The following is a 40,404-nucleotide window of genomic DNA, read 5'->3' as shown; positions in this document are numbered from 1 at the left end:
TGGATTTTTTGGATGGGGGCTGTGGGCTCTTTTTTGCACAAAAAATCCTGTTAATAGCTTACCACTTTGTAAACGATCAACAGGAAAAAGTATAGAGCCCTTTTTTTGCGTAACTTATGATTAGTAGGACAAATGGAGGTGAATAGTATGTTTGATTGGCAAACATGGGTAAAACGTTATTGGTATTTAGGCGTGATCGGTTTACTACTGGTGGGAATCGCCAGCGGGTTATTTTTCATGTTACGGCCAGCAATACCTAAAACCAATAACGCGGCCGTCTTCACTAGCAGCTCCGCCACGACAGCGGCCACAAGTACCAGCACAACACCACCAGCTTCCAACACAGCAGGCTTTGTTGACGTTAAGGGTGCGGTTAAAAAGCCGGGGATTTATCAAGTCAGTGCCAATACACGTTTGTTTGACGTTGTGCGTTTAGCCGGTGGGTTAGCCACCGATGCCGATCAACAGCAGATTAATTTAGCCCAGCAGGTCAGTGATCAGCAAGTTGTGTTTATTCCTAAAGTGGGCGAAGAAGTTCCACCAGAATATGCTGCACCGGCCACAGCTACGCCGGCAGTGGCGTCAGAAACTGCTAGTACTGAAGGTACTGGTGCTTCTGGTGCTTTGGTCAATTTAAATACAGCAACGGCGGAGGAATTACAGCAGTTGACTGGTATTGGTCAAAAGAAGGCAGAACTCATCATTCAATTTCGTACCGAACAAGGTGGTTTTCAACAACCAGAAGATTTAAAAAAAGTTTCAGGGATCGGTGATAAAACTTTTGATAGCTTAAAGGATAGCATTACGGTCTAGTAATAAATTTGGTATACTGTAACCAAACAAAAAGTGAGGTCTTAGTATGAATCATGTTGCAACCAAACGAATGCCATGGGATCAGTATTTTATGCTGCAGGCAGTATTAACCTCGTCGCGCAGTACTTGTCCGCGAGCAACAGTCGGGGCAGCAATTGTTCGTGATCGCCGCGTGATTGCTAGCGGCTATAATGGTTCAGTTTCTGGTGATGAACACTGTCTTGATGTTGGTTGTTATCTAGTGGATGGTCATTGTTTACGGACGATTCATGCCGAAATGAACGCAATTTTACAATGTGCTAAATTTGGTGCCGCCACAGAAGGGGCAGAAATTTATGTTACGCATTTTCCTTGTTTGCAATGCACTAAGATGCTGATTCAAGCCGGGATCAAAGCAATCAATTATTTAAAGGATTATCATGATGATGAGTACGCACAAGCATTAATTAAAAAATCTGGAGTTACTTTAAAGCAAATCCAGTTAGGTGCAACTGCTTTTGATCAATATAAGCTTAACCAATTATTGGAATAGTATTTTTATTTAGTGCGTAATAATTGGATCTTTTTAGCCAGTTTAGCTACTGCACTTTCGTTTGCAATATTAAGTACCTACTGGTGGGTATGGTTAATCGTTTTAGGGTTTTTAGTGCGGTTATTAGCCACTAAGCAACCTCGTTTGATCTGGATGACGTTACTTTTAGCAGTAGCCTTTACCTGCTATTATGATCATTATCGCCGGCAAGTCCCGGTATTACCGCAACAACATACATTATTGGTTTATCCTGATGAATGCACGGTGGCCGGCGATCAATTACGACTGACGGCAAAGGTTGTTGGAACACAACACCGGGTGCAAGCTTTTTATTATTTACCGGATCGCAAGGCACAACATTATTGGCAACACCAGCGGCAGACGCTTAAGTTAGGTGTAACAGGTGATTATCAGCCAGTGCGGCCGGCAACTAATGAAGCTGAATTTGACTATAGCGCATACCTGAAGCAGCAAAAGCGAATTTTTTATAGTTTAACGATCACTGAAATCAACAGCATCAAGCGGCCGCCACCGACTTTTTTGACCAAGTTACATGAATTTCGTCAAAGCTTAATTTTACGTTCCTATCAATTACCTGATCAATTAGGCCAATACTATCGTAGTTTGATCCTTGGTTATCAGGATGCTGGCTTTAAATCGGTTGGCGAGTTATTTAAACAGCTTGGACTGATTCATTTGTTTAGTCTATCCGGACTGCATGTGTATTATTTTGCCAATCTATTGCAGGTCTGTTTATTACGCTTGCATTGGACTCGGGAAAGGACAGAATGGTGCTTACTGCTGCTTCTGCCACTTTATGCTTTGTTTGCTGGAGCAACGACGAGTTTGTTGCGGGCAGCGCTTTTATGCTGGCTACATGTGTTTAATCGCCATTTTCGCTTGCAAGTGGCCGCATTAGATTGCTTTTCATTTGTGGTATTGGTTAATCTATTATACCGACCATATTTATTTTTCAGTTTAGGTGGACAGTTGTCCTATTTGCTGTCTTTTGCCTTACTGTTTTTGCAGCAGACCAATGAATGGCAACGAACTTTACGCCTTAATCTGCTTAGTTTGCCATTGCTACTTTATCATGTTTATGAATGGCATTGGTTGACCATTATTTTAAATTTATTAGTGATGCCGGTATTTTCGTATGTGATCTTACCCTTTACCCTACTAGGTAGCTTGACCTATCGCTTTTTACCATTATTAGGGTGGGTGATCAACGCTGGATTCGTTGGGTTACAGAAATTTCTGGGGTGGTTTGCACGCCCTGAGTTAATGCTGACGTATGGACGTTTACCTGCAATACTGGCCGTTAGTTGTCTGTTGTGTTTATTTTTTGCGTGGTGTAGTTCGCGGCCTTTTAAATATTATTTGGTGCTAGGTTGCCTTTATCTAGGCGGTTTTTGTTGGTTGCATTTTCCGATGCAAGGCCGGGTTGTTTTTTTTGATATTGGTCAAGGAGATAGTATTTTGATCGAAACGCCGTGGCATCGGGAAGTGACTTTGATTGATACAGGCGGGAAGCTGCACTTCAATCAGGCGGCTTGGCAGCGTAAGGCCAGCCGGACCCGCGCAGAGCAGATCATTATTCCGTATTTAAAAAGTCAGGGTATTAGTCATCTTGATCACGTTTTTTTAAGCCATCAGGATACTGACCATATTGGCGATTTACCGGCTATCTTACAAGCAGTTAATGTCGGAGAAGTTGCCTTTCCTGCGGGGATGGAACAGAATCAACATTTTCAGCAACGTATTTGGCCTTATCGGCACCAAACTAAATGGCAACCGTTATTACAGGGTCAAGCTACTAGTATAACTGACTTCCCTTGTCAGGTGTTAGCACCTGCTAGTCCTGGCAGCGGCACTAATGAAGATTCTTTGGTGCTGCGGCTTGAATTAAATGGCAAGATTTGGTTATTTACTGGCGATCTACCAGCGGCCGGTGAGACTGAATTGATTGCCAAGGGACCACTTCCAGCCCATTATTTAAAGGCAGGGCATCACGGTAGTAAAACTTCATCTAACGCCGCGTTTTTAGCGGCAGTTCATCCGCAAAAGGTAATCATTTCCGCTGGTCGGCAGAACCGCTATGGCCACCCCCATGCGGAAACGTTGGCCCGTTTTAAAGCGGCAGGAATTCCGTATGTTAATACGGCTGAAGCGGGTATGATCACTTGGTATTTCAATGATACTTGGCATTATTTCTTACCCTAAGCGAGAAAGGAAACAAAATTATTATGGATGTTCCCACACTACTTAAACAGTTAAAGCAACAAAAACCGGCTTCGATTTATTTAGTTCAAGGTACAGAAAGCCATTTGATCGATCAGGTGAAAACAGCATTACAAAAATTGTTGTCATCCGATGAAATGACAATGAATTTTGGTAATTATGATCTAGCAGTGACACCATTGGCAACGGCGTTAGATGATGCCATGTCGGCCCCTTTTTTTGGTGAACGGCGGTTGGTTTTTGTTGAAAATCCAATTTTCTTAACGGCAGAAAGCAAACAAGCCAAAGTTGTTCATGATGTCGCTAGCTTTTTGACCTACCTGAATGATCCGCCCCAAACGACGACACTAGTTATTTTTGCGGCTTACGCTAAATTAGATGAACGTAAAAAGGTGACCAAAACGCTAAAAAAACAGGCGACCTTAGTTGATGTGCAACCCTTATCTGAGCAACAAGCGCAACAATATGTGCGTACTTATTTAAAAGCACAACAATTAACTATTGAGCCTGCAGCATTAAAATTATTAATTGCGCGAACAGAGGCTAATTTATCATTAATGATGGCTGAATTAACCAAGCTAGCACTTTATGCGTTGCAAGATCATCAGATCACTTTAACTGCAGTACAGCAATTAGTGACCCAAAGCCTAGAGCAAAATGTTTTTACCTTGGTGGATGCAGTGATGGGGCATAATGTGGCCCAAGCATTGACCTTGTATCATCAATTAGTGTTGCAAAAAGAAGAACCACTTAAGCTAAACGCTATTTTAGTCAGTCAATTTCGCCTTTTATTGCAAGTGAAAATTTTGCAACGCAGTGGTTATAGTCAGGGCGAGCTGGCCAAAGTCCTACACGCCCACCCATACCGGATAAAATTGGCAATCAATCAAGCACGCAAATTTCAACAAAGCGCTTTACGGCAAGCCTATTTAGGCCTGATCGATTTGGAATACAAGTTAAAAACCAGCCAACAAGCACCAGAGCTATTGTTTCAATTGTTTATGCTACAATTTAGCCAAAGCGTAGCCTAAGGCCAAGGGTATAAAAGTATAAAAAAAGACTGAGAAAATTGATTCTCAGTCTTTTTTTGGTTATTTATTTAGCTAATAATTTAGCTAAACGTGATTTGTCACGGCCAGCCTTATTAGCATGAATTAAACCTTTAGAAGCAGCCATATCGATTGAACGAACGGCGTCGCGGTATAAAGCTTCAGTGTTTTCGGCACCGGCAGCTTGTGCGGTTTCAAATTGTTTGATGGTTGTACGCATCGCGCTAATTTGTGAAGTGTTTTGTGCGTTCGCTTTTTCGTTTGTGCGAACACGTTTGATTGCTGATTTAATGTTAGGCATTGATGTCACCTCCGTGTTAGCAAATTACATTAATTGCATTTTTTCAACGTTGCTAATTATACAGAAGACTTGGCTAATTTGCAATAAAAAGTTGTAAAGTAAATTAACTTGACTAGCTATATTTGAGCGTTGTTAACTGTATAGTCAGAATAACTATTCTTACCATAGTCGAGAATCAAGCAATGTGCAACTAGCTACTACTTAAATTAAATAATTAAGTTAAGTCGTGGTGTTTGTTTTTAGACGTTGTTGGATCTCAACGTAATTTGACTTGCAATTTAAACTTTTTTCTAGTAAAGTATAGAGCGTGCTTAGCACAAACCCCGAACTTGGTTTAACGAATCACCAACGTTTTACTCAGTTATGGGCATTTTATATTAGTGAAAGGTGTGGAAAACATGGCAATTTCTCAAGAACGTAAAAACGAAGTTATCGCTAAATTTGCTCGGCATGAAGGCGATACTGGTTCAACTGAAGTACAAATCGCTGTACTAACTGAAGAAATCAACACATTGAACGAACATATTCGTGTGCATAAGAAGGATTATCATTCTTATCGTGGTTTGATGAAAAAAATTGGTCATCGGCGTAACTTGTTGGCTTACTTACGTAAGACTGACTTACAACGTTACCGTGAATTGATCCAAAGCTTAGGCTTACGTCGTTAAGCATTAAGCATTTAGATGTGGTAATATAAACTTACTACATCTTTTTTTATTACAATTAACGTGGCTGACGATCAGCACCATAATGTCGGCGCCGTTTTTTTGTGGTATCATAGAATAAAATTATTCTTAAGGACTAGAACGATTTAATAAGCATTTGCTAACAACTAATTTTCTTAATAGGCGATAAGAAATTAGTGATTCGGGGGAGGACTTTATGGATTCTTTAAAAAGCGTTTCGCTGATTACAGCGATGGTAACACCATTTGACGATGAGGGTGCGGTGAGTTTTGAACGGTTAGCTGTTTTGGTTGACCATTTGCTGGCTACAGGGACTGAAGCAATTTTAGTTGGCGGTACAACCGGTGAAGGTCCCACGTTAACACCGACAGAAAAGTTAGCATTATTTAAAGAAACGGTACGTTTAGTGGCGGGACGAGTACCGATCATTGCCAATACTGGTAGTAATGATACGGCAGCGACCATTGCTTTTACTAAACAAACGGCTGCAATTGCGGGCATTACGGCCGCACTAGTTGTAGTGCCTTATTACAATAAACCTAATCAGGCCGGCCTTTATGCCCACTATCAGGCGGTCAGCGAACAAGGCGGACTACCAATTCTGATCTACAATATTCCGTCACGAACTGGGGTGGCCATGTCAGTGGCTACTGCCTTACATTTGTCACTGTTGCCGAATGTGATCGGCATCAAAGATTGTACAGGCATCACCAATTTGGCCGCTTTAGTTGAAGGCAGCCAAGATCATGAATTTTATGTATTTACTGGCGAGGATGAATATGCATTTGCGGCTAAAACAATCGGCGCACAAGGGGTCGTTTCGGTCAGCAGCCATTTATTTGGTCAACAGATCACCCAGATGTATACTGAGCTAGCACAAGGTGATCTTAAAACGGCCGCTGCAACGATGCGGCAGTTACTGCCTAAGGGACAGCAGCTATTTGCACAACCATCACCAGGACCAGTTAAGGCGGCTTTAGCGCATATTGGTGTTCCTGTTGGTGGTGTTCGCCTACCGCTAGTCATGCCTGATCAAACTGAACAAGAACGCTTATTAAATATTTTAGATCTTTGAGAAAACGAGGTGAAGTAATTGAGTAGTCATGTAAAAATCATGCCTTTAGGCGGCGTACGTGAAAATGGTAAAAATATGTACGTTGTGGAAGTGGATGATGAGATTTATATTTTGGATTGCGGCTTGATGTACCCGGAAAATGAGTTACTGGGGATCGATGTTGTTATTCCAGACTTTTCATATTTAGAAGAAAATATTGACCGGGTAGTCGGTATCTTTTTGACCCACGGCCATGCGGATGCTATCGGCGCTTTACCATATTTTGTTAAACAGCATCCAGTGCCAGTTTTTGGTTCTGAATTAACCATTGCCTTGGCCAAATTGAACGTTAATGCTGATAAGCAGACTAAAAATTTTAAAGACTTCCACGTGATCAATAAAGATACAAAAATTGATTTTGGACGAGCAACAGTGTCATTCTTTAAAACGACCCATTCAATTCCAGATTCACTAGGAATCGTTATTGAAACCAATGTCGGTAATGTGGTTTATACCGGTGATTTCAAGTTTGATCAATCAGCGACTCCGGAATATCAAAGTGATTTTGCGCGTTTGGCTGAAATTGGTCAAAGCAATGTTTTGGCTTTGCTAAGTGATTCTGCAAATGCAGAATCTCCATATGAAATGGCCAGTGAACGTGATATTGCCGCTAATATTTTGGATACTTTCCAATATCATAGTGGGCGAATCATTGCAGCAGCAGTTGCTTCTAATATTGCCCGGATCCAGCAGGTGATCGATGCAGCCGCAAAGTCAGACCGTAAAGTTGTTTTAACGGGGCGCGATTTAGAAAAAATCGTGCGCACAGCGATGCATTTGAAGCGATTAACTTTGCCTAGTCCAGATATTTTAGTGCCAACTAAAGATCTACCTAAATTGGCGCCAGAAAAAACGGTGATCCTGGAAACCGGTAAAATGGGCGAACCGATCAAGGCATTGCAACGAATGGCAACTAATCGCCACCGCCTGATCAGAATTAAGGCTGGGGATCTGGTCTATATTACAACGACACCTTCCCACGCGATGGAAACAACGGTTGCCAAAACCAAGGATATGATTTATCGGGCCGGCGGTGAAGTTAAGGCGATCAGTGATGAGATTCACGTTTCCGGTCACGGCAATAAAAACAATTTACAATTGATGATCAACTTGATCAAGCCGACTTATTTGGTTCCAGTACAAGGTGAGTATCGACTGCTAGCGGCGCATGCAAATATTGCCCATGAAACTGGCATTCCGTTTGAAAATATTTTCATTACCAGCAAAGGTGATGTGTTAGATTACCAGAAACATCAGATGCATTTAGCTAATCAGATCGAAGTCGGTAATACGATGATCGATGGCATCGGGGTCGGTGATATTGGTAATATCGTTTTGCGGGATCGGAAAGTTTTATCTGAAGATGGTATTTTTGTTGCGGTGATCACGATCAACCGCAAGAAACGAACCATTGTTTCGCATCCTAAAATTACAACGCGCGGGTTTGTTTATATTAAAACCAGTCGTGATTTGATCAATGAAAGTGCTAACCTGGTGACTAAAACTGTTCAGGATAATTTGGACAATAAGGAATTTGATTGGGGTCATCTAAAACAGGATATTCGGGAAGCATTAAGTGGTTATTTATTTGAACAAACGAAACGGCGGCCAGTGATTTTACCGGTGATCATGGAAGTGAACCAAAATCGGCGGCATACCGCAAATAAGCAATAAATTAATGTGGGTCAAAAAGTTGACAGTCATGCCACTTTTGACCCATATTATTTTGGCAAATAGGAGGGTGACTAATGGGTGAACAGATCCCTTTTCCCAATAATTTTCGGCACTTAGTCCAGCTTGGTCAGGCCGCGATTGCGCAGAAAAAGTGGTCGGTGGCAATTGCGCATTTGCAGGCGGCCTATGCGTTACAACAGACCTTCGCCGTTAATATTGTTTTAGTAACAGCCTTATTAGCGGATGAGCAGTACCAGCAGGCGGCTAGCCTTGCTCAAGAAAAGGCTGAAGACTACTTAGCCAGTGGCACTAATTGTCCGTTGTATTTACAGGCATTGTTGCGCACACATAATTTTATTGGTGCCCGTAAAGTTTGCCAGTTGCAACCAACTGAATTACCAGCAGCTTTTTGGCAGCAACAATTACAGGCCGTTGAGCAAGCCGAAGATTTATACCGGCAACAAGCCCAGCAGCAAATTCAAGAATTACAAAAGGGCTTGTATCAATTGAGTGCACTACCGCTTTATGCCCAAACTGACCTAGCTAAGCGTGCGCAGCATTTACCGCAGACCGAATTTATTCAGGCCAGCCGCCGCGTACTAACTGATCTTTATGTTCATCCGTTAGTACGAGCCAATTTTTTAGATGAGTTACGGCAATTAGGCTGTCCGACGACAGTGGATTATTTATGGCTGGATGAACGACTTCATGCGGTGGTACCGGCTGATTTAGCGGCGATAACTGAAACGGCCAGCGTGCGAACCCTGCGTTCACAACTGCTGACGCATTTAGCGGCCGATCCAGTACGCAGTCAAAATTTAGTTGGTGAGTTAACGTTACATGCCGCATACTTGTACCCATTTGCGGAAAAGGTGCTCACACCGGTAGCCGTTTGGGTGGCCGTTTATTTGGCGAATTATGCGGATGAGTCGGCCTTACTAGCTCAATTTTCTTCGTCGGCAGTGGCCCAGGTGCGTGATTGGTTGCAACGCTTTACAGAGCTGACCCAACGCTTAAGTGAATGATTTTAGCGAAATAAATGAAAAAATACTGAAAAAATTGAAATTATTAAGCAAAGGTGTTTACAAAGTTGACGTAAGCCTATATAATATCTAAATGGATTCTTCCTTGTGAAAAGGCAAGCCAGACTTGGCTTTTGACAGTGGAAGTTGTATAATAAATAGTAAAGGATTATCGGCATTAACAATTTTGATGGCGAACTATTCTTGCGAAAATACAGGAGGTTTCATTAATGGCAAAAGAACATTATGAAAGAACAAAACCCCATGTTAATATCGGTACTATCGGCCATATTGATCACGGGAAGACTACTACAACAGCAGCAATTTCAAAGATTTTAGCTGAAAAAGGTTTGGCTAAATTAACTGACTTTGCAGCTATTGATTCAGCTCCAGAAGAACGTGAACGTGGTATTACAATCAACACTGCCCACGTTGAATATGAAACTGAAAAGCGCCATTATGCGCATATTGATGCGCCAGGCCATGCTGATTACATCAAGAACATGATCACTGGTGCTGCACAAATGGACGGTGCGATCTTAGTCGTTGCCGCAACTGATGGTCCAATGCCACAAACCCGCGAACATATCTTATTAGCTCGCCAGGTTGGTGTTGAATACATTGTTGTATTCTTAAACAAAACTGACTTAGTTGATGATCCAGAATTGATCGACTTAGTTGAAATGGAAACACGTGAATTATTATCAGAATACGATTATCCTGGTGATGATATTCCATTTATCCGTGGTTCTGCTTTGAAGGCGCTTGAAGGCGACAAAGAAGAAGAAGCTCATATTATGGAATTAATGGATGCTGTTGATGAATATATTCCAACTCCAGAACGTAACAACGACTTACCATTCTTAATGCCTGTCGAAGATGTCTTCACGATCACTGGTCGTGGTACTGTTGCTTCAGGTCGTATCGATCGTGGTATGGTTAAGATCGGTGACGAAGTTGAAATTCTTGGTTTGAAGCCAGAAGTTGTTAAATCAACTGTTACTGGTTTGGAAATGTTCCGTAAGACTTTGGACTTTGGTGAAGCCGGCGATAACGTTGGTGTCTTGCTTCGTGGTGTTAACCGTGATCAAGTTGAACGTGGCCAAGTTTTGGCTAAACCAGGTTCAATCAAAGTTCATGACAAGTTCAAGGGTCAAGTTTATATCTTGAGCAAGGATGAAGGTGGCCGTCATACACCATTCTTCTCCAACTATCGTCCTCAGTTCTACTTCCATACAACTGACGTTACTGGTGTTATCCAATTACCAGAAAACGTTGAAATGGTTATGCCAGGCGATAACGTTGAATTTTCAGTTGATTTGATCGAACCAGTTGCGATCGAAAAAGGAACTAAATTTACGGTTCGTGAAGGCGGCCGTACAGTTGGTGCCGGTGTCGTAACCGAAATCGACGAATAAGTTTTGCTTATTTCTAACTCGGAGCTTGGCTCCGAGTTTTTTTATACCTAAAAAGCGGTCCATAATGGCTTTTTTAGTGAGAAAGATTTACAAGACCGCTGAACTACGGTAGAATAACAAAGTATGCAATAATTAATTGAGAAAAATTAAGATTCCGGAGGGAAAGTAATGGCAGCAAAATGGGAAAAAAAAGGCGCTACTGATGGCGAATTAACCTTTGAAATTGATCAAACAAAAATTAAACAAGGTTTAGACCAAGCGTTTACCCGTGTTAAGAAAACACTTAATGTTCCAGGCTTCCGTAAAGGTAAAGTGTCACGGCAAGTCTTTAATTCAATGTATGGTGAATCAGCTTTATATGAAGATGCGTTAAATATTCTTTTACCAGATGCTTATCAACAAGCAATCGATGAAACTAAAATCGAACCTGTTGATCAACCACATATTGACGTTGACAGCATGGAAGCTGACAAGCCTTGGGTGATCGTGGCTAAAGTTACGGTTAAACCTGAAGTTACTTTAGGTGACTACAAAGGCATGAAAGTTCCTGAACAAAACCGTACGGTAACTGATGAAGACGTTGATGCCGATCTTGAAAGCAAACGACAACAACAGGCTGAGTTAGTCCTTAAAGAAGACGGCGCTGCTGAATCTGGCGATACAGTAGTTATTGATTACAAGGGAACTGTTGACGGTGAGGCCTTTGAAGGCGGTTCTGCTGATAACTACTCCTTAGTTTTAGGCTCAAACTCATTCATCCCTGGCTTTGAAGATCAATTGATCGGTCATAAAGCTGATGAAGATATTGAAGTCAAGGTCACTTTCCCTGAAGATTATCAAGCTAAGGATTTAGCGGGTAAAGATGCGATCTTTGCGACTAAGATCCATGAAGTTAAGTCAAAGGAATTACCTGATCTTGACGATGAATTTGCTAAAGATGTTGACGAAAACGTTGATACTTTGGCTGAGTTAAAGGACAAAGTTCGTAAGGATCTACAGGACAAGAAGGATGATGCTGCAACTGCTGCCGTTCAAGATGCTGCTATCGAAGCGGCTGTCAACAATGCAACGGTTCAAGATATTCCGCAAGCTATGATCGATGAAGAAGTGCAACGGCAAATGGATCAGTACTTGGGCAACATGCAACGCCAAGGTATTGAACCGAAAATGTATTACCAGATCACAGGGACTTCTGAAGCTGATTTGCGTAAGCAATTTGCTAGTGATGCAGAAACACGCGTTAAAACTAATTTAGTTTTAGAAGCCGTTGTTGCTGCAGAAGGCATCAAGCCAACTGATGAACAAATCGAACAAGAAGTTAAGGATTTGGCGGACGAATATGGTATGGAAGTCAAAGCTGTTCGTAATGCTTTGACCGACGATATGTTAGGCCACGATATTGGGGTCAAGCAAGCAATCGAAATCATTGCCGATGCTGCCGTTGAGTCTGCTGACGTTAAGCCAGCTAAAGACACGGCCGAAGATGCAGATGCAGATAATACTAAATAATTAAATTTTTATGATCAATGCGCGGTAAGAGTCAGGTTACTTTAAGGGCTAGCGGGCTACATACGCTGTTTATAGTGTATGATCGCAGGACTTAAAGGCTTGATTTTTGCGGCGTATTTTTTTAGTTAAAATCAGTTTGCTTTACCTTCGGCAATAGGTATGCTAATGTTTTCACTGTTCAAAGAGATTGGCATATCCGTTGGCAAGTGAAGATAATTAAGGTAAGATTGAACTAACGAAATTAATAGGGGTTGATATATGTGTTCGACAATACGGAAACGGATGGCCCTGTCAATTGCTCATTTTGCGGTAAGTCACAAGATCAAGTGAAGAAGATCGTCGCTGGACCGGGTGTCTATATCTGTAATGAATGCATTGACTTATGTAAGGAAATTATTGACGAAGAATTTCAAGATGAAGCTTACAGTGATCTACTCGAAGTACCTAAGCCAGTTGAAATTTTAAATATTTTGAACCAATATGTTATTGGCCAGGATGAGGCTAAGCGGGCTTTAGCAGTTGCAGTTTATAATCATTATAAGCGCGTTAATCAAATGGATGTTCAATCAGAAAACGAAACTGAATTACAGAAAAGTAATATTTCGTTGATTGGGCCGACGGGATCAGGTAAAACATTTTTGGCGCAAACGTTAGCGCGGATCTTAAATGTACCATTTGCCATTGCTGACGCAACGACACTGACTGAAGCTGGTTATGTTGGCGAAGACGTCGAAAATATTCTTTTGAAGTTATTGCAAAATGCCGACTATGATGTGGAAAAGGCCCAAAAAGGAATTATTTACATCGATGAAATCGACAAAATTGCTAAGAAAAGTGAGAATGTTTCGATCACCCGGGATGTTTCTGGGGAAGGCGTTCAGCAGGCCTTATTGAAGATTTTGGAAGGTACGATCGCCAATGTGCCACCTCAGGGAGGCCGTAAGCATCCCCAACAGGAATTTATTCAGATCGATACCACCAATATTCTTTTTATCGTCGGTGGTGCCTTTGATGGGATCGAGAACATCGTTAAGGAACGGCTCGGGGACAAAGTGATCGGTTTTGCAGGTCACGATGCCAAAGGTGTTGATGAGTCGAAGAGCTTGATGCAACAAGTTATTCCAGAAGACTTAATGAAATTTGGATTGATTCCTGAGTTCATTGGACGGATTCCGATTATGGCTGCATTAGAGAAGTTAACCGAAGATGATTTGGTACGGATCTTAACCGAACCTAAGAATGCATTGGTTAAGCAATACACCAAGCTATTAGGTTTAGATGACGTTAAGCTTGAGTTTGAACCTGGTGCTTTACACGCCATTGCGCATGAAGCTATTGAGCGTAATACAGGTGCCCGTGGCTTGCGGTCGATCATTGAAGAAGTGATGATGGATATTATGTTTGATTTACCAAGTCGGGATGATGTAGGTAAAGCGATTATCACTGAAGCAACCGTCGAAGGCAATGGTCAACCGAAGTTAGTTTTAACGGATGATCAGAAAGCTTCTTAAAGTTTAATTTTAGTGGAGAAACGATTCGGGTAGCTGAATCGTTTCTTTTTTTGGCTTAAGGTATGCTAAAATAGTAAGCAGTGATTCGGAATCATGGCGTAAAATTTTATTGCTTGTCATGCTTAAGCTTTGGTCTTAAGCGGCTACTGCGCAACTAGGTTTTAGGATGATTGACTACTTTAAGTGATGGTGATGTGATCATGAATGCTACCTGCCGCCTTGTTATGATGACAAGCATGGCTGAAGTCAATAAGTAAGGATCAACTTACTTTAGTTATAGAAGTAGAAGTGGAGGAAAAATAAATGCAGATTCAGGATGTGGAATTGGTGATCAGTGCCGTGGCACCAATGCAGTATCCCACTGATGGTTTACCGGAAATAGCGCTGACCGGCCGTTCTAATGTCGGCAAATCATCGATGATCAATAAGTTGATCCAGCGTAAGAAAATGGCTCGAACATCCAGTACACCAGGTAAAACGCAGACACTTAATTTTTATAAACTTAATGAGGCCTTCTATTTTGTTGATGTTCCTGGTTATGGCTACGCCAAGGTTTCTAAAACCGATCGCGAGAAGTTTAGCCAAATGATTGAAACTTATTTACAGGAACGGACAACTTTGCGTGGGGTTATTTCGTTGATTGATGTTCGTCATGAACCCACTAAGGATGATTTAGCCATGTATGATTATTTGAAATTTTTTGGCGTGCCTGTTTTGGTGGTTGCCACTAAAGGCGATAAGGTGCCTCGGGGTAAATGGAATCAACGTGAAAGCAAACTCAAAAAGGCGTTACAGTTGAACCAAACTGATGATTTGGTGATTTTTTCCAGTACATCTGGACTTGGTGGCGATCAAATCTGGGAGTGGGTCACCGCCCATTTACCTGAATAGCTAGACAGTAAGCGTGAAGGAGGAGCAGCAGTGGAATTTAATGACTATCAAAAATTAGCGAATCGAACACTTTTAGGCAATGAACAGGTTTTGACTAACTGTGCCTTAGGCTTAGCCAGTGAAAGCGGTGAGGTCATTGACCTGATCAAAAAATACACTTTTAACGGTGAAGACCTTGATCAGGATGAATTGGTTAAAGAGATGGGGGACGTGCTTTGGTACTTATCCCAGGTAGCCGAGTGGGCTAATATTCCCTTTGAAGAAGTGGCCAAGCAAAATATTACTAAGCTAAATGCTCGCTATGGCAAGCAATTGAATATCAAAAAGCAATAAAAAATACGACTCCATTGGGGGTCGTATTTTTGTCCTTTATTTTTCGAGCCAGCCACCATCAATCGGAATAACACTGCCATGGATGTAGTCAGCGGCCGGACTAGCTAGAAATAGGCTTAACGCGGCAACTTCTTCTGGTTGCGCCCAGCGCTGAGCAGGTGTTTGCGCGGCCACCTGGCGTGCCATCTCAGCATCATTTTGGAAATCAGCGGCATTCATTGGGGTATCAATAGCACCGGGAGCGATACAGTTGGCGCGGATACCCTGAGCGGCGTAATCATAATCAATTTGTTTAGTAAGCCCAATGACGCCGTGTTTGGCAGTGGTATATGCCACGCCACCGCCACCAGCCACGAGCCCAGCGATTGAGGCCATATTAAGGATCACACCATGATGATGAGTAAGCATTTGCGGTAGTAGCGCTTGTGCAAATAAAAATTGACTGGTTAAATTGGTAGTCAAAATATTTTCCCAGCTGGCTAAATCGGTGGCTAGTAAAGGCGTATAAGCATCTAAAATCCCGGCCGTATTTAATAAAAGTTCGATCCGGGGCATTTGAATAAGTGCGTGTGCTACGCAGTCATTAATGGCCGTAGCCTGCCGAATATCGCCTTGTTCAAAATAAAAAGTCGTTGGGTAACGCTGCTGTAATTGGCCAACGGCAGCGTTATGACTGCGATCAATACCAAAAACCAGCACTCCTTGTGCCAAAAATGCCGCCGCCTGAGCGTGACCAATTCCAGAAGCCACGCCGGTGATCACTGCATGTTGTTGCTTAAGTTCAGGATAGTTCGCCATTAGCTAACAACTTGCCAATCAGTCGCGAGTAGATCACAGCTAGTCGGTTGAAACATTGAAAGACTAGGTGTTTCCGTCGTTTTGATCAAGAAATAAGGATTGATCGCGGCACCATGATAGGTGGCATTATTAACTAGAAAGATATATTGTTCACTGCCTTCCCAACCGCTACGTACAATTTTCTTACCAGCGATTAGTAAGGGTAATGCTTCATTAAAAGTCATAAATTGATCCTCCTGCACATTAAATAAATTAAAGATTAAACGGTTAAATCGATTCGTTTAGCTAAAATATAAAATAAAATTGCACCACTGACTAAGGAAATCAGCTCACCTAAGGCCACGCTGAAATAGGTCGCCCAAAAAGGCGCTTTGCTGACGATATGGAGCTCTAGAGCAACACTCCACATGGCTAGGGTACAAATGATAGTACTCGTAGCCAGTTTAGCAATCAGGCTCTTTAAATGCCGACTCAGATAATAACTGATGGTCGTCATCACTAAAGTACCTAAAGTACCAAAAACAATGTCGATAATACCTAAAGGTGAAAATAAATTGACGACCGCACAACCGATGGTTAACGCCCAAATATAACGCTTATTAAAAATAGCTAAATGATTAAGCATTTCCGAAAAGCGTAATTGGGTGGCGCCAAAGCTCCACGGTGCCACCAGCATGGTGATCGCGATATAAAGTGCTGCGATCACACCGATCTTGGTCAACGAACTAGTCTTGATTCGAGTTTTCTCCATTATAAAATGGCCTCCTAGTTTTTTATTACGGTGGGATAGTCACGAACCACCACTGACAAAAAGTCAGACACGTACCACTTTATAGTACTATTTTGCTTTAGTTAGTACAACAAGCTACAGCGTTTTACCGTAAAAAATGAGATCATAACCAGATTAGGTCATGATCTCATTTTTGTTTTGGAGAACGATTAAGTTGGCGTATAGAACGAAGTAATTTCTGCTACCAAACAATTATTCAGTAGGCGAATAAGCCTAGGCTAGGCACCATTTATTTTTTAGGATCGTCTTTTTTAGTTACTTTGACTTCTTTAGGTTTTTTAGCTACTGGTTTCTCAACAGATTTCTTTGGATCTAAAGCGAATTTGTCGAACAGTTCGTTTAGTGTGTTATCTTGCTTGATCGTTAAGCCCATCGCAATCATCCTTTCTTTGCTTTGTTCCTATTTTAGCAGAAAAAAATAAATTGTGCTGACATTTGCACCACTAATTTAAAATGGATATCCACGTTTTTTTATGCATAAATCCAGTTAATCAGTGAAACTACTTGCATAAAAAATCATTAGCAGGTATAATCGAGCTATTGAATATAAAAAGAGGTAGGCAATAGTATGAAGAAAATAATGAGTTGGTTAATGTTGGTGGTCACTTTAAGTGTGGCCCTGTTAGGTGGGTTTGCGCAGCCTAGCCACGCGGCAACTACTGGCACTGAGGATTCACTGGCCCGGGTCAAGGCAAAAGGCACTTTAGTAATGGGAACTAGTCCAGATTACCCGCCTTATGAGTTTTTGGTTAACCGGGGGGGCAAAGAGCGAGTTGTCGGTATGGATGTCGACATTGCCAAAAAGATTGCTAAAGATCTAGGCGTAAAGTTAGTGATCAAACAAATGGATTTTGATTCTTTATTGGTCGCATTGGAGACTAATAAAGTCGATATGGTTATTTCGGGGATGTCACCGACACCGGCGCGGAAAAAGAGCGTTGATTTCTCCAAGGTTTATTATAAAGGTGGTCAGTCGATCATCATTAACAAGGCCGACAAAGGATTATACAAAGATAAAGATTCCTTTGAAAATAAATCTTTAGGGGCACAAACTGGGAGTATCCAGTATAATTTAGGTAAGAAACAGATCAAAGGTTCGAAGATGAAAGGATTAGCTAAAATCAGTGATTTGATTTTGGCATTAAAGAGTCATAAAGCTGAAGGGGTGATTATGGAAACACCATCTGCTCAGGCTTATGTTGATAATGATCCTGATTTGGCCATGATCAATGGTAAATTTGATTTAGGTAGTGGCGAAAATGATACCGCCATTGGGTTTAAAAAGGGATCTACTTCTTTAGTCAATGCGGTCAACAAGTCAGTTGATGAGATTACACAAAAGAAGTTGACCAAAACCTATTTAAAAGATGCTGGCACTTATATGAAGACGAATACGCATAATACTAGCATGTGGCATTATTCAGGCTACTTCCTTAAAGGGGTCGAATACACCTTACTGATCACCATTATCAGTGTCTTCTTCGGTATTTTGTTAGGGATCCTTTTCGCTTTGATGCGTTTAAGCAAGATGAAGTTAGTTCATGCTCTAGGGGTTGTTTACATTGAATTCGTGCGGGGGACACCGTTAATGATCCAAGTGATGTTCGTTTACTTCGGGATCGGCTTATTTATCAATATTCCGGCGTTGATTGCTGGTATTATTGCCGTCTCTTTGAACTCCGCAGCTTATGTTGCTGAAATCATTCGGGGCGGGATCAATTCTGTTGCCAAAGGGCAGACGGAGGCCGCACGTAGTCTGGGACTCAGTCAACGGCAAACGTTCCAAAGCGTGGTCTTCCCACAAGCACTTAAGAATATTTGGCCAGCGTTAGGCAATGAATTTGTTTCTTTGATCAAGGAAAGCTCGATCGTGTCGATCATTGGGGTCACCGATTTGATCTATCAATTAAAAGCTGTTCAGACTGCCACTTATAAAGGGGTCATCCCGATCGTTGTCGCTATGATCATTTACTTTATTTTAACCTTCAGTTTGTCTAAAGTTTTGAACCACTACGAGAGGAAGATGAAGCACGATGCCTGAAGAAATGATTGCAATTGAAAACATTAATAAAAAGTTTGGCGACACCGAAGTTTTAAAGGATTTAAACGGTAAAGTTGAAAAAGGGCAAGTGATCTGCGTGATCGGTCCCTCTGGTGGTGGTAAAAGTACCTTTCTGCGCTGCCTAAATATGTTGGAGCAACCGACCAGCGGCAAAATCATGTTTGAAAACTCTGATTTGACATCGTTAAACGAAAGTCAGATCAACCAATTGCGGGAAAAGATGGGCATGGTTTTCCAGAGTTTTAATCTTTTCTCCAATATGACCGTAGTTGAAAACGTTAAGTTGGCACCGATCAAAGTTAAGAAGATGAGCAATGACGACGCTCAGAAATTGGCACTCAAATTATTGGCTCAAGTCGGGTTAGCTGAGAAAGCCGATGATTATCCTGCGAGCTTATCTGGAGGGCAACAACAACGGGTGGCTATTGCCCGGGCGTTAGCGATGAATCCAGATGTTATGTTATTTGACGAGCCTACCTCGGCCTTAGATCCAGAAATGGTCGGTGAAGTTCTAAAAGTTATGCAGGATCTAGCCAATGAAGGGATGACTATGGTAGTGGTCACTCATGAAATGGGCTTCGCTAAAAATGTTGCTGATGAAGTTTGGTTTATGGACGGTGGTGTTTTCGCCGAGAAAGGAACACCTGATCAGATTTTTGAACATCCACAAAACGAACGGACACAAGATTTCCTAGCCAAAATTTTGGAAGCTTAATTTAACAACAAAAAGCTGACTTCGGCCAGCTTTTTTGTGTCCACTGAATTGGGTTCGGCGGTGCATTATTGTTCCTTTTTAACCTCCATGGAGCAGCCTACTTGCTTTTCTAGATGGACGCGTTAGAATATAACAGCGAACAAATGTACGTTAATGCTGCTATAGAAGAAAGGTTGTTAGGTGTGGCAACAGAACATATAGAACATAAATTAGCCTTATTGCCGCCGCTGCCTGGCTGTTATTTGATGAAAAATCGTGATGGCAAGATCATTTACGTGGGTAAGGCGAAAAACTTAAAGAACCGGGTTCGATCCTACTTTAAAAGTAGTCACGAAGGGAAAACTGCGCGGTTAGTTTCTGAGATCCGTGATTTTGAGACGATCATCACGTCGACTGATAAGGAAGCCTTTTTGCTGGAGATCACGTTGATTCAAAAGCATCAACCGCATTTTAATATTAAGTTAAAAAAAGGCACCGGGTATCCCTACATTAAAATTACGAATGAGCGGGATCCTAAGATGCTGATTACCGGGGATGTTAAAAAGGATGGTGGCTACTACTTTGGTCCTTATCCTAACGTTTATGCTGCTGAAGAAACGCTACATTTTTTGCAGAAGGTCTATCCGCTGCGCCGCTGTAATGGCCGGCAAAAGCGGCCCTGCTTGTATTACCATATGGGCCAGTGTCTAGGTGCTTGTTTCCGGGAAGTGCCACAAAGTGAATATGATGCGCAGATCCGCAAGATCAAGCGCTTTTTGAATGGGCAAGTTGGGGATGTTAAGCGCGAGCTACGGGGAAAAATGCAAACGGCCGCCGCTGATCTTCATTTCGAGCGGGCGGCGGAATTACGGGATCAGTTACGGTATATTGAAGCCACCGTAGAAAAGCAGAAAATCATTTCCAACGATCATACGCCACGTGATATTTTTGGTTATTACATGGATAAAGGTTGGCTCTCGGTGCAGATCTTTTTTATTCGTCAGGCCCGGTTGATCAAACGGGAGAAGCGACTATTTCCTTGTGTCAATACGCCGGAAGAAGAATTGGAAAGTTTTATTCTACAATTCTATAAGCGTAAAAATAATGTTCTTCCGCGCGAGATTTTAGTGCCAAAAGGGGTTAATCAGAAAGTATTAGCAGATATTTTACAAGTACCGATCCGCACGCCACAACGCGGTGAAAAACGGGCTTTGATGCTAATGGCTAACAAAAATAGTCGCTTAGTTTTGGAAGAAAAATTCCGCTTGATGGAATTGGACAATTCACATACTGTTGGTGCAGTGCAAGAATTAGTTGACGTCTTGCAGATCACCTCAGCCCATCGCATCGAGGCTTTCGATCATTCCAATATTCAAGGAACTGATCCAGTGTCAGCGATGGTTTGTTACATTGATGGCGAACCGGTTAAAAACGAATACCGCAAATATAAAATTAAATCCGGCGATGGTGCCAATGAAGCGGCGAATACGCAAGAAGTTATTCGGCGCCGCTATGTGCGATTATTGAAGGAGCAGCAACCACTACCTGATTTGATTTTAATGGATGGTGGTGAGATCCAGGTTCATGCGGCTAAAGAAATTCTAGAAGATGAATTAGGTTTGACCATTCCGGTAGCAGGTATGGTCAAAAATAAACATCATAAAACCGCTGATTTAATGTATGGTCCCGATGATAAAAAGTTGGACCTTGATCCGAAAAGCGAAGGCTTCTATTTACTGCAGCGAATTCAGGATGAAGTCCATCGCTTTGCGATCACCTTCCACCGCCAATTACGGGGCAAGCATTCCTTGAGTTCGCAGCTTGATCAAATTCCCGGCGTCGGTCCAAAAACACGAACAAAATTACTACGCCAGTTCGGTTCATTAAAGAAATTAAAAAGCGCAACGATTCCAGAATTGCGTGAAATCGGTGTTTCCAAAACAGTTGCGCAAACCATCAAATTGTCATTAAAATAGAGAATAAATTAGGTCCAACCACACTTGTGGTTGGGCCTTTTGTTATTTTAACGGCTTTTAATGATAAGGTGTATTTTATCACGATGATAGATTAAAATTCGTGTGCTAAATACGAACGATTATGATAAATAAATTTAAAATATACGTTTATATTATTGACGAATGATTATAGATGCTTGTATACTTAATGTACGGTTTATTAAGAGTATGTATTCACCTTAATTATGGAATAGGGAGGCAATTTTTGTGAATCAAGTTGCGATCGTGATGGGCTCAGTTTCGGATTGGCCGACGATGCAAGCGTCCGCCGCTATTTTAACTGAGTTGCAGATTCCGTTTAGTAAACACGTTATTTCAGCACACCGCATGCCGGCGCAGTTGCAAGACTTCGGCCAGCAGGCAGTGGCTCAAGGCATCGCCGTGATCATCGCTGGTGCTGGTGGCGCCGCGCATTTGCCGGGGATGTTGGCGGCGAATACGGTGCGGCCGGTGATCGGCGTACCGATCGAAAGTCATGCGCTGCACGGGATGGATTCCTTGTTGTCGATTGTGCAAATGCCGGCTGGCGTGCCGGTGGCGACTATGGCGATCGGCACCGCCGGGGCGAAAAATGCGGCGTTACAGGCGGCTAGCATTTTGGCGTTGCAAGATGGGCAGTTGCAGCAGCGCTTACTAGATTATCGGGCGGCCCAGACTAAAAAGGCCGTTGAAAGCGAGGCGCAACTTGATTAAACAATTATTGCCGCCAGCCACGATCGGCATTGTCGGTGGCGGCCAATTAGGCCAGATGATGACCTTAGCCGCAAAAAGCATGGGCTACAAGGTCGGTGTGCTCGATCCAACTCCTGATTGTCCTGCGGCCCAGGTGGCTGATTTTCAAATCACCGCCGACTATAGCGACCAACAAGCCATGCTTGATCTAGCCAAACGAGCCGATGTGCTAACTTATGAATTTGAAAATGTTGATCTGGCAAGCTTAAAGGCCGCTAATCAATACGCTGAACTGCCGCAAGGGACTCATTTGTTGGCGATCACCCGTAATCGTTTGACGGAGAAAAACTTTCTGAAATCACTGGGGGTGCCGGTGACTGAGTTTGCGGCGGTGACGACACCTGCTGAATTAAAGGCAGCTGTTCAAACCGTCGGCCTACCCAGCATTTTGAAAACGGCTACCGGTGGTTACGATGGTCACGGCCAGCACGATGTGAATACGGTGGCCGACTTGGCGACTGATTTATTGCCTGGGGACTGTATTTTGGAGCGGCGCCAAGCGTTTACCAAGGAGTTAGCCGTCATGGTCACCCGGGACCGTGATCAGCAGGTCCGCACGTTTCCCGTCGTCGAGAATATCCATCATCAACATATTCTGCATGAAACGATCGCTCCGGCACCAGTTTCAGCGGCGATCAAGGCCGAAGTCGTTGCGATCGCCACTAAAATTGCCCAAGGACTGGCATTGTACGGCGTCCTAGGCATCGAATTTTTCTTATTGCCGGATGGCCGTTTGTTAGTCAATGAATTGGCACCGCGGCCACATAACTCTGGTCATTTTAGCATTGAGGCTTGTAATCTATCGCAATTTGCGGCGCATATTCGGAGCATTTGTGGCCTGCCGATCCCTGCGATCACCCAACAGCGTCCGGCAGTGATGGTCAATTTACTCGGCCAGCATTTACAGCCGGCGCGGCAACGGTGGTTACAGCGGCCGCAGTGGTATCTCCATGATTATGGTAAAGCGGAAAGCCGCTACCAACGCAAAATGGGCCACATCACCATTTTGACCGATGATCCGGCGGCGACACAGGCTCAGTTAGAAGAAGAAAAAATTTGGGAGGATCAATAATGCGTAAACTTAAAGAATTGAAGACGGGTAAGGCAAAACGACTTTATACCACCGATGAGCCCACCGTTTTGTGGGTGGAGTACTTAGATCAAGCAACTGCACTTAACGGCAAACGCAAGGAACAAATTGCCGCTAAAGGCGCGTTGAACAACCAGATCGACTGTTTAATTTTTGATTACTTAATTGCCCACCAGATCCCAACTGATTTTATTCGCCAAGTTTCGACGACAGAACAATTGATCCATCCAGTCAAAATGATCCCCTTGGAAGTGGTTGTCCGCAATCTTGCTTCTGGTAGCTTCCAACGCAAGTTTGCCACCGATTATTTACAGCCGCTAACTAAGCCGATCATCGAATTCTTCTACAAATCGGACCCGCTGGACGATCCCTTTATGAATGATGCCCAGGCCGAAGCTTTAGGTATCGCGACCGCCGACGAACTGGCCGCGATCAAACAATTAGCCTTGCGGATCAATCAGTTATTGCAGATCCGTTTTGCCCAAGCTCAGTTGACCTTAGTTGATTTTAAGATCGAAGTCGGCTATTTAGACGGTCAATTAGTATTGGCGGACGAAATTTCACCAGATTCATGCCGGCTGGTGGATGCCACAACAAAGGCCTCGTTGGACAAAGACGTTTTCCGTAAGCACACTGGTGATCTGACTACGGTGTATCAAGAAGTGTTGACCCGTTTGCAAAACTCGGAGGTGGCTCATGTATCGCGCTAAAGTTTATGTGACCTATAAAGATTCGATCCTCGATCCCCAGGCCGAAGCGGTTAAAACCGCCTTACACCAGTTAGATTTTACCGAATTACAACAACTGACTTGCGGCAAGTATTTTGAGTTAGTTTTAGCCACTTCAAAAGAAAAAGCGGCGGTCGCGGTGGAACAGATGTGCCAAAAGTTATTAGCCAACGTGAATATGGAAAGTTATCGCTACGAATTGGAGGCTTGCTAAAATGAAGTTTGCCGTGATTCAATTTCCGGGCTCAAATTGTGATCAGGACTTAGTGGCCGCCTTACGCGATGGCTTTCAGCAGCAGGCCGTTTTAGTCGATTATCGAACCGCCGATTTAACTGATTATGCGGCGGTTTTGTTACCGGGTGGTTTTTCGTACGGTGACTATCTACGTGGTGGGGCGATTGCTCGTTTTGCGCCGATCATGACTGCGGTGCGTGATTTTGCTGCTGCTGGTGGGCTAGTGATCGGTATCTGCAACGGCTTCCAGATCTTGACTGAAGCTGGCTTATTGCCAGGGGTTTTGCAACAGAATCGCAGTGCCAACTTTATCTGCCAACCAGCAGCGTTGACCGTTGTCAACAACCAAACCAGCTTCACCAAGGCTTACCAGCCGCAACAGACGATCACTTTGCCGATCGCGCATGGTGAAGGTAATTATTATTGCGACGCGGCAACGTTGGCTGAGCTCAAGGCACAGCGGCAAATTGCGTTTACTTATCAGGATAATCCTAATGGCAGTGTCGCCGATATTGCCGGCATCACCAATCGCGCCGGCAATGTTTTAGGCATGATGCCCCATCCCGAGCGTGCGGTGGAGGCCCTTTTAGGTAGTGAAGACGGTCGCGGTGTTTTTCAGAGTATGTTGCAAACATTAACGGAAAAGGTGGTACCAGCATGATCGAGCAAACAGCGACAGCAATCAAATCGAGCCGGTTATACCAGCAATGGGGCTTGACCAGTGCCGAATATCAACGGATCCAAGAATTGATCGGCCGCTTGCCTAATTTTACTGAAACTGGCTTGTTTGCAGCAATGTGGAGTGAACATTGTGCTTATAAAAATTCTAAACCGTTACTGAAACAATTTCCGACTAGTGGGCAACGAATTTTGCAAGGCCCAGGTGAAGGCGCCGGTATCATCGATATTGGTGACGGTCAGGCGGTGGTTTTTAAAGCGGAAAGCCACAATCATCCCACTGCAGTCGAACCTTATCAAGGGGCGGCGACTGGTGTAGGCGGCATTATCCGCGATATTTTTTCGATGGGCGCCCAACCGATCGCCATGCTGGATAGTCTGCGTTTTGGTGAATTGACCGATGCGCACACCCGATTCTTGTTGAAGGAAACCATCGCTGGGATCGGCGGCTACGGCAACTGTATCGGCATTCCGACCGTTGGCGGTGAGTTGGCGTTTGACGATGCCTACGCGGCCAATCCGGTGATGAACGCGATGTGCGTTGGCTTGTTGGACACCACGATGCAGCAAAAAGGCCAAGCCGCCGGAGCGGGTAACCTGATTTATTACGTTGGCGCCAAAACTGGCCGCGACGGTATTCAGGGGGCGATTTTTGCCTCGGCAGAATTTAACGATGACGTTGAGGCTGATCGTTCGGCGGTTCAAGTTGGCGATCCCTTTATGGAAAAGCAATTAATGGACGCTTGTTTAGAATTGATCCGCGAACACCCTGAAGCGGTCGTGGGGATCCAAGATATGGGCGCTGCCGGGTTGGTTTCATCCTCGGCGGAAATGGGCGCCAAAGCCGGCTACGGGATGACGTTGAATTTAGATGCGGTGCCGCAGCGGGAAAGTGGCATGATCCCTTATGAACTGATGCTGTCGGAATCCCAAGAACGGATGCTGATCTGCGTGGCTAAGGATCAAGGGGCGGTGGTGGAAAAGCTATTTGCTCGCTATGAACTGGACGCGGTGCAGATCGGTGCCGTGACGGCGGCTAAACAATACCAGTTGTATGCCCATGGCGAAAAAGTGGCTGACGTGCCGATCAAGGCCTTAGTTGATGAGGCGCCGGTTTATCAGCGGCCACAACGAATTCCGGCTCATTTATTAACAGCTGACCCGCAACAATACCAACCGCAGATCACCGATGCAGCGGCTGTTTTGACAGATTTGTTGCAACAGCCAACGCTTGCTTCCAAGCAAGCCGTTTATCGCAGCTACGATACCCAAGTTAAAACGAACACGGTTGTGGCCCCAGGTTCGGATGCCGCCGTGCTTAGAATTCGTGGCGGTCGTAAAGCGTTAGCGATGACCACCGACGGTAACGGGCGCTACTTGTATTTAAATCCCGAAATTGGTGGGCAAATTGCGGTTTGTGAAGCGGCCCGTAATATTGTGGCTAGCGGCGGCGTTCCGTTAGGCATCACCGACTGCCTTAATTTCGGTAGTCCAGAAGAGCCGGAAAGCTTTTATGAACTGGCGCAGGCAACCAAAGGGATGAGCGCGGCCTGCAAGGCCTTAGCAACACCGGTGATCTCCGGCAACGTTTCGCTGTACAACGAATCTAACGGTACGGCGATCTACCCAACGCCAATGGTCGGCATGGTCGGTTTGATCGCAGATTTAGCTTTGATCACCACGCAAGACTTCAAACACGCCGGGGACGCCATTTTCTTAGTCGGCCAAACCCGCGCGGATTTTAATGGTAGTGAATTACAAAAAATGTTGACCGGCAATATTAGTGGCGCGTTATTTGATTTTGATCTAGCCACGGAAATCAGCAATCAACAATTAGTCCAACAAGCGATTCGGGCGGGAATCGTTAGCAGCGCGCATGATCTAGCGGAAGGCGGCTTAGCGGTCGGTTTGGCGGAAAGCTGCTTTGGGCGGCAATTAGGCGCCACCGTTGAAGTGGCGATGCCAGCCAGCTGGTTATTTGCCGAAAGTCAATCACGCTTTATCCTTACCGTGCCGGCCGCGCAAGCAGCGGCTTTTAGTCAAATGACCGGTGAACAGGCGCAACAGATCGGCACGGTGACGGCGGCGACCGACTTGGTTATCAAAACGAATACAGAAACACTGACGTTAGATGTTGTCACCAGCAAACAGCAGTGGGAAGGAGCATTAGCATGGTAAGCGAGGTCAAAAGTCTCAATGAAGAATGCGGTGTATTTGGTATTTGGGGCGATGCCCAAGCGGCCGAGCTAACTTATTTTGGCTTACATGCGTTGCAACATCGCGGTCAAGAAGGCGCCGGGATCGTCGCCAATGCGCAGGGGCATTTGACCGGTGAAAAAGGGTTAGGTTTGTTGACGGAAGTTTTTGACCATCCAGATAAATTAGCTCATTTAACTGGCACCGCGGCCATTGGGCACGTGCGCTACGCCACCGCGGGGAGTGCCGGAATCGAAAATATCCAGCCGCTATTATTTAATTTTAACCAGCAGCAAGTGGCCTTGGCGCACAATGGTAATTTGACCAACGCAGTTAGTTTACGGGCGGAATTAGAGGCGGAAGGCGCCATTTTCCACGCCAACTCTGATACCGAAGTGCTGATGCATTTGATCCAGCGCCAAACCGCGGCAACGTTTGAACAGCGTTTAAAAGCCAGCCTGCGCCAGATCAAGGGCGGTTTTGCTTACTTAGTGCTGACCAATGATGCCTTGTACGCTGCACTAGATCCTAACGGCTTTCGGCCGTTGGCGCTGGGCCAGTTAGCGACGGGGGCCTACGTTGTGGCTAGCGAAACTTGCGCTTTAGACACGGTCAATGCGCGCTTCATCCGCGACGTGCAACCAGGTGAACTGATCAAAATTGACGATCACGGCTACCAAGTTAAGTCCTACACCACGGACACCCAATTGTCGGTTTGTTCGATGGAGTTCATCTATTTTGCCCGGCCCGATTCGACGATCTACGGTGTCAATGTCCATCAGGCGCGGGAACGGATGGGTCAACTTTTGGCTAAAGAACAGCCGGTGGACGCTGATATCGTCGTTGGCGTACCGAATTCGTCTTTGTCAGCGGCGAATGGTTACGCGGCGGCCAGCGGCATTCCCTACGAAATGGGCTTGATCAAAAATCAATACAGCCAGCGCACCTTCATTCAGCCCACTCAGCGCCTACGGGAGCAAGGGGTGCGGATGAAGTTATCGGCGGTGGCGGCAGTGGTCAAAGGAAAAAAAGTCGCCTTAGTCGATGATTCGTTGGTGCGGGGCACGACCAGCAACTATATTGTCCGCCTCTTAAAAGAAGCCGGTGCCACCGCGGTGCATTTGCTGATCGCTTCACCGCCATTGCGCTATCCTTGCTTTTACGGCATCGACATTGAAAACACCCGCGAGTTGATGGCAGCTAATCTGACGTTACCGCAAATGCAAGCCAAGATTGGCGCTGATTCGTTAGGCTTTCTAAGCGTAGACGGCCTGATCGCCGCGATCAATTTAAAAAGCAGTGCACCGTATTCTGGTTTATGTGTGGCTTACTTTAACGGCGACTATCCGACACCACTGTACGATTACGCCGCAACTTTTGAATTGCCGCAGGTGACGGCTTAGTGCAGCGTAGCTATCCTATCTAAAATAAATTACACGTAAGCGGATATCAGTTAGGTTCCATTCCGGCGCTGGCGTATGGAACGCGTGCGACTTGAACTAATGCCGAAGTACGGCAAGTCTAAGTCGCAGCTGTGCCGATAGTTGTTAATAGCGGGCTGTGCTATTTACAACTATGCGGTCTTGGCGAGATCCACTTTTCCTCCCGCTTTTGTTTTTGACTGGAAAAGTTAGCTCGCCAAACCGCCACGCGTTGCCATGTTTCTTGCGGCATGGTTTTTGCCACAAGAATGGACAACGACGCGTTAATCACGACTTTGGAACAAAGTCTACCGCTATTAGCTAGTCCGTCATCGCGCACCGGAATGGAATCTAACTAACTCTGTTTATAATTTATTTCCAATGAATATAAACGCTATACTGCACTAGTTAAAGGAGGAAAAATAATGAATGCTTACGAGAAGGCGGGCGTTAACATTGCTGCCGGAGAAGCCGTGGTCACTAATTTGCAGCAACAGATCAAAAAACTAAATTCGGCCAATGTGCTAGGCGGTTTAGGCGCGTTTGGCGGCTTGTATCAATTACCACCACGGCAGCAGCCAGTTTTAGTCGCAGGGACGGATGGTGTCGGCACTAAATTATTGCTGGCGATCCAAAGCGGCCAGCGGACAACGGTTGGCCAGGATCTAGTGGCGATGTGCGTCAACGACGTGGTCGCGCAAGGGGCACAGCCATTATTTTTCCTTGATTATTTGGCGGTGGCGCAAACGCAACCGCAGGAAGTGGCCGAACTGATGCAAGGCATCGTGGCCGGTTGTCAACAAAGTGGGATGACTTTGTTAGGCGGCGAAACCGCGGAAATGCCGGATATGTACGCTGCCGGCCATTATGATCTAGCCGGTTTTGCCGTTGGTATCGCCGAAAAAGCAGCCTTGCTGAAGCCAGAACAGGTGCAGGCCGGCGATATTTTGCTAGGCCTGCCTTCCAGCGGCTTACATAGCAATGGCTTCTCGTTGGTGCGCCAATTATTGTTTAAGACGCACGATTATCAATTTAGCGATACGCCAGCCGAATTAGCGGGGGCTAATTTACTGGATACATTGCTGACGCCGACGCAGATCTACGTTGACGCGCTGCTGCCGTTACTCAAACAACAGTTGATCGCTGGCGCGGCCCACATAACTGGTGGTGGTTTGCTGGAAAATGTACCGCGGATGTTACCGGCCGGTTTAGCGGCACGAATCAATTTAGGCAGCTGGCCGCGGCAGCCGATTTTTGATTGGTTGTGTCAATTAGGCCAGTTGCAGCAAAACGAAGCCTTCACGACCTTCAATATGGGCCTGGGTATGGTTTTAGCGATCCATCCAGCTGATCTAGCCGCGGTGCAACAAATCTTGACGGCTCAGCAGCAGGCTTTTTATCAAATTGGTGTCGTTCACTCCGGCGCAACCGGCGTGGAATTAGTGGAGGCTGACGCATGAAAAAGTTAGCGATTTTTGCTTCCGGCAATGGAGGTAACTTTGAGGCGTTGGTGACGGGCATTCAGCAGCAACAAGTCGCGGCACAAGTGGTGTTGCTGGTCTGTGATTATCCGACTGCGCCGGTTATTCAGCGGGCGCAGCGGTTAAAGGTTCCCATTTGGACCGCGGAATTTAAGCAATTTGCGGATAAAGCGGCCTTTGAAACGGCGATTTTAGCTCAATTACGTCAACGAGAGGTGGAATTGATCTTGTTGGCCGGTTATATGCGGATCATTGGCCCTACTTTATTACAGGCTTATCCGCAGCAGATCATCAATATTCATCCCGCTTTGTTGCCTAAGTTTCCTGGCCGTCACGGGATCGAAGATGCATTTGCCGCTGGCGTCAGCGCAACTGGCGTAACTATCCATTATGTCGATGCCGGCGTTGACAGCGGGCCGATTATCCAGCAAGCCGTGGTCCCAGTCGAACCGCAGGATACCTTAGCTAGTTTAAGTAGCCGCATTCATCAAACTGAGCATCGGCTTTATTTGCAAAGTCTGGTAGAATTATTAGAAGATAAGTAATTAAATGACAAAATAAGGGGCGCATCATTAATGAAAACAGCTTTACTTAGTGTATCGGATAAAACAGGATTGGTTGAATTTGCCCAAGGCTTAGTTACTCAAGGCTACCGAATTCTTTCGACTGGCGGCACCCAAAAAGTGTTGGCAGCAGCGAACATTGCCGTTACGCCAGTGGAAGAAGTCACGCATTTTCCGGAAATGCTTGATGGTCGGGTAAAAACGCTCCACCCAGCGATCCATGCAGCCTTATTAGCCAAACGCGATGATCCTGAACATATGGCTACCTTAGCTCAGCATAAAATCGATCCCATCGACTTAGTGTGCGTTAATTTGTATCCCTTCAAACAAACAATCATGCAACCGGCAGTCACAGAAGTGGCGGCCATCGAACAGATCGACATTGGTGGGCCGAGCATGTTGCGCTCCGCGGCGAAAAATTTTGCCGCGGTGTTGCCGCTCGTTGATCCTGCCGATTACCAACCGGTATTGACTGCGTTGGCCGCCGGTGAAGTTGATCAGGCCTTCCGCCGGCAATTGGCGACCAAAGTATTCCAGCACACCGCCAGTTATGATGCCTTGATCGCCGATTATTTGAACACCGAAGAATTTCCGGCCACATTACCGTTAGCGTATACCAAAAAACAAGAATTACGCTACGGTGAAAATTCCCATCAAAAAGCGGCCTTTTACGAAACCGCGATCCCGGAACCTTATTCGATCGCCCAGGCACAACAATTACATGGTAAAGAACTTTCTTACAATAATATCAAGGACTGTGATGCGGCGCTGCGGATCAGCCGTGAATTCAGCCAACCGGCCGTGGTCGCGGTCAAACATATGAATCCTTGTGGTGTCGGCTTAGCTGCTGACATTGAAACCGCTTGGGATCGCACCTTTGCTGCCGATTCGACTTCAATTTTTGGTGGCATCATCGTATTGAATCGTGAAGTTGACGTGGCCACCGCCGAGAAAATGCATCAACTATTCTTGGAGATCATCATCGCGCCTAGCTTTAGCCCCGATGCCTTTGCTGTTTTAGCGAAAAAGAAGAATCTCCGTTTATTGACCTTAGATATCAGCGCACCAGAACAAACTGAACTAGAAAGCGTCTCGGTGCTGGGTGGGTTACTGCGGCAGGAAGCCGATCAAGTCCACGAAACGGCGACCGATTTTGAAGTCGTGACTAAAAAGCAACCAACCGCCGCGCAGTTAAAGGCCTTAGAATTTGGTCAGATCATTGCCAAGCACGTTAAAAGTAATGCCATTGTAGTTGCGACTGCGGAACAAACGTTGGGCATCGGTGCCGGGCAAATGAACCGCGTTGGCTCAGTCGAGATCGCCATTCAGGCGGCCCAGGACAAACCAGGTTATGCCGACGCCATCTTAGCCTCCGACGCCTTTTTTCCAATGGATGATTCGGTCGCTTATGCAGCGGCGCACGGGATCACTGCCATCGTCGAGCCTGGCGGCAGTATCAAAGATAAAGATTCGATCGCTAAAGCCGATGAATTAGGCGTGGCGATGGTCTTCAGCGGTCGGCGGCATTTCCGGCATTAAGCTGGGTTGTGTTTGAAAAATAATATTGAGTTAGTTTTTACCGCTAATGTAGCGTAAACGTGGTTGAAAAAGCAGCTTATTGCATATAACTACGCTAGCCAAACGTCTCACTGCGTGCTACTTATTGGTTAGCTGCCATGTTTCTTGCGGCACGGTTTTTGCCACAAGAATGGACAACGCCCGTAGCATCAAAGATTATTAGCGTTTTTTGCTAATAATCCACCTCTATTGCGGAGTAGTAGGTTATATTCCATAAGCTGAGCGCTTTTTCAGACACACTCTAAGGAGGGCATCATGGCTAAAGTTTTAGTTATCGGTAGTGGCGGTCGCGAGCACGCCTTGTGCCGGCAATTTTTGTTGAGCCCGCAGGTGAGCCAAGTTTACTGTGCCCCTGGCAACGCGGGCATGGCGGCCGACGGTATTCAATTAGTGGCCGCCACTACTTTTGCGGCGTTGGCCACTTTGGTCCAGCAACAGCAGATCGACTTGACCTTTGTCGGACCGGAGATCCCGTTGCAGCAGGGGATCGTCGACTATTTTCAAGCGCGGCATTTGCCTATTTTTGGCCCAACTCAGGCCGCGGCCGAATTGGAAAGCTCGAAAAGTTTCGCCAAAGCGTTGCTGCAGGAACAGGGCATTGCCACCGCCGCTTATCAAGAATTCACCGATTACGCGGCGGCCTGTGCTTATTTGCAGCAGCAGCCGTTGCCGCAAGTGATCAAGGCTAACGGTTTGGCCGCCGGCAAAGGGGTCACCATTGTCAAAAGCTTGGCGCAAGGGCAAACGGTGTTGCAGGAATTATTGCAGCAGCACCAATTTAAAACCACCAGCGTGATCATTGAGGAATTTCTAGTTGGTGAAGAATTTTCTTGCATGGCATTTGTCGCCGGCGACCAAATCGTTCCCATGCCGCTGGCGCAGGATCACAAAGCGATCGGTGAAGGCGATAAAGGCGCGAATACTGGTAGTATGGGCGCCTATAGTCCGTTGCCGCAAATGCCGGCTGATCTGGCTAAGCAGGCCTTTGACCAGGTTCTGCGGCCGATCGTCACCGGGATGCAACAGCAGCGTGCCTTTAACGGGATCTTGTACGCCGGCCTGATCTTAACCGCCGCCGGCATCAAAGTGATCGAGTTCAACATGCGCTTCGGCGATCCGGAAACCCAGGTCGTCCTACCGCAGCTGACCAGCGATTTTTATCAGTTATTGCAGGATATGTTGGCCGGCAAAGAAGTTCAGCCTACTTGGCAGCAACAGCGGCTTACCTTAGGCGTGGTGGTAGCGGCCGCTGGCTACCCTGGCGCTTATCCACAGGCACTGCCGTTGCCTGACTTAACGCAATTGCCAGCTGACTTAACCGTTTATTATGCCGGCGTCACCGCAAAAGAACCGCACTTGGTCAGCGCTGGTGGCCGGGTATTCCTGATCGCAACACAGGCAGCCGATGTCCGTAGCGCACAACAAAAAATTTACGCTGCACTTGACCAGTTACCCTTAGCAGACTTTAATTACCGCCACGATATCGGTTGGCATGCCTTAGCATGAAAAAAGCCGATTTGTAGAACGTATTTTGACTATATTTCGAAAGCACGAACAAAGAATTGTGACATGGATTACAGGTTCTTCCTGGCATATGGTTAGCGTTAAACAGAATGAGTTAGGTTCCATTCCATCTGGCCGCAACTGAACTTAAACCTATTTTTGGTGTAGTGGCAGCCTTAGTTAAATCGTTTAAATTCATAATACAAAAACACTGATGAGAAAGTGAATTTTTCACTATTTTCATCAGTGTTTTGCGCTACGTAGATACGATTTAATTTTTAAATTTGCGAATTATCGAAGGTGTCGTTTATACTCAATTGTACTAACCAAACGACTAAACTAGCGAATAAGCAATGTTCAACCGGTGCCAAGGTGGAGTGGAGGTGCTGGCTTGTCAACGCGCCACGCGTTCCATACGCCAGCGCCGGAATGGAACCTAACTAGCCCTGTTCTCGTGTATTAAATGACTATATTTCAGGATGAATAGATTAATACGTCACAACACTTTTTAGTACCCTAATTTAAGATCAGCTTGATTGACACTTAACTTACCAGTGCGGCAAAATGACTGCAAATTAGGATAAAAAATAGCAAATAAGACGTCCTCGACATTATCAACGGTGCCGGTGGTGTGTGGCGTCATGATCAAGTTAGGTGCTTGCCACAGCGGTGAATCGGCCGGCAACGGTTCTTGCTCAAAAACGTCCAACGCGGCACCGGCTAATTGGCCGTTTTCCAAGGCAGTGATCAAGGCCGCCGTATCGACTGAGGGCCCGCGACCGACATTGATGAAGATCGGCGGTTGCGGTTGGCGGGCGAAAAAGTCAGCGTTAAAGAAATGTTGAGTAGCGCTGGTTAAAGGCAACGTATTCACGATGAAATCAGCCACTGGCGGTTGGGCGTTGCTAGCGGCTAAAGCGACGGTTTCAACGAACGCGGGTGCGGCGTGACCGTTATGGTTGACGCCGATCGTGCTCAAACCAACTTGCTGCAGCAATTGACTAATGGCCTGGCCGACATGGCCGGTGCCGTAGATCAGCACCCGTTTTTTCACAACAGAATACAGGACACGCCGGTGAATACGGCCTTGCCAGAAATTCTGCGGGTCGCGGTTTTGCGGGTGGGTGATGTAACGGGCAAAGTCTAAAATGTAACCGAGGACTGATTGCGCGATCGCATCGCCGTGAATGCCGCCGGCGTGGGCGACTAACACCTTTTGTTGCACCAACGCGGCCAACGGTAAATAATCGATCCCCGCTGAAGAAGTTTGAATAAATTTGACTCGGTTGGGGCCGGCCAAGATTTTAGCGGCCAGTGGGCTCCAAGCCATGATCACGTCGATGGTTGGCGCCATTTTAGGTTGGAAATTATTTTGGCGAATGACGTGGACGTCCGGTAAGCTTTCTAATTGACTGATCTGGGCCGCAGAAAAGTTCGTGGCAGTGAGAATATTCATTGATTAATCTGTCCTTTTAATGGGTTTAATTCCATTTTAAGCAGGCTAGCTTAAATCCAACTTAAGGGCACAAAAAAGATCGTGCCGGTAAAATTGGGCACGATCTTTTTAAATGAGTATTAGTTTTCTTCTTTTAATGCTGGGCGCCAGATGCCGAGGATTACACCGGCGACGACAGCACCAATCACGACGGCTAAGAGGTAGAAGACCCAGTTAGTTGCCAGTGGCGTTACCCATAACCCACCATGGGGTGCAGGAACGCTGACGTGCCAGAGCTGGCTTAAGCCACCGCCTAAAGCAGCGCCGATCACACTAGAAACGATCACGTGCAGTGGATCAGAAGCAGCGAACGGAATCGCGCCTTCGGTAATGAAGGAGATCCCAAGAACGTAGTTGGAAATGCCTGCTTTGCGTTCGTCGGCAGTGAATTTGTTTTTCCAGAAAGTCGTTGCGATGGCAGTTGCCAAAGGTGGCACCATCCCACCGACCATGACGGCGGCCATTAACTTACCGTCACCAGTTGCGGTGTAAACGCCGATGGCGAAAGTATAAGCGGCTTTGTTAAAGGGACCGCCCATATCGATCGACATCATCCCACCAAGAACCGTGCCCAGCAGAATCGCGTTACCAGTGCCCATACTCTTTAAGAAGGAAGTCAAGGCATGGTTGATCACGGCAAAAATCGGATCGACGATGAAGAACATTAGGAAACCGACGATCAGTAAGCCGAGGATCGGATAGAAGATCATTGGTTTCAAACCGTCTAATGACTTCGGCAAGTTACGGAATAAGTATTTCAGTAAGACGATCACATAACCGGCAATAAAACCTGCGGCTAGGCCACCAAGAAAGCCGGCGACACTGGTTGTTTTAACGATACTGGCCGCCGCGGTGTTGGCCATGAAACCACCGACGAAACCGGGCATCAACGCGGGCCGATCACCAATGGAAACGGCGATGTAAGCAGCCAAGACAGGAATCAAGAAACTGAAGGCCCAGTTACCGATACCGTTTAAGAAGATAAAAGTGGTGGAGTGGGCACCCACGGTTTGTTCGACCATGAAGGAGAGCGCCATTAAGATCCCACCACCAACGACGAATGGTAACATATTAGAGATCCCGTTCATCAAGTTAGCGTAGATCTTGCTCCAAGCGGATTTGCTTTCACCGTTGTCTGCGCTGGCACCACCATCGGCACCAGTAGCGTGGAAGATCGACCCCTTTTCAGCTAGCGTTTCATTGATCAATTCTTCCGGTTTTTTGATACCGTCGATCACTGGCCGGTTCAATAAATGTTTGCCGTCAAAGCGATCCATTTCGACTTTTTTATCAGCGGTAATGATCACCCCGACGGCGCGGTTGATGTCGTCAGCGGTCAAACGATGTTTAACACCTTCGGAACCGTTTGTTTCCACCTTAATGTCAACGTTCATCGCTTCGGCTTGCTTCTTCAAAGCGGCTTCGGCCATGTAAGTGTGGGCGATTCCAGTTGGGCAGGCGGAAACGGCGACGATAAAGGGACGTTCGCTGTTAGCACTAGCCGCTGGTGTAGCCACAGTTTGCGCTTTAGCGGCTTCAGCGGCAGCGTCTTTCGCTTCTTTGGCCGCTTGGGCGTCGGCGAATAATTGCTGTACGTCATCAGGTGTCTGGGCCTTTTTCAAAGCGGCGACTAGATCAGGATTGATCAATAAGCTAGAGAGGGCGGCCAAGGCCTGTAAATGGGTGTTATTGGCGCCTTCAGGAGCGGCGATCATGAAGAATAAATGTACCGGTTGGCCGTCTAAAGCATCGAAGTCAACGCCAGCATCACTTTTGGCAAATAAAACGGTGGCGCGGGTAACGGCTTTGTTTTTGGCGTGGGGCATGGCGATGCCGTCACCGATCCCAGTGGTTGATTCGGCCTCACGTTTGATGATGTCTTGTTTGTACAATTCTTCGTCATTGATGATGCCTTTGACGTAGTACTGGTGGACTAACTCATCGATGGCAGCAGCCTTCGTGGTTGCTTTGAGGTCCATGATCATGACGTCTTTGAGTAGTAGGTCACGAATATCCATGAATGTTACACTCCTTTTAAATTAATTTAATTGTTATAAGTTTCAATCTGGATGTTTTGCCGAACTTCATTGATTTTGGCCTGGTTAGCCAGATCTTCAGAAAAAGCGGTGGCGCTGCCGCAGGCTAAGCCGGTTGCAAAGCTCTGCAACGGATCGTGGGTCTGACTGAAAGTGCCGACAAAGCCGGCGATCATTGAGTCACCAGCCCCAACGGAATTGATCACGGTGCCTTTAGGGGCCGTGGATTTGTAAACTTGGCCCGGGGTGATCAGAAAAGCACCAGCGCCGGCCATGGAAACTAATACGTGCTTTGCGCCGCGGTCGAGCAATTTACGGCCGTATTTCACGATGTCGACGTCGTCAGTCAATTTAACGTTGAACAAAGCGGCTAGTTCATGATGATTTGGTTTGATCACTAATGGCTGGGCGCTTAAGGTGTCTAAAAGCGCTTGGCCAGTGGTGTCGATCACGAAATCAGCGCCGTGGGCTTTGATCAACGGGATCAAGTCACGATAAAAACTTTCTGGCAGGGTTGGTGGTAAACTGCCGGACATGACCACGATATCGCCAGCTTGCAGCTGTTCAAATTTGGCTTTGAAAGCGGCCAGCGCCGTGGCACTGATCGCTGGGCCTTGGCTGTTGATCTCCGTTTCTTCGCCAGCCTTGATCTTAACGTTGATCCGCGTGTCGGCGGTAATCTTAGTAAAGTCGGCGGTCATTTGTTCAGCGGCTAATTGTTGTTGGATAAAGTCGCCGGTAAAGCCACCGAGAAAGCCCCAGGCGGCGTTTTTGACTGCCAATTGGTTCAAGATCCGGGACACATTGATCCCTTTGCCCCCAGGTAGTTTGGTATCATAACTCATTCGATTGACTGCGCCCAAGGTTAACTGGGGCAGTTGTACGATATAGTCAATTGAAGGATTGACTGTTACCGTATAGATCATTTGATCGCCTCCAAAATGTCTGTTTGTTGTTGGTATTTTTCTAATTCGCGTTGACTTAAATGGTCCGTTACAATTGTTGCTTGTGACAAATTCCCGAATTTGGTAAAAGAAACTTGCCCGAATTTGGTATGATCCGCTAAAACAATGGTCATTTCTGCCTGTTCTAAAGCAGTGCGTTTGATGGCGGCCTCATCTGGATCCGGTGTGGTGTATCCATAATGTAGATGTACACCGTTAGTTCCTAGAAAAACCTTATTGAAACGATATTGTTTGATGGCGGCCACACCGTCCGCGCCAACGATGGCCTTAGTGATGTTTTTCAAACGACCACCGATCAAAAAACAACGAATATTGTAATCGGCTAACATTGAAGCGTGATTGACGCCGTTGGTGACAACCGTTAAGTTAGTCGTCGTTTTTAAATAAGGAATCATGGCTAAAGTTGTGGTGCCAGCGTCTAAGAAAATCACGTCTTGCGGTGTTAAACAAGAAACGGCCAATTTGGCTAAAGTTTCCTTTTCGGTAACACTTTGATTAGATTTTTCGCTGACGGCAAGTTCAGTTTGTAAGGCAGCCACCCGTTTGGCGCCGCCATGAACACGAATCAATAGGCCAGCTTCTTCCATTAGTTGTAGATCGCGGCGAATGGTTGACTCAGAAGCTTGTGTTGTACTGATCAGATCATGTAATTTAATAATGTCATGTTGTTTTAATTGATTAAGAATATATTGATGTCGTTCTTCTGTAAGCATTTTCGCCACCTCCACAAAACTAATTTACCACCAAAAACAGTCAAAATCAACAATAATCTTTCAAAATCATTCAAAAACATTTAAAAGCGACCACAAAATGGTTAATCAAGTGGTTTGAAAGTATTCAAAAACCGCGCTCCAAATTAATGGAGCGCGGTTTTTGCATACACTTTATTTATAATGACATATCAACAACTTCGCGGCCGACAATGTTGCCGGCCTTCATTTCATCAATAATATCATTAACTTCACTTAACTTACGGGTGTGAACGATCGGGTGAACTTTACCTTCAGCCCCAAATTGAAAGGCTTCGGCTAGATCTTGACGGGTTCCAACTAAGGAGCCAGCAACCTTAATACCATCCAACACGGTTTTAGCAATGTTTAGTTCCATATTGCCTTGGGGTAGGGCGACAGCCACTAAGCAGCCATCAGGACGAAGGGAGTCAATCGCCGCGTTAAAGGCATCAGCACTGACCGAAGTTACTTGCGCATTGTTGACCCCACCAACTTGGCGCTGAATTTCTTCAGGCACGTTAACTTCATGGCGATTGATCAAAACATCAGCACCTAAAGCCTTGGCCGCTGCTAGTTTATCAGGATTACCATCGACGACTACAACGTGAGCGCCGAACACATTCTTGGCATATTGAATCGCTAAATTACCTAAACCACCGGCGCCAACAACAGATACCCAATCGCCAGGTTTAGTATTACCAACGATCAATGATTTATACATGGTAACTCCCGCACAAGTAATCGAGCTGGCTTCGACTGGATCCAAGCCGTCTGGAACTTTAACGGCATAATTTGCGTCAACAATAACTTGTTGAGCCATTGCACCGTCAACGGTGAAACCTGAATTACGGACGTTACGGCAAAGTGTTTCTCGTCCAGTCAAACAATATTCGCAATGACCGCAACTGCCATAGAACCATGCAATCGAGACGCGATCACCAAGTTTAAGACTAGTGACACCTGGCCCTAATTTGCTAACTCGGCCAACACCTTCATGACCGATCACCCGACCAGGAACTTTACCGAAATCGCCGGCAGCAACGTGTAAATCAGTGTGACATAAGCCACAATATTCAACGTCAACTAAGGCCTCGCCGAATTCCAATGGTCGTAATGTTTTTTCAATGATATCAACGTACCCGTCAACTGGATCACGAACTACAGCAGCTTTCATCAAGAAACATCTTCTTTCAATTTTTTACGACAGACAAACAACTTGACTACACCATGATAATAACAAATTTGGTATTAATTATCAAGTGAATTCGTTAACAAAATTAATTCTTGTTGGGCAATAAAATTCAACTAGATTAGGATTGTAATCGCTTTTAAAGATAGAATAACTTATCACAAATGTAACTGTTTTATGATGGCTTTAAGGTTGGTCTTAGGAAATTATTTGCTTTAAAACAGACTAAGATACGCGTGGTGCTAGTTCGTCATAAAATCAAAAAAGCCTAAATTGTATACCAATATCGTCAATTCAATCTTTAATTGAAAACCAAATAGACTACGGGTG

General features: G+C 45.4%; 37 protein-coding genes and 1 riboswitch. Of the genes, 27 read left to right on the top strand and 10 right to left on the bottom strand.

Annotation, left to right across the window (positions count from 1 at the left end; all coding sequences use genetic code 11):
* Positions 1-147 precede the first annotated feature (147 nt).
* The 4 genes from FFM78_RS10955 to holA are packed head-to-tail and all read left to right on the top strand — an operon-like array spanning position 148 to position 4,617.
* Positions 148-813: a helix-hairpin-helix domain-containing protein gene (locus FFM78_RS10955; protein WP_137638463.1), complete on the top strand. Its 666-nt coding sequence runs from the start codon at positions 148-150 to the stop codon at positions 811-813.
* A 46-nt stretch (positions 814-859) separates the two neighbouring features.
* The gene (locus FFM78_RS10950; protein WP_137638462.1) at positions 860-1,345 is read left to right on the top strand and encodes a ComE operon protein 2; all 486 of its coding nucleotides are present in this window, start codon (positions 860-862) and stop codon (positions 1,343-1,345) included.
* A 12-nt stretch (positions 1,346-1,357) separates the two neighbouring features.
* The gene (locus FFM78_RS10945) at positions 1,358-3,568 is read left to right on the top strand and encodes a DNA internalization-related competence protein ComEC/Rec2 (RefSeq protein WP_137638461.1); all 2,211 of its coding nucleotides are present in this window, start codon (positions 1,358-1,360) and stop codon (positions 3,566-3,568) included.
* Positions 3,569-3,591: 23 nt separating this feature from the next.
* Positions 3,592-4,617 (top strand): DNA polymerase III subunit delta, encoded by a 1,026-nt coding sequence (gene holA, locus FFM78_RS10940; protein ID WP_137638460.1) that lies wholly within the window; start codon positions 3,592-3,594, stop codon positions 4,615-4,617.
* 64 nt (positions 4,618-4,681) lie between these two features.
* Here holA and rpsT read toward each other — a convergent pair whose 3' ends face one another.
* Complete coding sequence (rpsT, locus tag FFM78_RS10935; RefSeq protein ID WP_137638459.1) at positions 4,682-4,936, bottom strand: 30S ribosomal protein S20; 255 nt, start codon at positions 4,934-4,936, stop codon at positions 4,682-4,684.
* Between the two features lie 398 nt (positions 4,937-5,334).
* Here rpsT and rpsO point away from each other — a divergent pair, with 398 nt between their 5' ends.
* The 9 genes from rpsO (at position 5,335) to FFM78_RS10890 (ending at position 15,094) form a co-directional block, all read left to right on the top strand.
* Positions 5,335-5,604 carry a 30S ribosomal protein S15 gene (rpsO, locus tag FFM78_RS10930; RefSeq protein WP_137638458.1) on the top strand — a complete coding sequence of 90 codons (270 nt, stop codon included), beginning with the start codon at positions 5,335-5,337 and terminating at the stop codon, positions 5,602-5,604.
* A 214-nt stretch (positions 5,605-5,818) separates the two neighbouring features.
* Positions 5,819-6,697, top strand: a complete 879-nt coding sequence (dapA, locus tag FFM78_RS10925; RefSeq protein ID WP_137638457.1) for a 4-hydroxy-tetrahydrodipicolinate synthase — start codon at positions 5,819-5,821, stop codon at positions 6,695-6,697.
* A gap of 39 nt (positions 6,698-6,736) precedes the next feature.
* A complete protein-coding gene (locus FFM78_RS10920) occupies positions 6,737-8,410 on the top strand; it encodes a ribonuclease J (protein ID WP_171001887.1) in 1,674 nt (557 codons plus the stop codon).
* Between the two features lie 74 nt (positions 8,411-8,484).
* A complete protein-coding gene (locus FFM78_RS10915) occupies positions 8,485-9,435 on the top strand; it encodes a hypothetical protein (protein WP_137638455.1) in 951 nt (316 codons plus the stop codon).
* Positions 9,436-9,662: 227 nt separating this feature from the next.
* Positions 9,663-10,850, top strand: coding sequence for an elongation factor Tu (gene tuf, locus FFM78_RS10910; protein ID WP_137638454.1), 1,188 nt, complete (start codon positions 9,663-9,665; stop codon positions 10,848-10,850).
* A gap of 168 nt (positions 10,851-11,018) precedes the next feature.
* Positions 11,019-12,359, top strand: coding sequence for a trigger factor (tig, locus tag FFM78_RS10905; protein ID WP_137638453.1), 1,341 nt, complete (start codon positions 11,019-11,021; stop codon positions 12,357-12,359).
* A 260-nt stretch (positions 12,360-12,619) separates the two neighbouring features.
* The gene (gene clpX / locus FFM78_RS10900) at positions 12,620-13,870 is read left to right on the top strand and encodes an ATP-dependent Clp protease ATP-binding subunit ClpX (protein WP_137638452.1); all 1,251 of its coding nucleotides are present in this window, start codon (positions 12,620-12,622) and stop codon (positions 13,868-13,870) included.
* 303 nt (positions 13,871-14,173) lie between these two features.
* Positions 14,174-14,761 (top strand): ribosome biogenesis GTP-binding protein YihA/YsxC, encoded by a 588-nt coding sequence (gene yihA / locus FFM78_RS10895; protein WP_137638451.1) that lies wholly within the window; start codon positions 14,174-14,176, stop codon positions 14,759-14,761.
* A gap of 30 nt (positions 14,762-14,791) precedes the next feature.
* Positions 14,792-15,094, top strand: a complete 303-nt coding sequence (locus tag FFM78_RS10890) for a nucleoside triphosphate pyrophosphohydrolase family protein (protein WP_137638450.1) — start codon at positions 14,792-14,794, stop codon at positions 15,092-15,094.
* A gap of 36 nt (positions 15,095-15,130) precedes the next feature.
* On the opposite strand, the gene FFM78_RS10885 is transcribed toward FFM78_RS10890, so the two are convergent.
* From FFM78_RS10885 to FFM78_RS13895, 4 genes are all read right to left on the bottom strand, one after another.
* On the bottom strand, positions 15,131-15,892 hold the full coding sequence (locus tag FFM78_RS10885; protein ID WP_137638449.1) for a 3-oxoacyl-ACP reductase: 762 nt from the start codon (positions 15,890-15,892) through the stop codon (positions 15,131-15,133).
* Positions 15,892-16,116 carry a DUF2829 domain-containing protein gene (locus tag FFM78_RS10880; RefSeq protein WP_137638448.1) on the bottom strand — a complete coding sequence of 75 codons (225 nt, stop codon included), beginning with the start codon at positions 16,114-16,116 and terminating at the stop codon, positions 15,892-15,894. Before FFM78_RS10880 ends, FFM78_RS10885 begins: the two co-directional genes overlap by 1 nt.
* Positions 16,117-16,151: 35 nt before the next feature.
* Positions 16,152-16,643, bottom strand: a complete 492-nt coding sequence (locus FFM78_RS10875) for a QueT transporter family protein (RefSeq protein ID WP_137638447.1) — start codon at positions 16,641-16,643, stop codon at positions 16,152-16,154.
* 8 nt (positions 16,644-16,651) lie between these two features.
* Positions 16,652-16,699: riboswitch (PreQ1 riboswitch) on the bottom strand.
* A 212-nt stretch (positions 16,700-16,911) separates the two neighbouring features.
* Entirely contained in the window at positions 16,912-17,055 is a 144-nt protein-coding gene (locus FFM78_RS13895; RefSeq protein WP_171001885.1) for an SPJ_0845 family protein, read from the bottom strand.
* A gap of 195 nt (positions 17,056-17,250) precedes the next feature.
* Here FFM78_RS13895 and FFM78_RS10870 point away from each other — a divergent pair, with 195 nt between their 5' ends.
* From FFM78_RS10870 to purD, 14 genes are all read left to right on the top strand, one after another.
* Positions 17,251-18,723 carry an ABC transporter substrate-binding protein/permease gene (locus tag FFM78_RS10870; RefSeq protein WP_137638446.1) on the top strand — a complete coding sequence of 491 codons (1,473 nt, stop codon included), beginning with the start codon at positions 17,251-17,253 and terminating at the stop codon, positions 18,721-18,723.
* A 4-nt stretch (positions 18,724-18,727) separates the two neighbouring features.
* Positions 18,728-19,459, top strand: coding sequence for an amino acid ABC transporter ATP-binding protein (locus FFM78_RS10865; protein ID WP_171001886.1), 732 nt, complete (start codon positions 18,728-18,730; stop codon positions 19,457-19,459).
* 182 nt (positions 19,460-19,641) lie between these two features.
* Positions 19,642-21,414 carry an excinuclease ABC subunit UvrC gene (uvrC, locus tag FFM78_RS10860; RefSeq protein ID WP_137638444.1) on the top strand — a complete coding sequence of 591 codons (1,773 nt, stop codon included), beginning with the start codon at positions 19,642-19,644 and terminating at the stop codon, positions 21,412-21,414.
* 246 nt (positions 21,415-21,660) lie between these two features.
* On the top strand, positions 21,661-22,146 hold the full coding sequence (gene purE, locus FFM78_RS10855) for a 5-(carboxyamino)imidazole ribonucleotide mutase (RefSeq protein WP_137638443.1): 486 nt from the start codon (positions 21,661-21,663) through the stop codon (positions 22,144-22,146).
* Positions 22,139-23,257: a 5-(carboxyamino)imidazole ribonucleotide synthase gene (purK, locus tag FFM78_RS10850; protein ID WP_137638442.1), complete on the top strand. Its 1,119-nt coding sequence runs from the start codon at positions 22,139-22,141 to the stop codon at positions 23,255-23,257. The genes purE and purK overlap by 8 nt, the downstream gene beginning before the upstream one ends.
* Positions 23,257-23,985, top strand: coding sequence for a phosphoribosylaminoimidazolesuccinocarboxamide synthase (gene purC, locus FFM78_RS10845; RefSeq protein WP_137638441.1), 729 nt, complete (start codon positions 23,257-23,259; stop codon positions 23,983-23,985). The genes purK and purC overlap by 1 nt, the downstream gene beginning before the upstream one ends.
* A complete protein-coding gene (purS, locus tag FFM78_RS10840) occupies positions 23,972-24,217 on the top strand; it encodes a phosphoribosylformylglycinamidine synthase subunit PurS (RefSeq protein WP_137638440.1) in 246 nt (81 codons plus the stop codon). Before purC ends, purS begins: the two co-directional genes overlap by 14 nt.
* A 1-nt stretch (position 24,218) precedes the next feature.
* Positions 24,219-24,899: a phosphoribosylformylglycinamidine synthase subunit PurQ gene (gene purQ / locus FFM78_RS10835; RefSeq protein WP_137638439.1), complete on the top strand. Its 681-nt coding sequence runs from the start codon at positions 24,219-24,221 to the stop codon at positions 24,897-24,899.
* Positions 24,896-27,094 carry a phosphoribosylformylglycinamidine synthase subunit PurL gene (gene purL, locus FFM78_RS10830; RefSeq protein WP_137638438.1) on the top strand — a complete coding sequence of 733 codons (2,199 nt, stop codon included), beginning with the start codon at positions 24,896-24,898 and terminating at the stop codon, positions 27,092-27,094. Before purQ ends, purL begins: the two co-directional genes overlap by 4 nt.
* The gene (gene purF / locus FFM78_RS10825; RefSeq protein ID WP_137638437.1) at positions 27,088-28,515 is read left to right on the top strand and encodes an amidophosphoribosyltransferase; all 1,428 of its coding nucleotides are present in this window, start codon (positions 27,088-27,090) and stop codon (positions 28,513-28,515) included. Before purL ends, purF begins: the two co-directional genes overlap by 7 nt.
* Before the next feature lie 443 nt (positions 28,516-28,958).
* Positions 28,959-29,993 (top strand): phosphoribosylformylglycinamidine cyclo-ligase, encoded by a 1,035-nt coding sequence (gene purM, locus FFM78_RS10820; protein ID WP_137638436.1) that lies wholly within the window; start codon positions 28,959-28,961, stop codon positions 29,991-29,993.
* A complete protein-coding gene (gene purN, locus FFM78_RS10815; RefSeq protein ID WP_137638435.1) occupies positions 29,990-30,559 on the top strand; it encodes a phosphoribosylglycinamide formyltransferase in 570 nt (189 codons plus the stop codon). Before purM ends, purN begins: the two co-directional genes overlap by 4 nt.
* 30 nt (positions 30,560-30,589) lie before the next feature.
* Positions 30,590-32,116: a bifunctional phosphoribosylaminoimidazolecarboxamide formyltransferase/IMP cyclohydrolase gene (purH, locus tag FFM78_RS10810; protein WP_137638434.1), complete on the top strand. Its 1,527-nt coding sequence runs from the start codon at positions 30,590-30,592 to the stop codon at positions 32,114-32,116.
* 294 nt (positions 32,117-32,410) lie between these two features.
* Complete coding sequence (gene purD / locus FFM78_RS10805) at positions 32,411-33,661, top strand: phosphoribosylamine--glycine ligase (RefSeq protein ID WP_137638433.1); 1,251 nt, start codon at positions 32,411-32,413, stop codon at positions 33,659-33,661.
* 505 nt (positions 33,662-34,166) lie between these two features.
* Here purD and FFM78_RS10800 read toward each other — a convergent pair.
* The 5 genes from FFM78_RS10800 to adhP all read right to left on the bottom strand — a co-directional run bounded on the left by FFM78_RS10800 (position 34,167) and on the right by adhP (position 40,059).
* Complete coding sequence (locus FFM78_RS10800) at positions 34,167-35,114, bottom strand: NAD(P)-dependent oxidoreductase (RefSeq protein WP_137638432.1); 948 nt, start codon at positions 35,112-35,114, stop codon at positions 34,167-34,169.
* A 119-nt stretch (positions 35,115-35,233) separates the two neighbouring features.
* Positions 35,234-37,171, bottom strand: coding sequence for a PTS fructose transporter subunit IIABC (locus FFM78_RS10795; RefSeq protein ID WP_137638431.1), 1,938 nt, complete (start codon positions 37,169-37,171; stop codon positions 35,234-35,236).
* A gap of 26 nt (positions 37,172-37,197) precedes the next feature.
* Positions 37,198-38,115: a 1-phosphofructokinase gene (gene pfkB, locus FFM78_RS10790; protein WP_137638430.1), complete on the bottom strand. Its 918-nt coding sequence runs from the start codon at positions 38,113-38,115 to the stop codon at positions 37,198-37,200.
* The gene (locus FFM78_RS10785) at positions 38,112-38,867 is read right to left on the bottom strand and encodes a DeoR/GlpR family DNA-binding transcription regulator (protein ID WP_137638429.1); all 756 of its coding nucleotides are present in this window, start codon (positions 38,865-38,867) and stop codon (positions 38,112-38,114) included. Before FFM78_RS10785 ends, pfkB begins: the two co-directional genes overlap by 4 nt.
* A 175-nt stretch (positions 38,868-39,042) precedes the next feature.
* Positions 39,043-40,059: an alcohol dehydrogenase AdhP gene (gene adhP / locus FFM78_RS10780; RefSeq protein ID WP_137638428.1), complete on the bottom strand. Its 1,017-nt coding sequence runs from the start codon at positions 40,057-40,059 to the stop codon at positions 39,043-39,045.
* Positions 40,060-40,404: the final 345 nt, after the last annotated feature.

It is taken from the genome of Loigolactobacillus binensis (genome assembly GCF_005405165.1).
In the GTDB taxonomy this organism is placed as follows: Bacteria; Bacillota; Bacilli; order Lactobacillales; family Lactobacillaceae; genus Loigolactobacillus; species Loigolactobacillus binensis.
Note: the sequence above shows the minus strand (reverse complement) of the source record. Positions and strands in the feature narration are given on the sequence as shown.

What these genes read in the sequence shown, in the direction of transcription:
- FFM78_RS10870 (WP_137638446.1), top strand. Translation starts at nt 17,251, where the DNA reads ATGAAGAAAATAATGAGTTGGTTAATGTTGGTGGTCACTTTAAGTGTG.
- FFM78_RS10915 (WP_137638455.1), top strand. Translation starts at nt 8,485, where the DNA reads ATGGGTGAACAGATCCCTTTTCCCAATAATTTTCGGCACTTAGTCCAG.
- FFM78_RS13895 (WP_171001885.1), bottom strand. Translation starts at nt 17,055, where the DNA reads ATGGGCTTAACGATCAAGCAAGATAACACACTAAACGAACTGTTCGAC.
- yihA (WP_137638451.1), top strand. Translation starts at nt 14,174, where the DNA reads ATGCAGATTCAGGATGTGGAATTGGTGATCAGTGCCGTGGCACCAATG.
- purS (WP_137638440.1), top strand. Translation starts at nt 23,972, where the DNA reads ATGTATCGCGCTAAAGTTTATGTGACCTATAAAGATTCGATCCTCGAT.
- FFM78_RS10885 (WP_137638449.1), bottom strand. Translation starts at nt 15,892, where the DNA reads ATGGCGAACTATCCTGAACTTAAGCAACAACATGCAGTGATCACCGGC.
- adhP (WP_137638428.1), bottom strand. Translation starts at nt 40,059, where the DNA reads ATGAAAGCTGCTGTAGTTCGTGATCCAGTTGACGGGTACGTTGATATC.
- purN (WP_137638435.1), top strand. Translation starts at nt 29,990, where the DNA reads ATGAAAAAGTTAGCGATTTTTGCTTCCGGCAATGGAGGTAACTTTGAG.
- rpsT (WP_137638459.1), bottom strand. Translation starts at nt 4,936, where the DNA reads ATGCCTAACATTAAATCAGCAATCAAACGTGTTCGCACAAACGAAAAA.
- purH (WP_137638434.1), top strand. Translation starts at nt 30,590, where the DNA reads ATGAAAACAGCTTTACTTAGTGTATCGGATAAAACAGGATTGGTTGAA.
- FFM78_RS10795 (WP_137638431.1), bottom strand. Translation starts at nt 37,171, where the DNA reads ATGGATATTCGTGACCTACTACTCAAAGACGTCATGATCATGGACCTC.
- purC (WP_137638441.1), top strand. Translation starts at nt 23,257, where the DNA reads ATGCGTAAACTTAAAGAATTGAAGACGGGTAAGGCAAAACGACTTTAT.
- tig (WP_137638453.1), top strand. Translation starts at nt 11,019, where the DNA reads ATGGCAGCAAAATGGGAAAAAAAAGGCGCTACTGATGGCGAATTAACC.
- FFM78_RS10880 (WP_137638448.1), bottom strand. Translation starts at nt 16,116, where the DNA reads ATGACTTTTAATGAAGCATTACCCTTACTAATCGCTGGTAAGAAAATT.
- holA (WP_137638460.1), top strand. Translation starts at nt 3,592, where the DNA reads ATGGATGTTCCCACACTACTTAAACAGTTAAAGCAACAAAAACCGGCT.
- tuf (WP_137638454.1), top strand. Translation starts at nt 9,663, where the DNA reads ATGGCAAAAGAACATTATGAAAGAACAAAACCCCATGTTAATATCGGT.
- purM (WP_137638436.1), top strand. Translation starts at nt 28,959, where the DNA reads ATGAATGCTTACGAGAAGGCGGGCGTTAACATTGCTGCCGGAGAAGCC.
- rpsO (WP_137638458.1), top strand. Translation starts at nt 5,335, where the DNA reads ATGGCAATTTCTCAAGAACGTAAAAACGAAGTTATCGCTAAATTTGCT.
- purQ (WP_137638439.1), top strand. Translation starts at nt 24,219, where the DNA reads ATGAAGTTTGCCGTGATTCAATTTCCGGGCTCAAATTGTGATCAGGAC.
- FFM78_RS10950 (WP_137638462.1), top strand. Translation starts at nt 860, where the DNA reads ATGAATCATGTTGCAACCAAACGAATGCCATGGGATCAGTATTTTATG.
- FFM78_RS10865 (WP_171001886.1), top strand. Translation starts at nt 18,728, where the DNA reads ATGATTGCAATTGAAAACATTAATAAAAAGTTTGGCGACACCGAAGTT.
- dapA (WP_137638457.1), top strand. Translation starts at nt 5,819, where the DNA reads ATGGATTCTTTAAAAAGCGTTTCGCTGATTACAGCGATGGTAACACCA.
- FFM78_RS10955 (WP_137638463.1), top strand. Translation starts at nt 148, where the DNA reads ATGTTTGATTGGCAAACATGGGTAAAACGTTATTGGTATTTAGGCGTG.
- FFM78_RS10875 (WP_137638447.1), bottom strand. Translation starts at nt 16,643, where the DNA reads ATGGAGAAAACTCGAATCAAGACTAGTTCGTTGACCAAGATCGGTGTG.
- purD (WP_137638433.1), top strand. Translation starts at nt 32,411, where the DNA reads ATGGCTAAAGTTTTAGTTATCGGTAGTGGCGGTCGCGAGCACGCCTTG.
- FFM78_RS10785 (WP_137638429.1), bottom strand. Translation starts at nt 38,867, where the DNA reads ATGCTTACAGAAGAACGACATCAATATATTCTTAATCAATTAAAACAA.
- purF (WP_137638437.1), top strand. Translation starts at nt 27,088, where the DNA reads ATGGTAAGCGAGGTCAAAAGTCTCAATGAAGAATGCGGTGTATTTGGT.
- FFM78_RS10800 (WP_137638432.1), bottom strand. Translation starts at nt 35,114, where the DNA reads ATGAATATTCTCACTGCCACGAACTTTTCTGCGGCCCAGATCAGTCAA.
- pfkB (WP_137638430.1), bottom strand. Translation starts at nt 38,115, where the DNA reads ATGATCTATACGGTAACAGTCAATCCTTCAATTGACTATATCGTACAA.
- purL (WP_137638438.1), top strand. Translation starts at nt 24,896, where the DNA reads ATGATCGAGCAAACAGCGACAGCAATCAAATCGAGCCGGTTATACCAG.
- FFM78_RS10920 (WP_171001887.1), top strand. Translation starts at nt 6,737, where the DNA reads ATGCCTTTAGGCGGCGTACGTGAAAATGGTAAAAATATGTACGTTGTG.